This window comes from Coraliomargarita algicola, assembly GCF_033878955.1.
Taxonomy (GTDB): Bacteria; Verrucomicrobiota; Verrucomicrobiia; order Opitutales; family Coraliomargaritaceae; genus Thalassobacterium; species Thalassobacterium algicola.
Genome location: NZ_CP138858.1, coordinates 57,672 through 115,342 on the forward strand (window position 1 = coordinate 57,672; position 57,671 = coordinate 115,342).

Below are 57,671 nucleotides of genomic sequence, written 5' to 3' on the forward strand. Positions count from 1 at the left end.
GGGATTGTAGACGCCTGAATCAGCATCAACTTGATTATGCGGTGCCAGTGGATCAATATGTAAGAAATATTGATTTTATTCTGACTCAGGTTCGTCAGAATTCCAGTGCGCGGCTGATATGGGCAAGTATTACACCTGTTATTGAAGCACGCTATAATTCCCGTTTCGTGAATTCTTATGATCCATGCCGTCAGGCTAATGATTCATTGATTTACAATGAAGCAGTGGCACCGATTTTAGAGAAACACGATGTCTATGTGAATGATCTATTTGCATTCGTATCTGATGCAGGTGCAGATGAATTGATCTGTGAAGATGGTGTCCATTATACAGATGAGGCAAATTTACTGATAGGGAAACGTGTCGCCAATGTCATCAAGCAACAGTTTTAAATCTTCTATAGTTATCTGATAATCGCACAGGTTGCGTTGCGGGTTCAGTGCGTGATCGTTCGGTTTTTTGCCTCAATTTTGTAGACTGAGCATTTCTTGTGCGGAGCGTGTTCTCATGCCAGAGTCCCCGCAGTAGTCGCTGTTACATTGGAATGATCCATCTGTTTAAATGACTCGAGGCTTATCGTGATAAGTTAAACTGTGAGCTTGGCGTAAATAATCATACTTGATCTTCGCTTAGGAGCTTATCACGATAATTAAATGCCTAATCAACGTGCCATTGCAAAAGAACTCGGCCTCACTCAAGCAACAGTTTCTATGGCTTTGAGAAACGTGCGCTCGATACCTGAGGCGACTCGCGAGCGTGTGCGTCAGAAAGCGGAAGAGATGGGGTATAAACCCAGTCCGCAAGTCAGCACATTGATGGAGCGTATCCGCAGTGGCCGCGAGATTAAGGACCACAGTTGTATCGGAATTATCGTGGATGCGAGTTCTGAAAAGGATTGGTTGATCCAAGGTGGTGATACTTATCGTTTACAGTATGAAGGCTACAAGACACGTGCCGCGATGCGTGGCTATCGCACTGAGTGCTTTTTTCTTAAAGGCCCGGGGATGTCTGCTGCTGCGGTGGATCGGCAACTATATGCGCGCGGGATTGAAGGTGTGATTTTGGCTGCACCACGCAGCAATTCTTCAGATCCCACTATATTGCAGTGGGAGCGCTATGCCTTGTCGACGGTTTCTTATTCTTGGTCTTCCCCGCTGGTAGACCGCATTTCCTCGCATCATCGTCATGCGATGGATCAGGCCTTTTCACAGGCATTAGCTCGTGGGTATCGGCGTATTGGGTTTTGCTTGCCTGAGAATGCTTCACTTGGTGGCGTAGATGCCAATTGGATGGCCGGTTACTTAATTGCTCAGATGCAATTACCCCGTTCACGTTGTTTACCAGCTTTTATCGGTGCACCGATGACCACTGAGTTGAAATCATTCCAAAAATGGTATGAGCGATGGAAGCCGGATGTATTGGTCTCACTTATTGGTGAAGAACGTGTATGGATTGAGCAGATGGGACTCGATTTCCCAAAGGAGCTCGCCATTGTTTGTTTAAATTGCCCAACTGATTCGGATTATTCTGGTATTAACGAGAATAATCGCTTTGTGGGGGAAACCGTCGCCGATCATGTGATTAATCTGGTCACACGCAACGAACGTGGACTTCCAGAATTTCCTAAAGTTATCTTGACCGAAGGTTATTGGCAAGAGGGGACATCTCTGCCTTAGTGAAATCTGTAGGGCGTTGGCTTATCGTGATTAGTAAGACTCCACTTGGGGGTAGTTTAAGGGGCATATTTACTCGTAAATGTCATTACTTTCATTTTATCACAAACCGTTTTGTCTTCTATGCGTTCTTCATTTTGTCTCTTATGCGTCCTTTTTTTGAAAGTTGCTACGAGCTCGTTGTTGGCAGGGCCTTATCCTGCTGAGATTGCGGGGTGGGATGAGGATGCGAAGGCCGAACAAATTGCGGCGGGCTCAGCTGTGCTGGAATATATTGATGCTGCGCTTCGTCGGGGTGAACGTGTGATTCGGATCGAGAAAGGGGATTATCGATTCGATCAAGTCAGCGAGGGGAAATATCCCGCTCATATTGTTTGGGAGGGCTTGAAAGATGTGACCTTGGATTTTCAGGGCTCGCACTTCTGGTTTACAGAACCGAGAACTGGAATCAAGATGATCGATTGCGAGAATGTTAAAGTAGAAAATTTGTATATGGATTGGGATCCCTTGCCTTTTATGCAGGGGAGCATTACCGGGATGGATTTGGAAACAGGCTACTTCGATGTGAAGTTGGATGCTGGGTACGATGAGGTGGTTGCGACAAGAATACGTGAAGCAAACAGTCGATGGAAAATGCGTGGTTTTATTTTTGATAGCGAAACCAGAGATTACAAGCTTGGGCAGATTGGCTTCGCCCTCAACTTCTTCTGGGATCAAAGAAATGAAGATGGATCGTACCGTGTTAAATTTCACGGCTTTTATGGTGTTCCCTTGAGTGAAAGCGGGATGGAGCTGGGAGATTCGATCGCTATCTTAGGGCGTATGGGACGGGCCATACGTAGCGAAAATTTGGTAAACTGTATTTATGAAGATGTGACTCTCTACAGCAGCCCCTTTGTTGCCTTTGCGAGTTGGGGCGGTAGCGCGACTGTTTATCGCCGCTGTAAGATCCTTGGTCGTCCAGGTACAAATCGTTTAATGGCAGGCAATGCAGACGGAATCAACTGTGCCAATATGGAGCAGGGACCCTTGATTGAGGATTGTGAAATCTGGAATATCGGGGATGACTTCGTTAACGTGCATGCAAGCCTCGCTCGAGTGATTGCTCAGCCAGCGCCGGATCAGATTATGACCAATATTTTGGCAGATCGTAGGCAGATTGATCGACAAATTACTCTCGAATTTTACACGCGTGAGGAAATGCAGCCTTTGGGGACGCGCCTGGCCACATTGATTGAATATGTGCCGGAGTGGGAAATAGATAAGGCAAGCTGTACTGCAGATCTGGATCACGCTTGGCACTCTGGGACTGCAGCCTCTCTGGGGTATGGCAAGACAGTCGAGGCACATCGAGTGACACTGAATGAGCCTTTTGAAGTCGATGGTGATGTGGTGGTCGTTTGTCGAGAATTTTCCAGCGCAGGTGCAGTGATTCGAAATAATCACTTTAGGGGCTCTGCGGCTAGGGGCATCCGTCAACAGTCCCCTCACGCGCTCATTGAGAATAATGATATCTCTTATACTGCTGGTCCTGGGATTCACTTGATTAGCCAGCCTTCCTATTGGGGAGAGGGGCCATATGTGCGTGATGCGAAAGTGTTAAACAACCGTCTGAATCATAATGTTTGGTTCCGGGATACTGCCAGTGCTGCTTCGATTGTTGTGAGAGTGCTTGGCTATCGTGAGCAAATGCTGAGCAAAGAAATTGTGATCCGTGATAATCAAATCATCCACTCCGGAGGTTCTGGCATTGCTGCCGGAGGAGTGGAAGGACTTCAACTCCTTGATAACTTCATCGATGGGTATGGCATGGGGCAACCGCTGAATGTCAGAGGGGCCAAGCCAGGCCAGAATTTCGCTCTAGTTGTCGATTCGTCCAAGGATGTGTTGTTGGATGGTAACTCTGTGCAGGGGGCAGGCCCATTTGCAGAGGAGGAACGTTTTATCTATGAGGTTGAATTTCGATAGGCAGCTGCACAAACCATGAGCTGCGCATCGCTTTACCACGCCATGCGCTGGCTGTTTTGATTTTTAAGGCGAATTCACAAGTAGTGTCAGCGATCCCTTTACACCTATGCCTCTTTGATTATATCGAGACTTAATGCTTCCTCCTACGGGAGGATTGAGCACTCATTTTGAAGCTCCAACATTTTTTCAGCGTAGCGTTTACCGAGTGTTTTCATACTCTGAGTATCAAAGTGCCAGAGGTCGCTGGCTGTCAGGTCTTCCGTGGTAACGACGCGAGTGTGTTCGACCAGTGATGGGAGTCGTAGAATCATTTCATTGAAGGGATTCTCGTCTATGCGATTGATTTGTCCTGCGATAAAAGGAGTCTGTGTATCTCCCAAGTCCGTGCGCAGAGACTTTATTAGTTGTTGGAGCTTTACTAAGTAATCTGTATCATTACGGCTGGCTTCACCTTGATGCCAAAGAATGCCTTTCAGCTTGCCAGTTCGAAGTGCTATGCGAGTGCGTAGAACAGCTTGTTCATAAAATAGTGTGCCCTTGATCCACTGGTCAATTTTGGTGTTTCCCTTCGCGTTAACAACTAGCCCGATTTCAATGTTCGGTTGAGCCTGCCGCATTGTTTGGGCAAAGAGATACCCTGGCCCCATTTTTTGGTCTTGTAGCTCTCCACGTATGCTCGAGTAGCGATTCAATGGATTCTTTGCAGGTTCCCACAAGTTTTCGATATTCAGTAAATGGCATCCATCCATCGGCTGCATGTCTTCGATTGGGATTTCCGCTCTCCCAGCCATATTGGATTGGCCGATTAATAGGTAAATATCCATTTTACGAGCTGCTGTATTAGTTGCGCTAAAGTATATTCTCGAATCAGTTTTTATTCGAGACATCCAGTTGAAAAAGTGCGCCTTCTGCAAAATCTCCAGCGTCATCGATCACATTGTTTGCAGTCGATAGATCACTGACATTTTGTAGCACGATGGCGTGATTCGCGCCGATCAACGAATCTTCTGTGGCTTGGGCCATGCCATAAGCTTTTATCTCATTGTCAGAAAGTTCCAGGCCCTTCACTCCGCGTGCAATCAGAGCTGCGCCCGGGCTTTGGTAGATTCGATTACCTGTGATTGATATATTAGAAGCAATTTGACGCCCTGCATAGTCTCCGTCGACGATACGAATGGCGGCACTATCCTTGTTTTTTCCTTCAAGACCACCGTAGACGATGGTGTTGTTGCGAACAGTTACATCGTGAACATAAGGTCCTTCTCCCCAGTATCCGGCATGGCCTTGTAGGGAAAGCGCGGGACCCATGGTATAGGCAATGCGATTATTCTCAATCAGGGCGCCGGGGCTTTGCATGCGAATCCCACGTGCTAAAGAGCCTATCATTGAATTGTTTCGGATGATGGCATTCGCACCTGAATACTTTTCGCAAGCGATGATGATGTCGCCTTCGAGCTGAATTGGCTTATCTAGTTGGAGTTTAAGCAGCGTTTCTGTTTTTCCATAAGCGAGAGCAGTTGTATCGCCGGAGCGCATTCGGCGGCTGAGGTCAGCAAGACAACGCTCTTTCTCTATCGTCCATTTGACCAGAGTGGAAGTGACCATGCGTTTGCCTAAGGATTCAAGTGTATTGCGTTTGAGGAACTCGACCTCCACGGGTTCTGTAATGGTGCCACGATAGTTGATTCGAGTGCTGATGACTTCAGTGGGACTGTCTTGCCAGATAACGCGGGCTAAATGACCATGCACATTGATGAAATCGTCACCAATGTTTTCGATGCTGCAGTTTTCAACGATGGGGCCTTCGATTGAATTGGAGATGTTGAAACCATCCGCGTTGCCTGCGATTAGACGATCGGTGCCGGGGCGACGGACGATTTTGCAATCACGAAAAACCGGGCCGTGCTCCCCGGATGTAACATTGCTCGCAAAAGCTACAAAAGGGCTACTGTAGAGCGTGATGTTTTCCATTACAGAATGGCTGCCAGCTTCAATTCGGATGGCGCGTCGCATTCGTTTGAGAATGGCGATCGCGTCGCCGACTTCGATGTTCGATTCAGTGATCGGGATTTTATAGAACCCGCGGTATTTTAAGCGGTAAGTGCCGTCATCGTTTGGCTTGTTCCAGTCTAAGCTGAGTGTGAAGCCAGTTTGCCCTGCTTTTATGAAGCGGGTATTCGCATCGAAGAGCATCCCACGTAATCCCCCTAGCTTGCCATTGCTTGCGGACATCCCAGGGGCGACGCGCTCATAACCGGGATCGATGCGAACATCAAAAGAGCTCGATTCCGGATAGACTGCTGTAATGATGCCTTGAGTGAACGGTAGCGGATCCCAGTCAAGCACGGCGTTCTTAATCGTTAAGTGATCGGATCTGCTGGTGACGATTCCCGTGGCCTCGTTTTCGAACCATAGAGTCGAGCCTTGGAAATCGATTGTGAAATTTGTCATCCCTCTGAAGTGGATGAATGACGGACGATTGGATCCGTCGGTTTCAGCGAAGCGATAGTCTCCCTTGGGGATTTTGATTTCTGACTCACCACTCGTTGCTGCTTTTTTTATCGCTGCGATGACTGCTTTTCCTGCTTCCCGCTGACTCTCTTTAGTGGCTTCGCTCCAATTTGAGATTTCTGCGGGATAGGGGGCAGCATTGAGCGTGTGCCATGTGCTCATTAGCAGGAGTAGTCCGCAAACTAGAAGTGCTTTGGGGAATTGAGTCATAAGTGTTTGGGCTATCATAGAGCTAAGCACTTTGTCGGTAGGTTCCTGCTGAGCAAATCGTCTATTGGTTATCATGATAAACTAGGGCTTTTTATGCTAGAATCAGCTTGGCAATCAAAAGCAGTCTTGGACTGCGTGTTGGATTGGTTGCCTTTGTTAGGGATTGATTATTAATCACTAAATATATTATAATATGTTAATAATGGCTTGATTCACTTTGGTGTAATTGTAGATTTCGTGCATTGTTCGTTGGCTATTGAGGTCATTGAGCAATGTGATTCACTAAACAATCAAGAGAACCCCAACCTATCAGAATATTATGAATTCTTCGTTAAAGCTATTCCCTCATTTGTTAATTGTATCCGGTGTTTTGCTGGCCGCTTCTGCCAGAGCTCAAGTCACTGCGATTACCTCCGATTATGTGGATGGGGACACTCGAAATTTGACGTCCATCACTATTGGGGGCACCCAGTATTTTCAGAGTGACATCACACTCGGTCAGTTGGATGTAGATACGGCTAGTCAAACCGGCGCTTTGATCGGGCGGCTGGTGGGCGGGAGTTCAGCGCCGGGCGCTTCTGATGCAAATATCAATAATGCTGGATCAACGTTTAACTTTTCTTACACTCCCTTAAATCTCGGGGCGGGGTCCGTTTACCAGTTCGGCCGAGTCATCGAGGAGGATGATTCTATTTTTATCCTGGAATGGGAAGCTGCAGAAGAGACTACGCAGACCCTAGGCTTAGTTAATTCTTCTGGTGACCTCATTGAAGGTTATAGCTACTCGTTTGATATTGATACAGCATTTTCAGGCGAATTGTACAACCATCCTGGTGGCATGGCTTTTAATGGTGGTTCCAGTGGTATTGCAGCCAATGTTGATTCGTTGGCTGGTCTGAGTATTTCACTTTCTGACTTTACTGGAACCGAAGTAGGCGATCTCTCGACTGCCACCGGGATTCTGATTGTGAATTCAGCCAGCTTGGATGCACCTATGATTGGTCTCGCTTCGATTCCAGAGCCCGGCTCATTTGCGCTCATTTTGGGATTCGTCTCGGTCGGCTTTCTCAGCACGCGTCGTTTGAGTCGAGCTATGTAGCTTTTCTGAGTGGTGCATGATGATGGAGGCGGTCACGCCTCGGTCGTGTCGGCTGCACTAGGCGGTGGGGGAAATACATACTATCAGCGCCTATTTACGAGCTCGTTTGTAGCGATTAGAACCGCGGCAGGCGAGCTCTCCTTTTTTGTATGTGCTCGATCAGGACATAATTGAATAACATGAAGATAGACGAAGTAACTAAACCGCATTTGAACAAGGATTTTTCAAGTGAAGTAAGGCCTAATCAATTGGTTGAAAGGTTCGAATTTGAGGGGCAGTATATCGCCATCGAATTTGCGTCACATTCGGGCAATTTGATTGGGATCAAGCGTCTCAACGACGACGCATACATCTATCGCGATCGCGAGGGCTTCGGTTGTCGGGTGTGTTGGGGTGGGGATCCTGTGCGTCCATTGACGCGTGGTGGTTCGGGTGCTTGGGTGTTACTCGTGGAGAATCCGCCAGTGGATTCGATTATGCTCGGAGTTGACATGGTTTATGAAGGCTTTAAGCGGACGGATACTGGAAATGCCGATGAAATTACTATTTTTCAACGCGATGGGGATTTGCGCTTGGCTACCACCTACCGATTATTGAAACGACTACCGGTAATCTCATTTGATTTTGAAGTGAGCAATGTCGGCGATGGCGACGTCAATATTCACTTCTTAGATTTCCCTTGGGGACGGTGGTCGTTTACGAATGAGCGCTGTCATTGGCAAACTGACAAAGGCAACTTTCAAACACAATCTTTGGCTTGTGGCGGGAGTGCGGTTTTTTGGCGTGATAGCGATGGCGATTGGTGGGTTTGGGACATTCTGCCTGAACCGCAGAAGAGTATGAATTGTAAGTTGCTGATGGGAGGGCGTCTCCGTGCCAAGGGCGATTCTATGCGTGGTGGTGGATTTCACGTGGGGCTGTCTGAAAAGCAAGGACACGGCTCGGCAGACATCGCTCGAAAATGGTCGATGCTGCGCCAATTAAAGCCACTGCCTGGTGCCCATTGGGCAAGATCGGCCAATATCTACGAAACCTTTATTGGCTATCGAAATATTGTCGGTATTGAAATGGAGCCGAAGCCGGTTAGAGCCGAACCTTATCCCACAACTGAGGTTTTGATCGAAGATTTGCCGCGCATCAGTGAGCTCGGGTACGATGTGCTCTATATGATGCCGAGACAACCGTATCCTGGCTACACGACGCTCAGTCTGACGGATGCGGCGGCGCAGTATGGAGATGGCCCGGGAACGGAGCGAGCCTTTCAGCGCTTGGTGGATGCGGCGCATGCGATGGGCATGCGAGTGATCGTTGATGTCGTTTTACATGGAGGCATGGATCAGGCCAGTTTACGGAATCAAATGATGGTGAGTGAGCAGGAGGGGCCTGGAGTATTGGGGACTAATTATGATCTGGCGCATCGCGAGTATTTACTGAAGACGGTGCCCGAGGAGCATCCGTATTGGCAATCAAATCCGGAATGGTTTAGTTTGATCAATGAAAATGAATGTCAAATGGGCTACACGCGTTGCTTTGATATGCGGCATCCCGGTTTTCAGGATTATTTTGCAAAATCCTTGGCATCGATGTTGGAAAGCTACGACCTAGACGGTTTCCGCTTTGATGCACCGTGGTGGACGCCATTCGCCTATCGTTGGACTGAAGAAGCTGGCTATCGGGCTAGTTGGTCGGTGGGTGCCTCGGTCGAATTGATCAATAATCTTTATCTAGAGACGCGCAAGGTGAAGCCAGACGCACTGTTCTTTATGGAAAGTAGTGATCCGTTCACCTGTCAAACCGCTCAGATGCAATATCCTTACGATGTGCATCGGATCGTTTTTGTGAAGATGCATCGCAATGAAATGAATGCCCGCGAAATGCGCGAAGGGCTGGCCTACTTGCGACAGATCCGCTTACCTGGGATGCGCACGGCTTATTGGATGGTTGATTCCCACGACAGTGTTTGGGCGAACAAGAGCTATGAAAAGTGGTTGGTGCCGTATCTTGGATTGCCCAAAACTAAGGCATGTGCAGTGCTGATGGCAACTTTAGGCGATGCGATTATGAGCTATACGGGAAGCTCGGACGGCATGGAGGACTTATTTCGTCAGTTGTTGACACTACGGCAATCTGTGCCCGTTCTAGCCGAAGGGGAGTGTGATGAGATTGCCGTCACCTGTAGTCATGATGATGTTTTTCCCGTTTGGAGAACTTATGGCAGCGATTGGGCGCTTCCTGTCATTAGCTTCTCCACGAAGCCTGTGCGGGTCGAACTGGAGTTGCCGATCGAGGGGACTGATCATATTCAACTTAAAGATCTGTTATCGCCGGAGCGTGTGCATCCTATTGAAGGTCGGAAGATTGTTTTGAATCTCGAACCGTTTGATTATTGCTTGATTGTGCCGGAGTCGAGTGCGAGATGCTTCTAATCCAAAGCGATATTTGTTTTTTACCCCAATCCCATATACCCCTATGATACAAAGATTGATTTCATGTCTATGTTTAGTTGCGCTAGCAAATGGCACTTATGCACAAACCACACTACAGTGGCCATTTGATCAGGATTCACCAGTCTTACTGAGGCAGTCGCCTAAAAAGGTTTTCATTCATTATTTCAGCCCATTCCCTGTCTCTATCGATAATAAAGACGGATGGGGGGATTACTACGAAATTGGCTATCTGGATCCTCACGGTGAGAATGATAAACACATTAGCTATGGAGGCTATTTGCGTCAGCGACCATTACCAAGGAAGGCCAGATCCGAAAGTGACTGGTATACGCAGGATATGGTCGATGAAGTCGAGCTTGCCGCAGCTCTTGGCGTGGACGGGTTTACATACAATATGTTGAGCGTCAAAGATTCTAGTAATGTCCATTGGTTACGATTGCTGCGTATCATTGACGCTGCAGAATCAGTAGATAATGGGTTTAAAATTATGCTAATGCCGGATATGTCAGCTGGCTATAAAAGTGTAGGGGCAGATGTTCTAGCCGATTCTATTAAGGCCGCCGTTGATCATGATTACAATTCTGATTTCAAACATGAGGTACTGTATCGTTTGGCGGATGGTCGCTTAGTCATTTCTCCATATAGTGCTCATTTGAGACCCGTAAGCTTTTGGGAGGATTTCGCAGATGAAATGGATGCCCTTAATCTCGATTTCGTGCTGTGGCCACTCTTTCAAGGTTGGACCGGGTATATTGAGGACTTTGCACAATCGGATGCGAATGTAGTCGGTTTTTCTGATTGGGGTGTTTCTGCATACGCGTGGCAAGCTGGTCGAAAAATCTCTCTTAACAATAACTCTCATCATGGTTTGGAGTTTATGGCTCCAGTTCGCCCGCAGGATTTTCGGCCAAAAAACAAAATGGGGTATGAGGGGCTGAATTCAGCACTCTTTCGAGAGCAGTGGGATACTGCGCTCAATGAGCCTGACGCTTCCATGGTCCAGATCATCTCTTGGAATGACTATTCTGAGGCCACCGAAATCACTCCCTCCACTCATACGCGTTACGCCTTCTACGACCTAGCTGCATATTATGTCAGTTGGTTCAAGAACGAGCAACAGCCGGCGATCATTCGCGATGCGCTCTACTACTTTTACCGTGTGCAGCCGCATGATGCCGAGCCTAGTTCAGCGTATCAAGACGGCCCGTTCGTATTTAGTGCACAGGATACCCCCCAGAGTGAAATTGAACTTTTAGCCTTTTTAACCTCCCCGGGGACTATAGAAATAACCATAAATGGTCAAACCACAAGCAGTGCGGTGGGCAGTGGAATACAGTCGCTGACTGTGCCCTTGCAAGCAGGAGTGCCAAGTTTTCGCTTGATACGTAATGGCTCGACGGTGATGGAAATGAAGGGGAATTGGGAAATTACTGATAATATCGAGTTCAGTAATTTACTTGTCCACGCCGATGGAGGCACTCTTGAAGCTCCGCGTGTGATGCCGGCATTGGGGGAGCATACGATCAATTTTATCGGTCAGAGCTACACTGCATATAGTCACAACCAAGATAGCAGTGGCACATCCACATTAATCAATAACACAACGGGATGGCGCTTGACTGGAAATCGCTGGCGTAAACTAGGACTCCATTGGCCAGTTACAGAGAACACACTTTTAGAGTTTGATCTCAGTATTACAAATCAGGGTGAGTTAATTGGTATCGGCCTGGATAATGACAATGATTATATTACAACCGGAATTTCTCCTGAAACACCTCGGATTTTCAAAGTGGCAGGAGCTCATGGTGTCCCTTCGGAATGGAATGATTTTTCTACGACCTATTACGCTCATGCTGGTGGCTCTGATTACATGTGTATCCCCGTGGGCGAATACTTTACAGGTGATATGGTAAATCTCGCATTTATCGCTGACGATGATTCTGCGGCCAGTGCTGACGTTTGCCTTAGTAATTTGCGGATACTAGAGGGGAAACTAGTTGATTTTGATGACTATATTATTAGTAGTTACGGAGGGGTTCAAGACGGGCAGCAGGGGATGCCGAGTTCAGCTGTTAGTTCAGATGGGGGGCTTAAGCTGGAATTATCAGGGAACGCATGGAAATGTATTCCGTTAGACTACAAAGTGTCTAAATACACTGTTCTTGAGTTTGAACTATTTTGCCATGATGCAGGGGAAATTCTTGGTATCGGCTTGGATAATGATACAGACTTTCAAGATGAAAAACGTTTCTTCCAGTTAGCAGGTAGCGACGTATTGTTACCGTATGGTTGGCAGGAGTCGAATGGGCAATATGCCGGCACGACCACTTTTTATAGTATAGCAGTTGGCGATTTTTATACTGGCACCATGACAAAGTTGTTTCTTGTCGCAGATGATGATGATAATGGGTCTGCTGCTGTAATTTTTAAGAATATCAAACTTTACGAGGATTATGTGCGCTAGTTCGTAGCGAATTATATAGTTATTGTGACTTACCTTAGTTCTGATGCTTTCATTTTACGATTAAGCTTATTGGTAGTCTTGTGATTTATCGTGATTAGCGGATTCAATGTTGCTGCTATGAGCAGTAGAATCATTTTTTATGCGCAGGTTAATTTTTCTGCACTTCTAACTGCCTTCATACACATAACCAAGATTTACATCTTATGAAAATACAGTGCTATTTAGAAACAATAGTCCTACTTTTTGCATTCATGTCTAATATGCACAGTAATCCTGAGCCTTTTCATCATCGTTTAACACCGAAAGGTCGGATACTTGATCTGAACCATGAGGGCTATATTGTATGGACTTGCTCGCCGATACGCGATGATGCGGGTAAGGTACACGTGTTTTTTAATCGTGTTCCAGAGCCAGCATTCTGGTTTAAGAACTTTCGCACGCAAGGGCATATCATGCATGCGGTTGCAAATCAGCCTGAGGGGCCTTACACCGTAAAGAATTTAGTTATAAAAGGTCGAGGTCAGGGACACTGGGATGGCTATGGAATTGTCAATCCTCGTATATACCGGGTTGGGGAGCAGTATGCGCTTTTCTTTACCAGCTATGAAGTTGCATGGCCGCTTAATGATATGAAAGAGCATATAGGTTTATTGCTGTCAGATGATTTGAAAACATGGAGGCGGGCAAACGGTGGAAAGCCTATTTTATCTCCATCTGATGAGGATCCTGATGCCTTTGATCACCAAATTATCAACAACGCTTCGTTTGTGCAAGATCCTGAAACCGGAGAATTCCGTTTGTATTACCGTGGAATCCAGTCGATACCCAAAAATCGAGACTACATTGGTTACGCCACTGCCACGAGTCTCGAAGGTCCATGGGTCAAATCTCCGAATAATCCTGTCGTGGGGCCTGACATGGTGCCAAACTCTGTAAAGTCTTTTCGCGGTTTTGAAGACCCATGTGTTTGGATTGAGAACGGTCTATATCACATGCTGACCAAAGATATGGGGTATTTCAATCCCCCGACCAGTGCTTATTTCCAATCCTCAGATGGTATTCATTGGGGGGTGCCTGTGCGCGGTTACGACAAGCAGGATGATTCGCCACAGCTATTGTTCGATGCTCACGGAGCTCCAGATTATCTTTTTGTTAACCGTCATAAGTATGGGGCACTGAGCGGATATGTTTACAAGATCGACTGAATCGATTAGTCAATCTCGCAATCATACTGTGCGACTTGAGGGGGCGTTGGTGGTCGAAAGTACTTTTAAACGCATGCTGATTTTTTTAGCAGTTTGGATCGTCAGTTCATGTAGCAGAGCTTTGTCGGATGTTTTGCTGTCCATACTGATGTAGGCGCCCACGGTGGCGTTGACTTCGTTGTTCTCCGATACGATCGGGGCCGCAACCGTATATAAGTTAACGTCTTCGCTTTGAATATTAGGTGAGCTGTAGCCTTCGCGTTTAATTTTTTTGAGATAAGCTTCCAGTTTGCTTTGGCTTTTCCAGGCGCTGCGACCTAGTTCTTCGAAGGGTTTGTTTTTGTAGTAATTTTGCCTTCGTTCCTCACTCGCGTAGGCCAGTAATAGTAATGAAGTGGCTTTGACGTAAGGGGGGACTGGAAAATCCCGGCATTTGATGACGACACCCGGTCGATGACCGTCAGTGAACATTCTTTTGAAGGTGCCGTTGCCGTCTCGCTCGACCAGCATGAAACTGGAGTCCAGATTGTGTTTTTGTGCGTTGAGCAGTTCTTCGGAGGTGATGCTTAGTAGTTGTTGTTCATTGTTCAAAGTCGCTAGTTCATGAATTGCGCTCCCGAGTAGAAATCGTAGGGGAGCCTGTTTGCGGATGACCAGTTTTTCTGCTTCAAGTGTGCGGATAATATTATAGGCCGTGTTTGATTTTAGGCCAGTTCGGGCAGTGATTTGCGGGATTGAGAGTCCTTCTTCAACTCCGGCAATCAAATACAGAATTTGAACAGCGCGTTGAATCGATTGGATCGGTTGTCTTTGTTGCATGTTGATCATTAATCACTGAATATATTATAATATGTCAATGATGACTTGATTCACTTTGGTGAAATTATAAATTTTGTGTATTGTTTGTTAGCTCTTTAGGCCATTGGCAGTGTGATTCACGAAATAATACAGAGCACCCAAAGCTATCAAAATATTACGAATCCTTTGTTTAAGTTATTCCCTCATTTGCTAATTGTACAACCATCCTGGATGGCATGGCCTATGATGGTGGTGCCAGCAGTATTGCATCCAATGTTGATTCGTTGGCCGGACTGAATATTTCTCTGACTGACTTTAGTGGAACCGAGTAGGCGAACTCTCAACTGCTACTGGATCCTGATTGTGAATTCAGTCAGTTTGGATACGACTATGATTAGTCTTGCTTCGATTCAAGCCTCGGCTCATTTGCGCTCATTTTGGATTCATCTCGCTCGGCCTTCTCAGCACGCGACATTTGAGTCGAGCTATGTAGCTTTTCTGAATGGTAAATGATGATGGAGGCGGTCACGCCTCGGTCGCCTAGTCGTAATCAGATTAAATACAAAGATGGTGTTATATTATAGGTCTTTAGTTGATAATTTCAGTAGGGAGGCACGTATGTTTACGTTCCAGACGGCATAGCCTTCTTCGGTGAAATGAATGCCATCATCAAGATAAAGCTGTGGGTGTGGTATGCCTGCCTCATCCAATAGGCCAACATGGGCCCCTTCCACCATCGTAATATTCTCACGTGATGTTGCGTAAACTTTCATGGCCGCATTTAGACTTTGAGCCTTTGGCCAAAATTTGACTCGATTCGGGCTTGGTTTGACCGGGACAATTATAATTTTACTATCCGGAAACTCAGCCTGTAAGCGGCCCATGGTCTCCAGGAAATCTTCATACACCTGAAATACACTTTTTCCGACAACCACGTCGTTGTCACCTTCATAAATGAGTATGTAATCAGGTTTGACTGGCGGAATTAGATAACTCCACAAGGCATTGACGTCGGAAAATCTAGAACCACCGAATCCGAAGTTGATGACTCTGAACTCAGGTAAGGCTTCCTGTGCGGCCCATCTACGAAAGCTGCTGCTCCCAATACAAAGAACAATTGGGCGTTCTTCATCCTGCGCTATTTTAACCGCCTTTTGTAAGTTTTTTACGTAGTCGAGGTATCTCAAGGGGTCCGCATCTGGTTTTCTTTCGAGAGAAGCAAGTCCGCTATCTGTTAAGCAAATATCATTGGTTTGATTGCCTGCAAATAGCATGCTGCACATTAGGAGAAATGGGATAAGAAGGCTTGAATTGTATTTCATTATTTGAGGTAATTCTATTAGGGTTAAATGCCCGCGACGAAGACGGCTCTGAGGATTTTATCGTTTGCTATATTGTGATTCGTGTAGTCAGTTTTTGTCTCATTTTTGATAACTGTGGCGCTCAATATTCCCCGTAAGCGGGAGTCGGGGTGAAGGGACGTGTGCTTGACCCACCGTGGTAGACTGGGTTTTCCACCGCACCGCCGAGTTTGACCTCCCAGTTACTCTCAGTCTCAAGTACGATCTCTTGATCACGAATGATACGGAAGACGGGGCGTCCTTCCTGAACTGGAACGGATAGTGTGGCAAGGCCTGCTGCTGTGTTAGCTCTGAATTCCTGTCCGTTTTGCTCAATTTCGATCACTGCCGGTTCTGTCAACAAAGCGACCATCTCCACGTTATTGATGAAAGGGGTTTTGCCCGCGTTACCGAATGGCTTACGCTGTTTCTCGGCGACCACTCCTTCGGGAAATGGGAAAATTTGCGCACGGTGTGTGTAGTAGATTGCATCTTCCTTGATTGCCGGAGGCGTGCCCGTTTTAAACCAAGTCGTATAGTATGCAGTCAGATCGTAGTAGGCAAACTGAGAGCCTGAAGAGGGGGAAATTTCGGATGCCTCCGAGTAGTCGTTCCATGTAACGAGTTGGACATATTGAGAGTCGCCCTTGATGGCCGCGTCCCAAAGGTAGCGGAATGTGCGAGTGTTTTCGGCTTCCCAGGCGATGAGTGACTTAGAGCGTACATCTTGAGGGGCGACAGGAAACATCCACTTGTCTGTGTATGGGCTGGCAGCTTGTTTTGAATTTCTGAAATCATATTGCTCAGCATAGTCGATGTCGCGGAAGCCCCAGTCGGTTAGACCATAAATAATATTCTGATACAATACGCCGTTTTTATCTAGATGCTCGTATCCAACTTGAACAGGGAGGAATGCAATCGGATGACCAGCATCCTTCATTTTTTTGATGAGGACTTTCCAGTATTCCTTTGGTTGTTTAAATGCATTGTAGGGTGCGACCAGCAGGCGTCCGTCCTCTACATAATAGAGTGATTTATAGTGCGTGAGATCGAGTAGCACGTCTACAAGGATATCTGCTTTGGATTTTAGCTCGGCATTCATGTCTGGCATGAGTGCAATTTTGAAGTCAGGGGCAACTCGTTCACTCACTTCTAAGAGCATCTCTAAAATTCGGCGGTGTTCGTTATCGGGTGAGACGCCGAGCATATCGTATGTGAACCCATCTAAGCCGATTCTTTCCGCACGGAGTACTTCAATTGCTAGGTTAATACGCTTCCAGTCGGGACTATCCCATTGGTTGACTGGTAGTGGTCGTTGCCGCAAGGTGCCCCCTCCACCGACAATATAACCTCCACGCCCTTTTAAATACTTGTCACTGCCTTCTGGACTGAGGTGTAATTGACTGTAAGCGTCCTCGCCAGTAGCTTTGTTATCAAAGGACAGGGGAAAGGGGGAGAAAAAGTGTGCAAAGACTTTTTTGTCTGACTTTACGTGCTGATATGTAGAATGTTCAAATGGCCAAACAGAATCTGGAGATTCTTGTTCGACGAACTGGCGGGCCGTCTCTTCGATGCTCGGCCAGTCGATTGCTGGCGTTGCCTTATCCATCGCGAGAATATTCATAAAGGGGATACTCAATAGGAGTACAATTGATGTAAGGTACAGATTAATCATAATTTTAAATTTAAGTGGAAATTTCAATGTCTCCAGCATTGTGTCGTTTATCTCGATAAGTAGTTAGCATATGTGAGTTATAAGATCGTTTTTTTTGACTAATAAATTATCGTTATTTGATCGTGCGCCCGTCCTGAGTATTATGGCTATAAACTGTGGATACAGTTGGGGATTCAGTCTGTGCGTTTGGTTTTGGGGGCACTTATCGTGATAGATAGGTTAAGTGAAGTCGTTTATTGATTGGAAAGGTCTTTTTCAATTGACTACGTCTATAATTGCTCGACCACTCTGGCGTATATCGAGAATTGGGCACCGTATTAGGAGAAAGAGAGATGCAAATTAAAATAAAAGAACTAAAAGATATTTCTTACCTCGGAGAGGCTCGTGAGGAGAAAATGGACGCGTATTTGCCAGGAGGATGTACATCGGATTTACGCCCAGCAGTTTTGTTGATACATGGCGGCGGATGGAGACTTTCGGATAAGGCCTCAGCTCGTGAAGTAAGTATTGCCCGTGACTTAGCGCACCATGGCTATGCAGTTTTTTCGATAAATTATCTGTTGAATATTGGCGATTATAATGAGGATGGGGTTTTTAAACATACACGAATCGCTTGGCCAAATAATTTTTTTGACTGTAAATCAGCACTGAGATTTGTACGTAAATTTGCTCATAGGTATCAGGTTGATTCAAGCAGAATTGCGGTGATGGGGGCTTCTGCCGGGGCTCACCTTGCGATGCTGCTAGCCAGCACGTCGCACCACGATGCGTTTAACTCTCAAGGGCTGTATACTGAGCAATCGAGCGAAGTCTCATGTGTGCTGAATTTTTATGGTGACTATGATGTTCGTGGGCGACGGGTCTCTCCTTTTCAAGGCGCCAATGAGGCGCAAACCCAAGAGAATGAGCAGGCAGCTTCGCCAGTGACATGGATCGATGATAAGACGCCTCCGATGTTGATTGCTCACGGAGTTCTTGATGATACCGTCTTGATCGAGCGTTCCCGTTTGCTAGTAGAACACCTTCGCAAGCAATCTCTGACTTATGTCTATTTGGAGCTGTCTGAAGATGGACATGGCTTCAATTTACACCCGAAGTCAATGGACTTGGAGATGGTCGTGGTCCAATTTTTAAATAAGTTTTTAAATTAGCGGTATGAAGAACTTAGAAGGTGCATTCGAATAGCTTTCTAGTCCAGTATTTCGCCCACGATGAAGATTGCGCCTACATTCCAATGCAGTTTGGCATACTTCTCGGGGTTCTTGTCGTAGTCGCCACGATTTCTTTCGAAGAGGATATTTCTTTTGTTCAGTTGCTCGTCTAGCACACGAATCGTTACTTCGTGAATGGTATCTTCGAGCGCGCTGCCGACTTTTAGCCTGGCGAGGCGTTGATAGGTGCAATAGCCATCCATCCGCGTGCTGGTAGTGGTTTCACCATCAAGTGTGACTTCAACTTTAGCGCTGTCGTAGCCGAGTAAATCGTAGAGTGCGACTTCTGTGCCCTTGAATTTGAAGGAAAGCGTAGCGCCTGGCTCGAGGCGGTAGAGCTGTTTCAGCTCTTTTTGGAAACGGGTGTTCCCCGCGGCACGTAGGTCGGTGTAGGGCCCGGATAGGTATTGGGGAGTGAGAAGAATCTGTTGAGCGTTTTCTAGATTATCTTCACGGATAGGCGATTTCAGTAAGTGAGGTGCTCTGGCAGTGTTTTTTTGGATTTGCTTGAGCGAACGGATCAGTGCTTCCGTATAGAGGACATGGCCTGTTTCGGGGTAGGGGTGGACGCCGTCTTTGGAAAAGATGATCCGCCCTTCTGCGTCGGTAGCCATCGCTGCGGATTCGTCTATTTCGTCGCCGGAAACGCGGGTCATCGGTGCACTGGTTTTCATGACGAGTTTGTTTTCCATCTCCATGAGGGCGGCCTGATAGCCTAATTCAATGCTGGGTATCCCGTAATGATACGCGACTGATTCCATCACGCTAGCGGAGCGCATACGCTTGCCTTTTGCGAGCGCCTTGGAGTTGCTTGCGGTCATGGTGTAAACAAAGCAGATGTCTGTTTCCGGATTTGCCTTCCATGTTTTGCGAACGATGCCTTCCATTGACTTTGTGATATTCTCTTCACTGGCTCGTCCGTCATTGACCGCAAATTCTACGAAGAGTAAATCCGGCTTCGCGGCGAGCGCATCATTTTCGACCCGGTAGACTCCCAAGTCAGAACCAGTGCCGCCAATGGCTGCGTGGACGCCTGTGACACTGGCTTGTGGGTATTGTTCTTCAAACCATTTTTGACTGAGCACTCGCCATCCGGTTTGCGCAGTGATACTACCGCCGAGGTAAGCAACGGTGACTTCTTGATTTGATGCAAGTTTTTGAAAGAAATTGGGCAGTCCGTCGCGCGGGATGAACTCGACCGCGTCGTCGTGAGATTCGGCATCGGCCTGGAGTATTGTAGTGCTGCATAGGCTAGCTATGACTAATGAGAGGAGCGCTTTTAGACAGGAAAATGGCTTCATTATTCTTTCTTAAATGGGGGGGCAGTGATGATCGTTACATCGACATCATATTTATGAGTAGATACTGCATCGTTCTTTTTTCACAGTTCGCGATTCAAATCATAAGCTCAAATGAAAAACTGTTTATCGCGATAAGAAATTTAAGAAAGGTAGGCGCTTATTAGTTTTTGAACACGTTACATCCTGTAAGTTGCGCTGTCGTGATCTTATCGCAGATGGACTGCTTGGTTTCATTGTATGGGCCGCCCCACTGAAGGTATATGCGGGGATAGAGTAAGCCGCTATGATTCACTATTAGATAGAGAAATAGTGTTCTTCGCCGAATTCTTTAATCTCGCGTCAAATGCAGAGTAATTTTGCTATTCTAAAAGTAAAAGCTCACGCTGCTAAATTCTGATTAGCTTTACGATTGATTTGACGCTCTCTAAGAGAATTGTGAGATTCCGTTCCTTATGCGGTATTGGCGTGGCGTGCTCTTGTAGTGTGCTTTGAATAGTTTGTAGAAGTGTCCGAGATTTTCGAAGCCGCATTCGTGGGCGATTTCTAGAATCTCTTTTTGTGAGGTTTCGAGCTGCATCGAGGCCCACTTGAGGCGGGCGCGGTTGACGATTTCACGTGGCGTAGTTTCCAATAGACGCCTACAATCCCGACTGACGTGTTCATGGCTGCGGCCAGCGATGCGGATGAATTCTGGCACACCACCAACGAAGTTGGGCCAGGTCTCAATTCGTCGTAGCGCGTGCGTGAGCCATTCTGGCATCGCAGGGTAAGGGCTGGTTTCTCGGTCTCGATTGTCGAGGAGTGCCAGCACGCCGAGCAGGTAGGCCGCTGCATTGGTTGTGTTCCAGTGGCCCGCAGCAAGGTCGTTGCCCATCTGTCGCAAACGTTCCCTGTCGTCGCTGCTGAGTTGATACTCGCGCTTTTCAATGGATGGGTGATCAAAGAAGCAGACTTTATCGGCAAAGAATTGATCACGGATTCTTTCCCATAGTGAAGAGGGGAAGGCGAAGTTAATCAAGCCGACGTGCTCGTTTGTATCCCATGCAGAAAAGCCATGTGAGTCGTCGGCCCGGATGAGTGCGAAATAACCGACTTCCATCAGGCGTCGCTCGCCATTGAGCAGGTGGCAACCGCGTCCGCTTTCAATCCAGAAGAACTCATGGTAGTCCTGGCAGTGCACGGGGGGAGCGGGTAGATAGTTATATTTGTAGGCCTCGTAGGTGCAGGCATAGGCCTGAGGCCACTCTGCTGTAGAAATCTTATGCATCAAGTAGGCGTAATAAATTGTAGCTGCATCGCAAGACCTGAGGCCTGGCTTTATGATATACTGTGTTTACAAAATTATGCTTCCAAATCATCATCTCCCCCAACTGACTCTTAATCGAATTCAAGCGACGGTGAACCGTCTCAAAGCAGCCGTTTGGACGGATCGTCAAGCCGTCGAGGTCGAAGCCTCGCGTGCACAAGCCCAGCAGCTTTCGTTGGCTGAGGGGCAGCAGTTGAAGCGCCGCAAAGTGAAGCCTTGTTCGTTCTGGGGGAAGCTCTTTGATCAACGTTGGTGTCGAGTGACTTTGTCGCAGGCGGCTGACGGCAACACTTGGATGGAATGGAAGGATCAAGGCGAGGCGACGCTCTATGTGGATGGTCAGGCGTATTTCGGTTTCAATGTCGCTCATTCTCGTTGCCGTTTGCCCGAAGGGACGACAGAAGTTTGGCTACAGTCGAGCTGCATCCAGAGTGCGATCTGGCATCCGGAAGCCAATGGTATGGATGCGGCAGGTAGTTATTTCGAGGGGGCCTTTGTCGTCAAGCGTAACGACGTGGCATGGAATGCTTACCACGATCTAAAGTGTCTCTTTGATTTGGCGATGGATCAGCGTCAGCGAGAAAATCCACAACTGTCGGCGGCACTTAATTGTTTTGGACAGCAAGCCTCGGTGAATAAAGCGACGCCGGTTTACCGTCGGATATTACGTGGGTTGGAGGATGCGGCCAATGAGCTCGATCAAAAGGGAATCCCTGCGATGCGTCGCTGCTTGGCTAAGCTTTATCAGGAGCTGAAGATGGACAAGACTTTCGCTAAGTGCATTTTGACGGGGCATGCTCACCTCGACCTAGTTTGGATTTGGCCCGAGCGGATGGGTGAACTTAAGGCGGTTAACATTTTCGCCACGGCAGATCGCTTGATGGAGGAGTATCCTGAATACCGTTTTGCTTACAGTCAGCCGGCTAGTTACGAAGCTGTGGCGAAACGTGAGCCTGACTTGTATGATCGCGTCAAGGGGCGCATTGAATCAGGCAAATGGCAGGCCACGGGGGCCATGTATGTGGAGTCCGATACGATGATTGCTTGCGGCGAAGCTCTGGCCCGCAGTTTTACGCTTGGTCAAAAAGGCTTTGAGGCGATCAACGGAGCTTTGTCAAAGCTCACCTGGTTGCCGGATGTGTTTGGTTACTCGGCCTGCTTGCCTCAGATTATGAAACAGACGGGGGTAGAGTATTTCTTCACCACCAAGATGACCTGGAACGCCATTAACCGCTTCCCTTATAGTAGTTTTATTTGGCGTGGAAATGATGGCTCTGAGATTCTGGCACATGTGACTCAGGATTCCGGCTACGTGACTCATGTGGAGGTCAACGATGTTAAAGCACCGATGTTAGCCAATCAACAAGCGGACATACATGGGGAGTATTTGCTGCCCACGGGGTACGGTGACGGGGGAGGCGGTGTGACTGATGACATGTTGGAACGGGCGCGCCGATTGAGTGCATTGCCCGGTATGCCGGACCTGGAATGGGATCAACCGGAAGCTTTCTTTGATCGTTTGAATGGGGTGCGTGACGAATTGCCCGTGCATCAGGGCGAGTGTTACTTGGAGTATCACCGCGGTACATTCACTACACATGGCAATTTGAAGGCCAGCTTCCGTGGATTGGAGCGTGCCATGCAGGTGGCCGAGGCCGTGGCCGCGGCCACCGGTAAGATTTGGAACATGGAGGATTCGTGGAAGCGCCTCGTGTTTGCTCAATTCCATGATTACATCCCCGGTAGCTCAGTTTGGGATGTGTATATGGAAGATTTACCGGTATTGGATGGGCATGCTGCTAAACAGCTAGCGGAAGCGGAGAAGGCACTTACTGCTAAGGGAGACGATTGCCTTTTTAATCCACATGCCGTGGAAGTCTCAAAGTGGATCGATAGGCCGGACGCGTCGGCTTTTGTTACTTTGCCGCCCTTGAGTGGTTCACTGATCGAAGCGGTGATTCAGGATGCTCCGGCGTCAGTCGAAGTGAAGGGCCGGAAGGTTTCCAACGGTGTGGTTGAGTTCCGTGTCAATGCTTCTGGTTGGATCGATCAACTCAGTTGGGAAGGCGTTGAGGTGCCGCTGTCCGGTCCGCTGGGGCAACTGATGCTCTATCCAGATCATGCCGCGTATTTCGAAGCCTGGGACATTGACCGTCAGACTTTGAGCCTGGGAGAAGTCTGCAAGGCCAAGGCAAGTATCACTGCCGTTGACGGGGGCGCGCACCGCGCGGGAATCGCGGTGACGCGTAAGATCGGTGTGTCCAGCGAAGCGACTGTTACTTTTATGTTGGAAGCGGGGAGCCCCTTGGTGCAAGTCACAGTGGATCTCGATTGGCAGGAGCCTCAGTCCTTACTTAAGCTGCTTTTCCCGACGAAGTATGCCGCCACCAATGCGCGCTTTGGCATTCCTTATGGCAGTGTCTTGCGCAAGCAAGTGCCAGATGGCATGCCAGCCGAAGCTCAGTGGGAAGTGCCTTTCAGTCGGTACCTCGCTGTGTTTGATGAAGGCGAGCGCGAGGGGCTCTTTCTGACGACCGAATCGAAATACGGTGCGACTGTGCGTGAAGGTTCAGTAGGTTTGAGTTTGGTGCGCAGCCCCCGTGTTACCGGGTTCGAAATGCATGGGAATGCCTGGCCAGCTCATTTGACGCGCTTGAAGATAGAATCGCCCTATAGCGATATCGGTTCGCATCAGATTAAGTTAGCCATCGGTCGCTATGATGCCGAGTTGCCGCGTGAGCGTCAGCCTGCATCCATTGCAGACACATTCTTTACCGGTCCAGTAGCCTACACTGGCAAAGCTATCGCCCCCGTCATTGAATCGATCGAAGGTGGCGAGAGTTTGGTGCCGCATTGGGTTAAGCCTACCGAGGATGGTTATGTGCTGCGTTTACACGAAGTCGCCGGACGTCGTGGCACAATCCAAGTTCACTTGGTGGATGGCTACGAACTCGCTCAAACAGATATTAGTGAATCCAAGCAAATGTCTGTGAATTCGATGATTCGTTTTTCACCCTATGAAGTAGTTAGCCTTTTGGTGCGACGTTCGTGAGTGGGATTTAAATTTTATCGAAGTTACTTTGCATTCCTGTGGCATTTTAAGCTTCACCTGTAGGAGAAGATCATTAATGCATGTTAGCTTATGTTGACGTTTACCTCTCGTATCCCCGCAATTCTGTCAATTTCTTGCCTGTGCTTGACGGCACATGCAGATGTGAGCCTGCCGAGCATTTTCGGAGACCACATGGTGCTCCAGCGAGAGCAGAGCAACCCCGTCTGGGGGACTGCCGATGTGGGCGAGTCTGTAACAGTTACCATCGGGGATCAGTCGCATACGACTGTGGCCAATGATGCTGGGCAATGGCGAATTGAGCTTGAGCCCTTGGCGGTGGGCAGTCCTTACACCTTGAGTGTTGAGGGCAAAAATACGCTTCAATTTGAAGATGTACTGGTTGGTGAGGTTTGGTTCTGTTCCGGGCAGTCGAATATGGAATGGTCGGTGAAGAATTCCAACCATGCAGCAGTGGAATTGGCTACAGCCAACCATCCTCAAATTCGTTTGATCACGGTCGCTAAGAATGGCACACAAGTGCAACAGGATGATTTTAAGGGTGAATGGCAAGTGGCTACGGCAGCTACGGTTGCCGATTTCTCTGCGGTGGGGTATTTTTTCGGCAAGCGTTTGAATGATGCTTTAGATGTTCCGATTGGATTGATTGATAATGCATGGGGAGGCTCTGCAGCCGAAGCGTGGGTGCCACGTGAGGTATTGGCTGCGGAGGGCACATTTGATGACTATATCACATCGTGGGATGAGCGCACAGCGGATTACACGGATGAAGTGCATGCCGAAAAGATCGCAGAATTTCGCGCTTGGGAGGCCGCGGGCAAGCCTGAGCCGCATAAACGCTGGCCCAGTGACCCGCGCAAGAATCAACATCGACCTGGCAATATTTATAATGGCATGGTCTATCCGCTGACCGGATATGGCATACGCGGAGTGATTTGGTATCAAGGCGAGACGAACTCAGGCCGTGCTTCACAATACCATGAGCTCTTTTCCTTATTGATTCGCAACTGGCGAGAGAGCTGGGATCAGGGCGATTTTCCGTTTTATTGGGTGCAACTTGCTGATTTTCAGTCGGAAGACTCGGAACCTACGGATAGCAGTTGGGCGTATCTGCGCGAGGCGCAAACCATGACGCTTTCTTTGCCGAATACCGGGGAAGCTGTAATCATTGATGCGGGGGAAGGACGTGATATTCACCCACGTGACAAGCAGACGGTGGCCGACCGTCTAGTGCGGCATGCTCTGGCCAAAGATTACGGCTATGATATTGCCAGTGACAGCCCACGCTATGCTTCCATGTCAATTGAGGGCAATACCGTGACAGTGAAATTCGACCATATCGATCAGGGCTTGTATGCATTCGATGTCAAAGAAGTGAAAGGCTTTAGCATCGCGGGTGAAGATCAGGAATTTGTCTGGGCCGATGCCAAAATTGTAGGCAAAGATACAGTCGAAGTGTCCAGTGAACTGATCGAGAATCCAGTGGCTGTACGCTACGCTTGGGCCATCAATCCTGTCGCGAACTTACAAGATCGCAATGGTCTACCAGTGACGCCTTTCCGCACGGATCAGTAAATTAAACTTGTGCTACTTGCAGTCTTAATTGTGTAGGACTGAGATTGAAACGTTGTCGTATGACTTTGTTAAAATGCTGGAGGTCAGGGTAGCCGACTTCGGCAGCGATGACTTTGATCGGTAGGTCGGAGTAGCTGAGTAATTCTTTTGCGCGGTCTGTGCGCATTCGCCGTAGCCAAATGGCTGGGGTTTCCCCCGTTTCTTGTTTTATGATACGGGTCAATTGATTGTGAGAAATTTGGCAGCGCTTTGCCAGCTCATGTATCGTGAGAGATGTGCCCATTTCCTGTGTGACAATTTCGCAGGCTGTAGCGACAACTCGTTGGTTATTCGGCGAGTTGTCGGCATTCACTAAGATGTCTTGAATGCCCAATAATACTTCCCATAGCCTTAAGTTGGCCCGCATGGGAGCGCTTCTTATTAAAGGGATTGCGCCAACCAGTAAGCTTTTGAGTTGGGGAAGCCTGGCGTCGTTGTGTATGAATTGCGATGCTTGTGTTTCATGGGCAAAGTTTTCAGGCAGTTGGAAATGACAATATAAGTGCTCGGAAGGCCCTTGGTAGTGAAAGGTGATTGGAATATTCGGAGGCACGATCGAACAAGCACCGGGTTCGAGTGCGTAGCATTGGTCGACACAATCGATTCGCCCATAGTATTCATAAAAGTGAAGCGACCAGAATTGAGGGAGCACGTAGGTCTCTTTGGCGACTTGGTGGCCATGTATGCCACGAGTCAATTGTCGGATCTGTGGCGGGGCCTTTAATGTTTGCAACCAATTCATGAATGGTGAAAATATTCCACCAATTATTGCTATAAACAAGTGTTTCTTATTCGGAAATTTCTGGAACAGGCTATCACGCGCCCACTCGGGACGATCCGTGCCCTTTGTGTTCCAGTCCGTGGTCTGGTTCGGCGAGATCTTCGGCGGGTATTTCTGAAATGAGGTCGACCCAGCGCTTGCCGCCTGGGGGATCTTGTGAGAGTGGCATCACTGTGGAGCTCGCTTCGATACTGTAGACACGTAAGTCGCTAGCGCCCCAGGTGCTATGGCCTGTCCAGCGAATGGCTGTGACGCTTTGCGCCACGGGTAAGACATAGAGACGGCGCCTGTTCGCATCCACTTTGCAGAGTTCTATCCAGTCACCTTGTTTAGTTTGGATTTCTACGGTGAAGGAGCGAACCATTGCCGTAGGCACCTGCACAGGAACGTCATTCAGTCCGTAACGGCAAGGCATGCGCTTATCATCATTTAAGTTGCTGTCAAAGACCAGGCGCAGACATTCCACTTCCTGTGGTGATTTCCATTTGAGCTCGATGGATGCCCCGATGGGGCCCGTCCATACGTGCGATTGTTTGTCGGCTTCGCGCTCGTGGCCGTCGAGTAGGACGTCCGTCGATTCGCCTTTGGAGCCGCTGACCTGTGCGGCTTGCATGAGCTCGCAGAGTGGACGGGTCTTGCCGGGTAACCAGCAATCGTCTTCCATCAGGCGTGTCTGTAGCGTTTGTATTTTCTGACTGCTAATCTCAGCTGGTAAGCATTGCTGTTCGACGCAAAGTGCGGCGGCCGTGCCCACCGCTTGCCCCAATAGAGAGCAGGTGCCCATCACACGGGTGGAAGACAGGGCCGCGTGGGTGGCTGAAATGTTTCGCCCGGCACAGAACAGATTTGTAATGTTTTTTGAATACAGGCAGCGAAACGGAATGCCATAGGGGGAAGGGGCCGGGTGGAAGATGGTCGCGCTGCCAGGGTAATACAATCCTGCAGGGTGATGATCGTCCATGCTCCAACCGCCGTAGGCGACGATGTCGTCAAATTTACCTGCTGTCTCGATGTCCATTTGAGTTAGCACGTGGGGGCCCACATAGCGTCGATTTTCGCGTTTTCCAGGAAGTGAGCCGAGCCAGCGTAAGCGCCAGTTGCGCAGCTTCTCCGCCTGTGGGCCGCGATTTTTCATATAATCCCAAATACCCCAGGCTGCCTTAACGAGTTCGTCGTAAATACTTTCTGCGTCAGTAATTGTGTTTTTCAGACCTCCAATCTCCAGCCACCAGAAGTTGTGGCCAAAGCCGCTCGCCACGCGTGAGGGCAGGTTGGATTCTTCATCAAAGACATAGGCCCACTCGGGCGGTGTGAAGTCCTGTGGCTCGGCAGTTTCTTCCAACTGCAGTAGGATGGTATTGCCCATTGTCTTTAGGTCCGATTTCAAGGGGGCAATTGGCTCTCCGGTTTCTTCGCGGCTCTCACGTCCCCAGCTCACTTCAGCGCCAGATAGGGGAGCTAAGATGGAATCTCCGGAGCAATCGATGAAGATGTCGGCTTTAACGCTGTGCCAGGTTTGGGTGGTTAATTGCCATGCGTTTACGCTGGTGATACGATTGCCGTCCATCGTCACATCGTTACATGTGCAATTGAGTAAGGTCGTGAGGCCGGGCGTCATCTTTGCAAATTCAAGCAGGACCGAGTCCCAGGTGGAATAGTTGCCGTTGGGATTTCGTCAAGTTGAGCAATTGGATCTCTTCCAGGATACCGGTCTCTTTGCGGTGGTGTCCGTGGGCGCCGCAAATCCACATACGTACTTCGGACGAAGCATTGCCTCCTAATACGGGACGATCATGGATCAATACTACGTTGGCGCCACGCCTTGCTGCAGCCACTGCTGCAATCAATCCGGTCATGCCACCTCCGACGACGCATACGTCTACCTTTTCTTCTTTGGACTCGAGTCTGGAATTCATTTAAAAAGGATTTGGTATCGTCAGCAGAAAATCAAATCGACAGGCTATCCTATATTACACATTATATATCAAATAATGAACATTCTTCGCCCAAGCTGCTTCCCTGAATACAGACTGGAGCAATGGAACAGTCTACGGATTCAGCTGCTTTGGGCGTATCAGAAAAAGGGTGATCTGCCGCAAGTGATCGACAGTATGGATTATCATTTTCAGAGTGCGGCACTTGTTATCAAAGGTTGGGCTAAAGTCGGGGTTAGTACGGATGCGGAGCACCGCGCGGATCCTGGGCAGTGGCTTATTTTTAAGCAGGGGAGACGTCGTCAACAGTTCAGTGTTGATTGCGAGTTACTCTCGATTGCCTATCGCTTTCAACTGCCTACCGGCGAAGCGCTCTATGATGACGGGCTTCCGTGCATCTTTGACGCGACTGAGGCCCCACGGCTTGAGCGTGAGGCACGTAAAATACTTCCTTTAATGGCGCGGCACGTGGACGCGGGCTTTCTTCGTTTGCAGCAAGTACTTGATATGCGCGATTACATGCTTACACAAAATGCTTTACGCTCATTTCTGCTTGAGTTGACTGCGGTGCTCCAAGTGAAGGGAATTCATCCGCAGGTCATGGGGAAGGGCAACGCTCGAGTGGCGCAAGCGATGGAGATGATTAACTCTGCGGATATCTATGAGCTGGGGAAATCCGTGACTAATGCCAGTATTGCGAAACGAGTTTCTCTCAGTCTGCCCCATTTGGAACGACTGATGGTGGCCGAGACGGGGCATACGCTTTATCAACATATTGACTTACGCAAACTACAAACGGCGCAAGACGCATTACTCGCGAATCATGATAGTATGAAAGCGATCGCCTATTCACTGGGCTTTTCTTCGCCGGCGCATTTCAATAGTTGGTTCAAAAAGCGAACTCGAATGACACCTTTGCAGTTTAGAAGGCAAGGGGCATTCGGTTGAGAGGCGATGTTTATGCTGGCTAGAATCGAGTGTTAAAGGAGATGTGGACGAACTCTATAATATCACAGGCGGCCTTCGCATATTCTTGGGCGGTGAAAATATACCACTAATAGTGGCTGTGGAACAAGCGTTTTTGCTTTTGCAGCACTGTGATTATATGCAAATTTTTCTGTATGATTACTCCGCTTCGTTTTCGACAAATTCACCTTGATTTTCATACCTCTGGCGCCATTGCTGGCATTGGTTCACGCTTTGATAAGGCCGCGTATCAGGCAACGCTCAAGCGTGCTGCGGTGAATAGTGTCAGCACCTTTGCGACCTGTCACCACGGTTGGAGCTATTACAATACAAAGGTCGGCAAACGCCACCCCGGTTTGGATTTTGATTTGCTGCGAGCGCAGTTTGATGCTTGTAAGGAAATTGATATTAATGTGCCGATTTATCTGACTGCAGGGGTGCATAATATGGCTGCGGAGGAGCATCCGGAATGGCGCGAGATCGCACCGGACGGAAGTTATTCGGGGTGGACGAAGTCGCCGCTACAGGCAGGCTTTAAGATGCTTAGCTTCCATTCTCCCTATCTGGATTATCTGTGTGAGCAGGTGCGTGAGGTCATGGAATTATTCCCCCATGCGGATGGAATTTTCTTGGACATTATTAGTCAGAACGAAGATTGTTCGGTGTGGGCGCTGGAGCACATGCAGGCAAAGGGACTGGACCCTTTGAAGCCGGAAGATCGCCGTCAGAGTCGTTTGGATGGATTGATGAAGTATTATCAGCGTGTGACGGAAACCGTGCGTTCGATCGATCCTAAGATGCCGATCTTTCACAATAGCGGACACGTGACGCCGGGCTATCGCGACATTTTAAAGTTCTTCAGTCATTTGGAATTGGAGAGCTTGCCAACGGGGGGGTGGGGCTATGATCACTTCCCGATGTCGGCCAAGTATGTGCATCAACTGGATATGGATTACCTCGGTATGACGGGGAAGTTTCATACCACTTGGGGTGAATTTGGTGGTTATAAGCATCCAAACGCACTGCGCTATGAGTGTTGTGCGATGTTGGCCTATGGGGCAAAATGCAGTGTGGGGGATCAATTACATCCGGAAGGCACTTTGGATGAGAGCACTTATGGCATCATCGGAGAGGCTTATCGCGACGTAGCCGAGAAGGAGGCGTATGTGCAAGGCGCGCGCAACGTGGCGGATGTGGGGCTACTGTTGAGTGGATCGATCCGTGGTGCGGAGAGCTTTCTGAAGAATGGTCGGGAGCGCGCCTCGGACACGGGAGCGGGACGTATGCTGCTGGAATCGCATGTGTTGTTTGATGTGTTGGATGCAGCCATGGACTTTGCGCCCTACAAATTGTTGATTTTACCGGATGATGTGGAAGTCGATCCCGATTTGGAAACTAAGCTGAAGGCTTTTGTCGCAGCGGGGGGGAAGTTAATGCTGACCGGAGACAGTGGTATCGATTCCGGGCGTGGGATGTTGTTTGATGTCGGTGGCGAAGTGGGGGAATTGTCTGAGTATGGTCCCGACTATCTACTGCCTAAGTCCGATCTGCGTGCAGATTTCGTTAACAATCCGATGGTGATGTATGGCAAGAGTCGTCGTGTTCAAGTGAAGGATGGCGAGTCCTTGGGGGAGATCTTTGATCCGTACTTTAATCGTCAGTTTAATCACTTCTGCAGTCATCAGCACACGCCCAATCGGGCTGAAGCTTCCGGTTATAGTTGCGGTGTGCGTAAGGGCAATGTTGTCTACCTCGCGCATCCGATTTTTTCGATTTATCGTTCCTATGGTCAGGTGGCACTACGGCAGTATTTCGAGAAGGTATTGGCACAATTATTAGGGGAAGATCGCAGGGTTTCTGTCGCAGGTTTGCCCTCCACGGGGCGGGTGTCCTTGATGCATCAAGCGGAGCAGCAGCGGCATGTCTTACATTTATTGTTTGCCAACACCATCAATCGCGGCGGCGCGGCTGAACTACACGGCGGCAATGCTTCGGGTGTGCAGCAGTCCTACGAAGTGATCGAGGAGTTGTTGCCGCTCTATGACTTGGAGGTTGAGCTGAAGTTGGAAGCACCAGTGCAAGCAGTTAGCTTGCAGCCGGAGGGGACGGAGCTTGAGTTTACGGAGTCCGGTGGCTCCATCCGTTTTCGCGTCCCCAAGCTAGTTTGCCATCAGATGGTCGTGATCTCTTGAGTGCATCGGAGTTTACTTAGTTAGGTGCTGGCAATGGCTGTTGACTCGTGTGCTCGCATGAACGCAATTAGTTGCGCAATATTGCGCTTTGTTGTCTTAGTCTTTTGGTTCAAGGTGAGTGAGTAACCCCGATGGCTGGATGATGATATCTAGTCATTCTACTTATTTTTAATGTCTGTTGCCATGCCTTTACCTAAAAAGAAAATGAATCCGATGCTGTTGAAGGTGTTGGTTGTGAGTGGCTTGGCGCATTTGGTTTTGGGAGTGATTCTGGGCAGCTTCACGGTGTATAGGTACATAGTTCCTGACGAAGCTAAATTTGAAGAGCCCCCCTCCGTAGTCGAGGAAGCACCGCCGCCGGATGTGAGAATTGAGATTAAGCCTCAAGCTGCTCCACAACCTCAGGCGATGAATCGATTGAAAATGCGACAATTGGGCAATATTGCGATTGCACAAGTCGATGTGAATCTACCTTCGATGAGTGAAAGTTTTACGGTAAGTAGTGGTCTTGGAAATCTAGGAGGTGGCTCTCTATTGGGGGGAACTCGCGGCTCAATAGGACTGGGGATGTCGGATGTAAGTGTGTTTGGACTCAAGACACGTGCAGAGCGCATACTATTTTTTATCGATGCCCATCGGAATATGGTGACTGATAATAAAGGAGGCCTGCGGAGTTATCGGGTGATCAAAGATGAGATTACCGATATGGTGGGTAATTTATCGGCAGGCACCTTGTTTAACGTGATTTTGTTTGATGGCAATCGGACACGTTTTTTCAAGCCCCGGTTGATTCCAGCTGGTTCTGAAGTGACGCAAGAATTGATTCAATGGATCGCACCGGTTAATTCAGCTGTCGATCATGTCGGGCTGAAAGGGGGAAGCTTGCAGCGCTCAAAACATTTGATCACTCGGACCCGAAAAAGTTTGATACGAAAGAAGGCCGCAGTGCACGGGGAAGGGTGTATTCCCCTGACTATGTGCAATGGAATGTGCAGCGAAACGGAGGCACGACCTATTTGACTCAATTAGCATTAGAGCAGAACGTCGATGCCGTCTTTTTTATTACTGGTTCACATAGTGGCTATAGCAGGATTCGGCGTTATATGACTCCTGAAGAATCCGCAAAATTTAAGGAAGCAAAAGAGAAACGTTTGAATGACCCATCTTACCTTGCCGCGCGTGCGGCTTATGTTGCTGAAGTTCCCGAAATGCGGAAAAAGGTGGAAGAGGCTAATAAGAAATTAAATGCCGAGCGTAAGAAAAATGGGCTGCCGCCGAAGGTTTATAGCCTTACAAGTGTGAATGCTATGGCTAAAGAACTTGGTTTGAAATGGAAGAACCCTCCGGTATCTGAGCCTTATCCGCCTGCGTATTATATTGAAGAGCGTAATGTCGAAGATTACCTGAAGGATTTGGTTGAAGAGATCTATGATAAGAGAGGGGGAATGCGCCTTCCTTGAATGTCGTGCTTTTTCTGTCAGGAACAGAGAATGTCAGTAAGGAGCGCGAGGCGGAGCTTAAAGCCTATGTGCGCGATTTTAAGGGGGCCTATCGAATTATTCGTGGCGAGGATGAGATCAAGGGCGCACGTTCCGCTCGGGATATCAGTAACAAGTAGTTCTTTACGCTGCTTTTCCTCTTATATGATCAGGGAGTCTCAGTTGAAGCCTTAGTCAATTAGAACCGTGTACGACAGCGAGCCGCTGGCGCTGTCTTGATCTGAGGCAAGACGAATGCGTTGCACAGTGTCCTTCTTGCCTTGATGGTCTTTGTAGGTGCAGGCTTCAATGGCGCGAATCCGGGTGCCGGGACTGGGCTGAATACGGATGTGTGCATGCTCGGTGGTGATGATAGCATCGTTGCCTTCCTGGCGGGTATCGGCGGGTGCGATGACGATCGATTCAAAACTGCCGGCCTGGCTGAGCTCGAAGTGATCCGTAATGCTCAGGCGGCCTCTTTTTTTGTCCAAAAACCAATGGCGCTGCAGCTTTCGGCAGTTTGCTTCACTGGGGTATGCAGTTCCTCGGGAATCAGTGATCCTAAAGTGACGAGCATTCTGCAAAATTGTTGGCAGTTTCGGCCGCAAACAAATCAATCATCATCGGATCTTTGCCAGCAGGCTCTTCCCAGACATGAGCCGGTAATGTCCAGGAGCTCTCTTCCATTACGTCGGTTAGTTTCTTGAGGAAAGAGGGGAGTCAATTCCATGGCAGAGATTTACGGGCACGATACGCCTGCGCTTAATCCCATCCCATGAGCTGGCGTAAATAGCTCGTCAGTTCGGCGCCATTCACTGCGGCTTGTTTTTTAGAGGGGTGGTAATGGGCACCGTATCCGTATTTTCCATGTGCCGACATTTCAAAAAATGAGACTGGATTGTTTGGCTTGTTGGTTTCCGAGGCAACGCGCTCAAGGATGGTTTTGATTTGGGGGTCATTGGTCATCGGTCCGAGTAGCAGCACGATTTTGGCATTTGGATATTGGGACTGAATGCGTTGCACAAATTCAGTGTAATTACTTTCGAATTTGAGGACATTGGGCCCAGTGGTGCTGAAGTCGTTTGTGCAGAGATTAATACAACCACGTCTGGTGTGAAACGCTTATAATCCCACTTCGGGAGTTCGGATTTGAACAGGCTTCGCTCGTAGATGGCCGGCATATTATCCTCACTTCCGTCCGCGGGGCCGTTGTAGTTGCGCAGTATCCCGATTCCGGAGCGGGCGACGACCAAATAGTCGGCCTGCAGCTTTCGAATGGCGTGGAAGGCGTAGGTGTCGCAAAAGTTTTCCTCTTCAGCTTTGAAGGCTTGGTGCGGGTCGGCCGCTTCGATGCCATAGCCACAGGTGATCGAGTCGCCGATAAATTCGATACGACGGGTTTCCGGAGTCGGCCAGGGCAGGCTTTTGCCATCCTCGCTTAGCTCAAAGCTTTTGAAGCGAATGTTACCGATATTGCCTTCGGTCGCTTTGACTAGTTCAATGGTGTGTGGCCCGGGACTGAGATCTTTTGCCAACTCGTAGTAGCCGCCACTGCCCTCTAGCGTCAGTTTCTCACCTCGCTGGCCATCGATAAATACGATGAGTGAGTTTTTCTTATGCAGATCATCGATGTAGGCCCCGATGCTTTCGCCTTCGAAGGCCATGCGCACGCGGGCTCCAGAGTAGGCGAACACAACTTCGCCGGGGGTTGAGTCATCGATCCGCCCACTGTAATGGATGTTGGGGGCGTTCGCCGGGATCGTTGCTGCGTGGAGCGTTGAGAACATCTGCAGCGCAAGTAGGATTCCCAGGCTGTAGCTTTGTATTCGTTTGTAAGTCATTATTTAGAGTCTTCTACTTGACGGCGTGTTAAACTGTTTAATGCGGTAGCTTAAACATAGCCACGTCGTTTTTCCAGTTCTTTACGAATACTGGCTGCTCGTTCACGGCTCAGCGGATAATACCAGATGGAGAGTAAGGCCACGCCCCACATGATGGCTGGTAAAATTAAATATAGGTGAAACATTTTATCCACGACTGCCACGGCCTGATGGTCTAGGCTGGCGTCATAGCCGGAATATTCGAGCACCGCACCCCCGATCCCCATGGAGACGACCAGTGATGTCTTAATGAACCAAGAGTAGAAGGCATTGATCGATCCCTCGCGGCGGCGCTTGGTATCGACTTCATCCCAGTCCGCCACATCCGCTTTCATGGAGGGCAAAAAGAGCCAGACCGCTCCGATTGCAGTGGATTCAAAGAAGCCGGCAATAATTAACAGATAGGGCATGCTCGGCGTCATGAGGAAATAGTTGAGCAGGTGCCCGAAGATACAGGTGCCTAGCATGATTATTACCGCTTTGCGCTTATCCAGTTTCTCGCCCAGCCAGGTGAAAAACGGCAACAGCGCGATTCCGGTGACTGCGAGGACAGATCCTTTGAGCCCGGTGATCACACCGGCTTGAAGCATGTCACCATCACATACATAGTAAATAATGACGTAGGTACCCAGCCCGCCGATCGAGGCGTAGCCCATGACGAGAAAGAACGACACACTGATCAGCGACCACAGCGGCTTACAGGTGGCCGATTCTTTGATGCTCTTCCAAAAAGATTCGGGCTTTTGCTGGCTGGCTTCTTTGTCGTAGTAGCGCTCTTTGACAAAGAGCGCGGGCATGACGCCGAAGATCAGCAGCAAGAGTGCAAAGAACCAGCAAAGGATTTTCATGCCCAAAACGATCGGCTTGTCGTCCAAATGATCTCCGGCGAAGCCGGTGAGCATTGGCTGAATGCCCGCGACCATTGATTGAATCCATTGCGGCTTGCCTTCCAGACTACTCATGTCGCCCTTGGCAATGGTGCCAACAAAGACAATGGCCACAAAGGCCCAGCCGGCGAAGAAGGAGAGTATTTTACTCACAAAGGTCATGACGACGGTCAAGCGCGTGCGTTCGTCGTAGTTGGGCGTGAGTTCCAACTGCAGGCCGTAGTAAGGCATCGACCAGCAGGTGAAACTGGTGAAGTAAATGAGCCCGATCGCCGTCAGATAAACAAAGGATGCCTTATCCTGATTACTCAGTTCATCACTCAGGAAGGGCACATAGTCCGCGAGTTGCACCAGCCAGGAACTGCCGTTGATGACGCTCTCGGGAAAGTTCCAGATGAAGGGGAAGAGCGCAGCGGTGGTCAGGGATGCGAGAAAAATGAAGGGACGTCGCCGCCCCCAGCGGGTGCGGGCATTGTCCGAGAAGTTACCCACCAAAGGATCGGAGATCGCGTCCCAGGCTCGCATGATCATCAGGATGATGCCCAGCACAATGGGGCTGATCTCCAGCCCGATGTTGAAGAAGGGCATCCATAGGGTGCTCGTCACCAGGGAACTACCAATCCATTCGGTATTGGTGCCCATGGCGAAAGCGAGTTTCTGACCAAATGGGATGCGGTCTTTCTCGGGGATGTCGGCAAAGCCTGCTTGTTTGAATTTAAAGGCCATATTGAGAATGGATAAAGGGGAGGGGCGTCATTCAGTCTCACTCTGAGCCTGAATGCTTGGCGGTGAAAGTTCAGGTCTCCGCAATAGGTTTCCTTATCGCACTTTGGGGCAACCTATTGCACTAGCCCTGACTTGAGATCATTCTTATCTTAAGAGTTTATAAGGTGGTTCTCCTGACCCCGCCTGTGGCTTGAACTCGCTTTGTTTAGTTCCGTCACATTCAATCCATTCCCCTCATTAATATCCCTTATGAATCGATTGCTTTATCTGTTTCTAGCTCTTGCGAGTTTTGTTCATTTGTCTGCTCAAATAAGCGTGATCGCGGAAGACTTCTCTCCGCAATCCGAATCTGAATCCTGGCCGGATGGCTGGCCGCAGCCCGCAGGAGCGAGCTGGGAAAATGAGGCTGGCAATTACTTTATTCGCATGACCAGTCAGGAGCCTGGTAAAATGCTGATGCTCTATCGCGAGCTTCGATTGCCCGAGGGAGTTGAAGCTTTGGAATTTAGCTGGAAGCAACGGGTCACTGGTTTGGAGCGTGGGGAAAAGTCCTGGTTTGATGCCCGCATCATGATGGAATTCATGGATGCGGATCGCAATAAGTTAAAAGGGCAGCCGCGCCCCGCGTATAGTAATCGCGATACCGATGGCTGGGTGGAAAAGCAGATGTCATTCCTGGTGCCGGAGGGCGCGCATACGCTCAAGTTCATGCCTTGCCTGTTTAATGTGAAGGCGGGTGTCTTTGACTTGGACGATCTGCAGATGCGGCCGATCGATGCAAGGACACTGCGAGAGGCCGCCGCAGCCGCCCAGCTGGAGAACGCAGAGAAGACGCGTGCCAAAACGGAGCAACGCCAGCGCAAGGCCGCCAAGGTTTTAGCGGAAAATGCTAGCTTGATCGCTAACGGCGGCTTGGAAGCAGATGGGAACAACGACGGCCGACCCGATTATTGGGGCAAGCTCAAGGATCGGCTTTCCTACGAGACCGAAGCGGGGAATCGTTATTTACGTCTACATTCGGACAATCCGGAAAAGATGGTCATGTATTACTCTGTCATTGATCTATCGGCAGATGTGCAGGCGCTGGAGCTCTCCTTTGACTGGAGGCTTACGGATATTAAGCAGGGCACTGAGCCATGGCATGATGCCCGTGTCATGTTGAAATTCCTCGATGCGAATGGTAAAAAGCTCAGCGGCGGGGGCGATGTATATAGTAAGAAATCGACGGATGGATGGCAGCACCGCAGCCGCAATTTATTGGTTCCGGAAGATGCCGTCGCTCTTGAGTTCATGCCTGCTTTGTTTAATGTGAAGTCCGGCGTCATGGATATGGACAACCTGGTGCTGAAGCCGGTCGATGCGGCGCCTTTGTTGGCGGCCAAGGCTGAGAAAGATAAGATGCGCGCCTTCCTGCATGTGGATGCAGAAGCCGCGCAGCCCGAAAACTGGCCATCGGAGTTACATGTGGTAGGGAATCGCCTGCACAACGCAGAGGGCAGGGAAGTCTGGCTGCAGGGCTCGAATGTTCCCAGCATGGAATGGAACCCGAGAGGGGAGAATATTTTAAAGTCGATCCAGGTCGTTTTGGATGAATGGAATGGCAATGTGATTCGTCTGCCGGTGAAGGAAGAATACTGGTTTGGTAAAGATGGGGAGGCGTATAAGCAGTTGATTCACGATGCGGTCATCATGACGGCCAATCGTGGTGCTTACCTGGTCCTCGATCTGCATCGCTACCGTTCACCGAAGCAAGTCCATGCGGACTTCTGGAAGGAGGCCGCAAGCATCTATAAAAATCATCCGGCAGTTTTGTTCGACCTGATGAACGAGCCGCACGGAACCAGTTGGGAAGTCTGGCGCAATGGTGGCTTCGTGGCGGAAAAGCAAAAAGAGGGGGATGAAGATGCCTTCCTCAGTGAAGAGGATAAGAAGAAAAACGCCCGTGGCTTCGAGTCGATCGGCATGCAGGCCTTGGTCGACGCGGTGCGTGAGACCGGAGCACAGAATATCGTCATCGTCGGGGGCTTGGATTATGCCTATGATCTTTCCGGTATCCTCAATGGCTTTGCGGTGGATGATCATGGGGGGAATGGCGTCATGTATTCGACCCACGTCTATCCATGGAAAAGCAATTGGCAAAAGAGCTTTCTGAATGTCGCGGAAAAGTATCCCATTTTGGTCGGGGAGGTCGGTGCAGATGCTAAGAAAATGGACTTCATGCCGCATGAGCAGCAGGAAGATTGGGACAGCTGGGTGCCTTCGATGCTCGGCTTGATACAGAAGTATCAATTGAACTGGACCGCCTGGTGCTTTCACCCCGGAGCCAGCCCCCGCATGCTCAAGGATTGGACTTATGAGCCGACTCCTTTCTGGGGCAAACAAGCCAAGGAAGCCTTGGGTGGGAAGTCGTTCAAGTTGGATCGTTTACGTTAATGGCTATGTTCAAACGTTTCTTGCATTGCCCGGACACCACACTCAAGTTGATCGTATAAATGTTCATCCCTGAGCACAGTCATTTATGTGTAAAGAAGAGTCGAAGCCATCGAAGTGGTGGTTTTGCCCTCATTATATCATTAGGGATTCTTTCATTTGTCCTGTTATTGTTGTTAAGTCTGACAGCTTTTGTTCGAGTGGAGACGCGACTGGCGAGTGATTCATTAAGCCAGTTGGAGGCGAAGCAGAATGCCATGCTCGGGCTGAACATAGCACTCGGCGCATTGCAACAACACACGGGGCCAGATCAGCGAGTGACGGGGCGGGCTGATGTATCGCTGCCCGCATCAGTGAACTTGCAGAGTGGAGAGGATGGGGCGACGGTTCAGGCGAAGTTAGATACATATTGGCAGGCGCAGCGAAATCGTCAATGGACGGGGGTATGGCGCAATACGAACACGTCGGCCTATGATCCTGAAAACCCCGAGGGATACAATGCGCAGCCAAGCCTGTTGAGTTGGTTGGTTAGTGGCAATGAAGGCGCGATCGATTATAATCCGACGGATCAGGTGACTGGCTTAAATGCGACAAGTCGACCTTCGGATACGATACTTGGGAGTGGTGGGCAGCGCTATGCCTTACTGGTGACGCCCGATGGAAATGCGACTGGGGGGGGCGAGGCGATCGATCGTGCGGTGACTGCACCGATCATGGAGATAGATTTAGGCGATTCGGGACGTGGTAGTTATGCTTGGTGGGTCGGTGATGAGGGAGTGAAGGCGCGAGCGAATTTGGTGGACCCATATACGGGGTCTGCCTTGCCTTCCGATCAATTGCGACGTGCCGCCTCGGCGCAACGTGTGGCAGTTGAAGCGATGACGACCGATGGTTCAGATGGGTTGGCTCCATTCTATACGCCCAATGATCCAGCCCTGGCGGATATATTTTTTCTACGTGATTTTGCATTTCTCAATAATGATTCCGCTTATATGGATGAGCTCGATTCACGTTTCCATGATCTCACTCTAAGCTCATGGGGAGTATTGGCCGATGTGAAACACGGAGGCTTGAAGCGAGACCTCTCATACATTCTCGGGCAACCGGATATCGCGTCGCTACAATCTGCAGCAGCTGCGGCTTATGAGGTGAATGCTGCGGATGGCTACTTCGTAATTGAGCCAACGGCGAGTTCGAACCGCTTTTTAAACCCTTTGACTACTCCATATGCGGAGGTGCCAAGCGATACCGGCTATGGTGATAGCCGGCAGCAATATAGCGTCGCTCCTGGAATTATGGCGTATACGCCGACTTGGGAGATGCTTGGCTCCTATCACAATGCGGGTAATTTGAGCACGGATACGCCGGTTGGTGCCTACACGAATACGGGGGCGGTTATTCCTCGACTCCAATCGCCCACACAAAGTGGTATTGGGCCTATGGTGAGTCAGGCGAAAGTGTTTTATAATTTGAATGTGGGGAGCACTGTTCAATTACAAATCATTCCACAAGTGGTCTTGGTCAATCCATACTCAGTGCCACTTGCGCCTGCCCAATATACGGTGCTGTTCACTGATTCTCAAACGGCCTATGTTCGGTTTGGCACACCTGCGAATGTTGATGATCCGCAGGTCGCGGAGTTTTCCAATACGAATCAAGTGAGCTTGGCCGGAGCAGGTCTTGGGAGCGCTCAAATGATTTTACAGAGTGAGGGCATGGCGCCCGGCGAAGCACAGATATTCAGTCTACAAGTCAGTGGTGACTTGATCCCCTCAGGTGCCAATGCTCAGGCGGCATTTCAAGCGACCATGGTGAACGATTATGACCCATCGGCGTATTTGGTATATGATACCGGAGTGACGATTCCGAGCGGGACGACACATGCGGCTTTGTTTTTTAGCAAAGCACATATTTTAACCGAGTTGTTTTTAGACTATGACCCTGCGGAAAAGGCAATAGTGGGGGATCGCCGTTTAGTCCATTCGGTTTCGCCGCATTACCCCTCGACGGGCGATGATTCCAGTAATGTCTTTTTGGTATATCCTGTTGATTCGGGCTTGCGAGCGGGAGGGGGCAGTTATTTTCGTCTGGAGGACCTGTCTCAGGGCACTTTTCAACGCGCTTATTTTCTGCAGCAAAATTACCGGATGTCCATGATCACTGGCTTTCATGGTTTTACATCTGGCACACACTTAAAAGAGTGGGCACGGGGCTATGTAAAAACAGGATTCCCCGGGAATGAGAAGTATATCGGCGCGAATCTGCTGCGGCCTAGCGGTAGTTTGACCAATGTGCGATGGGGCCCAGTGAATTCAGGTGTGAGTAGTTATGATACCGCGCCGCCGCCTGGCATCGGCAGTGACCTGGGGTTTACCAATTTGCTTTATGAATATCCCGAACCGGGGATCGGCTTGAGCTCGTTGGGACAATTGCAGCACTTCAATACGATGGCTTATGTCGATCGGATCAATTGGCAGGGCTATTCCAGTATGAAAGCCTTGTACGGGGCGAACGTGCAGAATGCGACGACGGTTCAAGCCTGGCAGGGCAATTACACGCTATCGAATTCGTATCCAAATCCCGGTGTGGCGCGTGATCAAGTCTTCGGCGCGGGGTATTCTGGATATCATTATGATGGTTCCTATTTATGGAATGATGCGCTGTGGGACCGGTTCTACTTTTCGACCTATCCGGCACTTGGAGATTTCGATTTTGATAACGATCAGTTGGTCAATCATCGCTATCAGCCCTTTCGTAGTCAGACCGAGGTTCCGCATGACGATGAAACAAAATTTCGAGGTGACGGTAATCCGAGCCGTTCAGAGAACAGTCGTATGGCTGCAGCGAATTTGATGTCTAAGGGGGCCTTTAATATTAATTCCACCTCGGTGGAAGCATGGAAGGCCTGGTTCGCCAGTTTGAGTGGTGTGCCGTTAGGAGATGAGGCGGATAGTGCGGATTTGACGGCGCCCTTTGCGCGTAGTTTGCAACGTATTGGAGAATCGAATGCGGCTGCGACGGCGAATAACGAGAATGCCTGGGCCGGCTTTCGCAATTTGACGGCTGCTGAGATTCAAGACCTGTCTGAGGAAATGGTCAGACAAGTTGTTTTACGCGGGCCGTTTCTTTCCATGGCGGATTTTGTGAATCGTCGCTTAGTGTCCAGCGGAAATGATACATACGGGCTGGGCTTAAAGGGAGCCTTGCAATCCGCGCTGGATGTTGCGGTGAACGATGGGCGTGTGGACACAATCTTTGATAAACCCACATTAGACGATGCCAATATTATGGAGGACAGCGCATATAAGCTGGATTCCTTCATTAGTGGTTTCCCAGGCCATGTATTACAGGGGGACGTACTTTCTCGCATCGGACAGTATCTCTCCGCGCGGAGTGATACCTTTCGCATTCGAACGTATGGTGATGTCTTGGATCCAGTTTCGTCGTCGGTGAAGTCCAGAGCTTGGTGTGAAGCGCTGGTGCAGCGTTTGCCAGACTATGTGCGGCCGCCGAGCGAAGGAGGCGATGCCGCAGTGGATTCGGCGTTGCATGCGGACAACCTAAGTTTCGGTCGGAAATATCAAATTATCTCTATTCGCTGGTTAACTGAAGATGAATTATAGTATGAATGTCTTGTTTCCGCCTCGTGCGCTTTGCTGCTTTTTGTTGATGAGTTTTTCTGTGAGTGCTGCAGCGGCACAGACAGCAGCGGTGGCAGTCCGCGTTTTGATTTTAGACGAATCGGATGCGGCATATGTGATTAAGGACAATGGCGAGTATCGATCTGTTAGTTCATACCCTTATGCGATCAGTCCGCCCTTTGATGTTGAACCGGACAGGCCATGCGACGTGTATAAAGAAATCCATTTTCTCGATGATTCGGGGCAGGCGCACACTCGGTATGAGGCGATTGCTCAGGTGAAGGTGAGCGACACTGTCGAAAGCGTTTTAGTGGTCGTTGCCGCGACTGCGAGTGGTGAGTATATATTAACTTATTACCCGGACGGCGAGGAGGATTTTCCCGCGGGAACTGTGCGTGTCATTAATTTGGGGCACTTGCCGATCGCTGCCAGTGTCGGCAGTGGTATCTTTTCGATTACACCGAAAGCGGTGCAATTCATGCAACCGAAACTGGACCATAAGCGGCGGTTTTTCACACGAGTCGCCGAGAAGGAGTCAGAGCAGTGGAACATTCTGTATGATGACGTTTCCGTGTTGCGGCCAAACGAGCGCATGACTGGGATTGTAGTGTATTCGCCGAGTGGGATGCGGCATACCTACACGGAGTCTGAAATCATTGAATACGGCCCACCGCCTCCTGGGCATTACTGGTTGAGTTATACGGATACTTCGCTTCAAGACTAGACGGTGTTGAAGGTTGAAACAATCCGTGGCTGACTGTTTGCAGAGTCTGCCGCTCTTTGTTACAGCGGTTCGATCGTATTTAGCAGGTCTTCTAACTTACCTTCCGCGAGGGCCACGACGGTGTCGGCTGCGCCGTAATACATTTTGACTATGCCGTCGTCTTCCAGAATGAAGCCACCGGGGAAGATGACGGAACCGCGAAAGCCTTCCAGTTCGTAAGGGGCTTCGGCACGTAGCAGCGGCTCTTTGCTCATGCCAATGACTTTGGCTGGATTTTCGAGGTCGAGCAGCATCAGGCCGGCAATGTATTCTTTGTTCCATGTGCCTTCACTCCATGTGAAGAGTTCTTTGTCTTCATGTTTCATCACGGCGTGAAAGGTGGTGAGCCAGCCTTTTTCAGTTCGGATTGGCGGCGCACCGGGGCCGATCTTGGCGTTGCCGAATGGAATTTCTTCCGCAGCCAGCAGGAGTTTGTGTTCGCCCCAATGGATGCCGTCGGGAGACTCACTGATCCAGATGTCAAAGGACTCGCGACCGCCGCGCAGGTAGAGGGGGAAAGGACGGTCGAGTCGGATGAGTTTACCGTTCACGCGCTCGGGAAAGAGCACCATGTTCCGATCTTCGGGTAAAGTGATGTGGAGGAGATCCCAGTTGCGCAGGTCGGTGCTTTTTGCGATGCCTCCACGAATGCCATGATGTGTATCGACTGCGAAACAGAAGTAGGCCTCAGCATCGATCATCGTGATGCGTGGGTCGTAGACACGGACGACTTCTTTATCCCCAAAGCGTACATCATATTGGCTTTTTAGCCATTCGCGGATTTTCTGTTGATCAAAAATCGGCTCCGGGTCGACATCCCAATTGTGGCCGTCCTGGCTGCGCGCTAGGCCCACACGAGTCAGATAGGCATCCGGATGGGCGCGGGGGCCGGAGTCGGTGCGAAAGAGCATGATGTAGCCATTTTCCCATTTGCAGACGCCCGCGTTGAATACGGACATGCAATCCCATGGGATGTCGTCTTCGTGGAGTACTGGATTGGCGGGGTGGCGTTGGAGGGGAGATGTTTGTGTGGTCATGTTGTGTGTAAAATTGATGTTGGCTGGAGTTTTGTTCTGATGTTCTGATCTTAACGAAGGCCTTTGTTTTTGAATTGCTCACCGGCGAGGGCACGTTTTGCGAATGCCCCCCAGAAAGGGGTGGGTTCATACTGCCAATTGGAAAGCATCACTGGAGTGGCCCATGTGTGGAAGGACCAGCCTGTCCAGTTGAGGCGATGCTTTTGAATAATGCCTAGCATGTCGGGCACCCAAGTGTAGGGATCTTCTTGGTCGTCTGAAGGAATGAAATGCATCTTCTTGATATCTGCGCCGACCTCACCGACGAAGATCGGGTAGTGCTCCGCGGCGTCCAGAAAGGCTTTTTGCCAACCGGTTTTCCAATTGTATACATGAGTCGAATACATAATGCCGTGCCCCTCTGGATCGTCCAGTGCATAACCTTCCAAAATGCCCGAGAGGTCGTAGGCCCACTGCAATCCACCGGCGATGATGACGTTCTTTGCCCCAGTCTGTCGAATGGCGTCAACGAGCTTTTGCATGCCGGGCGATTCGAAGCCTCGGTTGGCTTGCAGGGTGGTTTCGTTGAGAAAGCCGGCTTCGTTGATGGCTGCTGACTCATCGGCCACGAAGCCGCCATTGCGCCAGACTTCCCAGGAGATGCCGTGCGGTTCGTTGATGATGTCGAAGAGCACCGCCGGATGATTCTTGTAGAGCGTGGCCAGCTCTTGCCAGAAGGGGAGGTGTTCTGCTTTGACCGCACGAAAGCGGTGGTTGTCGAGCACGATATAGGCACCGCGATTGGCGACTGCGTTGACCGCCGCATCGATGGTGGCGCGGTAGGCGAGTCCGCCGTCGCTTTGTCCTTTGCCGAGGCCATACCAGAACTCATCTTTAATGGCCAGACGCACCACATTGGCCTTCCACTCTTCGATCGCCACGATGGCTGAGTGAACTACACCATGACCGGCCGGCACGATTTCCAGTCCGGGGATAGCGACGCCTTGAAGCCAGACCTCTTCGCCGTTCGCATTGGTCAAGCGATTGCCGGAGACTTTGATGGGAGCGGGCCAGTTACCAGCTTTTGCGCTCTCGGTGGGTGGATCGTTGGGGTAGTTGCGATCAATGTTGTCGGCGAAGATAGATTGGACAGTGCTCCATGTGAGTGCGATTAAACATAGTAAAGTAAGTCGTGGTGACTGCTGCATTGAATAATGGGGCTTTAATAGTTGGGTGGGATCATTGAGGGATTTGAACGGTGATTCGAGTAATGTATCGTTCCTATTGCTGATACAATGCTCGCTCTGTGCAACTTATTGCGGAGAGCTTTGATTGTGGTTTAGATGATCTTATGTAGCGTTGTTTTATAGATCTTCGACGGTCTGTCTTTAACCTCATTATTCTTATTACAATGCGATACTCCACCTGTTTACTCTGTCTTCAATCTGTTTTGCTACTTGCGTGGACTGGCAGTTCTGCTGTTGCGCAAATGACCGCAGCGGCGGATTCACTTATTACGAATTCCGGCTTTGAGTTGGATGCGGACCTTGACCAATGGCCGGATCGTTGGCCGAAGGGCGAACACCTGCAGTGGGGGGAGGAAGCAGGGAATCGTTTTCTTCGGATTGAAGCAACGGCTCCGGGGAAATTGTTAATGGCTTATCGCGAAATTGGGGTGCCCGCCGATGCACGCGCTTTGAAATTTACGTGGAAGCAGCGCATTACCAATCTGCAACCAGGTGAGAAAATGTGGTTTAACGCACGCATCTTGATTGAGTTTATGGATGCAGGTCGTGCAAAGCTTTCGCCGAGTCCGAAGCCATTTGCCTATGGTAAAAATCACCCCGAGTGGGAGGCGAAAGAAGCGAGTTTCTTGGTTCCTGAGGGGGCGCGAATTATTAAGTTCATGCCCTGCCTATTTAATGTAAATGCGGGCACTTACGATTTAGATGACCTGGTGATTACTCCGATCGACCCTGCATCTTTACTATAATTTACGCTTCATTTTAATCAGATCGTTTTTCAATTTTCTTCCTATCAATTAACTCAATCGTATGCGATTTTCTCTTCATCTTCTATGCCTTCAATCGATCTTCCTGCTTTGGGCAGGTAGCGTGTCGTCGGCCCAGGCTGCGTCATTGCAGGATTCTATATTATCCAACCCAGGTGTCGAACTCGATGCCGACATGGATCAATGGCCAGACGCTTGGCCCAAAGGCACGGGCATTCTGTGGGGCGAAGAAGGTGGGAACCGCTATCTGCGCATGCAATCTACCACGCCTGGAAAACTGGTCATGGCGTATCGTGAGATTGCGGTGCCGGAGGGGGTGCGCGCTTTGAAATTCAGCTGGAAGCAGCGCATCACGAATCTGCAACGCGGCGAGAAGGCGTGGTTCAATGCGCGTATCTTGTTTGAGTTTATGGATGGGGGGCGCAAGAAGCTTACGCCGAGTCCGAAGCCATTTGCCTATGGCAAAGATCAACCCGAGTGGGTGACAAAAGAAGCGAGTTTCTTAGTTCCAGAGGGGACGCGTATTATTAAGTTCATGCCTTGCTTGTTTAACGTAAAGGCGGGCACCTATGATTTGGATGATCTGGTACTGACACCGATTGATCCCACGGCATTACTCGAAGCGGCTGCATTAAAAGAATCGGAGCAGGCCTTACAGCAACAGTCTGATATTGAAAAACGACAGGCTAAAGCGAAGGCCTTGTTGGATGCGACAGGTTCGCTGATTTCTAATGGTAACTTTGAGTCGACTCAAAAGAATCCAGCATGGCCCGATCATTGGGGGCAGCTCAAGGAAAACGGTAGCTACGAGAACGAAGCGGGCGATCACTTTGTGCGCATGAAGTCGACCGAGCCCGGGAAGTTGATTATGTTGTATCGTGAGATTGATTTGCCCAGCGATGTGAAGGCGCTGAAGTTGTCTTGGCGCTGGCGTGTGACGGATTTGAAGGTGGGGGAAAAGCCTTGGTTTGATGCGCGCGTCATCGCAGAGATTCTCGATGCCGATGGTAAGAAGTTGAAGCCGCAGCCAAGCCCATCCTATTCGCGTGGCACCGATGGGTGGGTGCATGTGAGCCGGGATTTTCTCGTGCCAGAAGGCGCTGTGAGTATTAAGTTAATGCCTGCATTGTTTAGTGTGGCGAGTGGCACCATGGATATTGATGATATCAAGTTGGAGCCGACCGACACACAAGCCTTAGAAGCTGCGGCTGCTAAACGAGCGGAAGAAGCACGCATGCGCTACGTGGCGCCTGAGGAGCCGCAAAAAGAAAATTGGCCCTTGGAATTACATACTGAAGGGAATCGTCTGGTGGATTCCAATGGCGAAGAAGTATGGTTGCAGGGCTTGAATGCCGGTAATCTGGAGACGCTGCCACACGATACACAGGTGATTAAGTCGGCCGTAGTTGGTATCGAAGAGTGGAATGCCAATGTCATTCGTCTACCAGTTAAAGAAGAGTTTTGGTATGGCACAAGCGTTTACCAGAAAGATGGTGGACAAGGCTATCGCGATACGATCGATCAGGTCGTGACGCTCGTCGCCAATCGCGGGGCCTACCTTGTGTTGGATCTGCACCGTTATCGCGCACCAAAGCCGATCCACGCGCAGTTCTGGGTCGATGCGGCGACACACTTTAAGAATCACCCCGCTGTCTTGTTTGATCTGATGAACGAGCCGCATGGAATCTCCTGGGAGGTCTGGCGCAATGGTGGCTGGGTCGGCACCAAGAAAGGTGTAGATGAATCCGGATTTTTAACCGATGCCGAGAAGAAAGCCAATCAAGGCTATGAGTCTGTAGGTATGCAGGGCTTGTTGGATGCGGTGCGTTCGACAGGGGCGAGAAACATCGTCGTTGTCGGTGGCATCGGATGGTCGGGAGACTTATCTGGTGTGGTCCAAGGCTATGCGCTTGATGAGCATGAAGGGGGCAACGGTATCATGTATTCATGGCATCAATACAACTGGCATACTGGATGGGCGAAGACTGTGCTTCCAGTGGCTGAGCAGTATCCGATCCTTGTCGGTGAAGTGGGGGCCGATACCAATAAAATGGACTTTATTCCGCATGAAATTCAGGAGTCGCCCTACACGTGGGTGCCGGACATGTTGGGCTTTATTCAAAAGTATCGATTGAACTGGACCGCCTGGTGCTTTCATCCCCGCGCGACGCCGGTGTTGATCAAAGACTGGACTTACGAGCCCACCGAGTTCTGGGGCGTGTTTGCCAAGGAGGCCTTGCATGGTAAGCAGTTTGAAATGAAGCGGATGCGCTAAAGGTAGGGATATGTGCGAGGGGTGTTGTGAAATCGGCAAGCAGGTTTGCCGGGCCGCGTGGTCGGTTAGAGGATGACACGGTATTTTATTCAGTCTGTATATTTTCCAGAATCTGCCCATCAACGAGGAGTTGTTCGCGTAGTTGCTCGTAGGAGATATTCTGAACTGTGTCTTTTGTCCGGAGGGCGATTACTGCGGCGGTGGCCGCGCTTTGTCCTAGGACCATGAAAGTCCATTCCAGACGAACGGCTCCGTAGCCGACATAGGAGGATGACAGGGCTGAGGGTACGAGTAGATTGGTACATTCATTTGCTTTGGGACGAATGGCCCGGTAGCTGATTCCAAAGGGGCGCCACTGGATGTCGCTACCGAAAACAAAGCCTTCGTTCCATACTTGCCCGTCTTTGACGATGCGGCGGGCATGATGCATGTCGGGAGGCCAAAAGGCGAGTGCGACCGGGTCCTCGGCGACTTTGGGATTCCCTTGTGTGAGATCTGCTTCGGTGATGATCCAGTCGCTGAGCATGCGTCGTCCGTTGCGCACGTAGAGTTGATGCGGCCAGTGCCCATTGTCTTGAAACTCATCCGCAGGTAGGCCCCAGTTAGCCCATTTTTGGCGAATGCATATTGGCACGGAAGGATCGTTTTGCAGGAACCAGATGAGCCCGATCGTAAAGTCGCGATGCCTCTGGTAGATACTCTCTCGTTCTGCATAGTTGCCATCGGGCCAGCCGTGGCTGTATCCGTAGAGATTGGCCGAGAGATCGTGCCAACTACCGATATCGGATTTCTGATTCGGGATGCGCGCATCGGGTGCAAAAAAGTTGTCACCCGCGCCCGCAGCAAAGTAGCGTCGATAGATCTCATATTGCTCCGCCTGATAATTGTCTGGCTGGGGGATTGGAATACGTATCTGTGAATTGCAAGTCAGACAGATGCGAAAGCAGAAAGCCATGCTGGCCCGGTCACCACTGCCGTTTTCCGCCAGCGGTTCCGCCTGGACGCTGGCGATGAGTCCCGAATCCGGATTTCCGGCTTCGATGTAAGGATCCACTTTAACTGTGAACTGGCGATAATTGGAATGGTGAACTACGCCGTTAAGCGTTTCGTCATATGCCGCATTCCCTTCGCGGCCATAGGTGTAGCGAACGCCGGCAAAGGCCATTAAATCACCTTCGACAGTGCCATCGATAAATTGACGGGCTAGAATGCTAGCTCCGTTTTCGAAGTGGATCGCGGTTATGCGATGTTGATGCATCGTAACACCACCATTTTCCCGCAGTCGTCGGTCAAAGAGGATGTCGACACCGGCCTCTTCGAGCAGGCTCAGGAAGATTGACTCTGCAACATGAGGTTCGAAGCGATAGCCTAAACCTCCGCCGTAGAAGTCTGCTATACGTTGATAAAACTCCCGGGCGATCCCGCCGACAGCAACTGAGTTTTTGAAGTTATGATTGTCCAGATCATTAGAACCTAGTCCATTGACGAGGATGCCTCCGACATGGTTACCCGGGACAGTTAATACTGTGCGAACGCCCATTCTCCCTCCCTGAGTCGCGGCCGCGATGGCGGATGGGGAGTCTCCGTAGACACAAAGATCGTATGTGGGTGTCGGGGGCATATTATTGGGAAAGCTCAAATATGGATTCTTATATCCAGGATATGGTTTGGCCTAGGGATAGGTCGAGTAGGCCGCTTAGCCATGTGAGCGATTGCACTGGACATTTATTGTTCGACGAGGCGCACAGCATCCACGATGACATAGCCGTTGGTGCCGTCGTTGCGGAAAGTGATGGTGCCTGCGGTTCCGGCGCTAAAACTGTAGCTGCCGAGGCTGATCCACTGGTTGTGATCCTGTTTTTGATCGATCGTGACGGTCGTGTTTCCGCCATTGTAGTTGATGTCCACAGGGACATTGCTCGCGCGGTTTGTATAGGCAGTCCAGCGTGCGAATACTTCGTAGGTTGCCGCCTTGGCGAGGTTGGGTGTGAACTGAACCGATTTACTTCCTTTGCCGCTGTTATTATCATGTAGGTAGTTGCTTCCGAAGTAGCCGGAAGTGCTGGTGCTGCTACTCCAACTTCCGTTTAGTGTGACGTAGGTGGATTCCGTATTGTCAATGATGTATTCAGTCGCAGTGTCGCGGATGAAGCGGACTGCATCTGCGATTACGTATCCGTTAGTGTTATTCGTGCGAATTAGGACGCTGTTGTCTGTGCCGCTGCCTAACGGGTAGGTGCCGAGTGAGTTCCAGATGTCGCCATTTTTTTGTTGGTTAATCGTTACAGTCGTTGTTCCTATTTGAGAGGAAATGATGTCGACCGGGACATTGCTTGCGCGATTAGGATGCGCGGTCCATCGTAGGAAGACTTCGTAATCGTCGGCAATGGATATGTCCGGTGTGAAGCGCATGCTCTTATTGCCTTTATCTGTGTTCTCATCGTGACGCGCATAGCCATTGTAGCCAGAACCAGAAGAGATACGCCAGTTTCCGACAGCATGTAATCCGTATGCATTACTGTTATCGATGATAATGTCGTCTGTGATTTTAACGAAGCGAACTGCATCTGCGACCACATAGCCATCGGTATTGGTGTTACCCATCAAGAGGCTCGCGCTGGTTCCTGCGCCGAAAGGGAAGACACCGAGCGAAATCCAATCCCCGCCATTGATTTTTTGATCGATTTGATCGAACGCGGTACCGTGACCATGGATAATATCGACGGGGACATTGCTGGCACGGTTGGCGCTGGCTGTCCAGCGAGCGAAGACTTCGTAGTCGCCATAGCTGGCCAGGTTTGGAGTAAAGCGAACACTCTTTTGTCCTTTATATGAATTATTGTCATGCAAGTAGTTACTGGCGTTGTAACCACTGGTTCCTGTGCTACTGAGCCATGTACCGACTGTATGGAGTCCGCTGCCATCGGCATTATCCACGATAACATCTTCGCCAGCGCTTGTATCGGCAATGCCATCGCCGGTATAGAATAGGAGGGCAGAGACGTTGCAATAAGCGCCATCGGGACCGACATAGCGAATGTAACGAAAAGTGTTGGTATTGTTGATTATTGCAGATGTGTAAATGAGGCCAGAGTCGTCTGGACTGTTCGTAATCGTGTAGAGTGTGGTGACGTCTGAACTGAAGTCGGCGGTGTTAGACGCTTCAAAAACACCGCCGACCATACGACTGCCGTAAGCTTTACGCGGCATGTATTCGATACGGGTGATGCGTTGGGGTGTAATCAGATCGAGTCCGGTCCAGGCTCCATCGGCTGTGGCCGCATCGAAGTAAGGACTGAATCCTCCGTTGAAAGGGGTGACTGCGCCATATTTCCAATCAGTTAGAACACCGGAGAGTGGTTCGGTTCGTGTGCCCGTTGTGCCGATGACGGTGCCACCTATGACGCGTTCGGCTGATGGATTCGAATTCGCGTGCATGTGGGCGATCGCCGCCGCTCCCCAGAAACTGGTCGGAGTGAAGTCCCAGCTGTTGATCATATTTGGGCTAGCGGTCGGGTGGAGTGACCAAGCTGTCCAGTGAAAGTTGTGCGAGTTCACCCAATCCATCGCTTGTGGTACCCAGCTGAATTCGTCATCGATGGAATAGCCGAGAAAGGAGGTACCACCCGGGTGGCCGATTTCACCTAGCAAAATTGGGTGTTCTTGTCCGATATTACCTACGCGCGATTGCCAATAGCTTTTTAAGGGGTAGAGGTGTGCGTCATAGACGACACCGTTTCCATTTGTTGTATCTGTGAGCACGTAGCCATCGAAGACACCGCTTAGATCATAGGCGTAGTCACTGCCGCCGACTAGAACGATGTTGTTGGCGCCCGTAGAACGAACGGTATCGAGTAAGTCTTGCATGCCCGGCTGATTGGTCGTGCCGTTGAGCCAGGCATCCCAACCACCGAGGTTGTTCGGTTCATTGAACAATCCGAACAAAACCGCAGGATTATTTTTGTAGCGATCGGCAGCATCTAGCCAAAAGGTGAGGTTCGTGTTGGTGGGCTTATGAAATTCATGTAAGTCGAAGATCACATACATGTTGTAGTCCGAAATTTGTTGAATGACATCGTCGACGATCTCGCGGTAGGTGACTTGATTGGGGCCTAGCCAATGACTTTGGCTGATGGGAAGTCGTATAATATTTGCTCGCCATTCCCAGTAGGCTGCATCGACGGATTCGCTTAGATATTCTCCGTTCCCCCAGCCGAGGCTCGGGATATTGACGCCGACCAGTCGGATGGGTTCACCGGTGGATTTGACTACGATTTGGTTTCCTTGTGTTTGGAGTTCCGGCGGTGCGGCTTCTACTGTGAGGCAGAGTAGGAGGGGGAGGGGGAGGCAAGTCAGAGTGCCGAGACGTTTTAGCCAATGATGTATGCGCAGCGTAACAGATCGCGATGTGTGTCGAATCATAATGTTTAGGAGTAGGAGTGGGCAAGATGGTCCCCAAATGGGAACTCGACCAGGGGTAGTCGATCTTAGGAGAACCCAATCTACGATTCTTCACAAGGTCCGCGAATTGCAATTTGTTGCACGTGGGCAGGAACGACTGCTCACTTGTTGAGCCGTCACTGCATGGCTTGTTGGCGAAAGGCCTTGGGGCTGTGTTTTGACTTTGAGTAGAACCAGTTAGTGAAGTTGGAGGGATTGTTGAATCCGAGTTCGTAACCAATTTGTTTGATGGGGGCGGGGGAGTTAATCAGCATTTGTTTGGCTTTGCGGTATTTTCGTTCGCTGTAGTATACGGTGGGGGTGATCCCCATATCTTTGACGAAGATACGGTTGAGCTGCGCGACGCTAATACCGACTTTATCTGCGAGTATCTTTTCTCGAAATCTGGTGTTCAAGTCTATGGTATCGATGTAAGTTTTGGCCACATGAACACGTTCATCGGTGATTTTTACTCGATGGAATTGTGCGCCTATTTTTTGCATAGTTCGCAAGTATACCTCGATCCAATCCATGAAGCCCCGGTGTGTTTTAGTGTATTTGTAGATGTCGATCGACTGAAATTTCATCTCACTTCTATGATGTGTGAGGTGTGGGCCTGCTGTTTTGAGTAAAGATCGAGCGAGCCGTTCTAACCTTGGGAATTCCTTCGAGGTGCAAGTAAGTGGATTGGATTCTTTAAAAAGTTCATGGTCGGCGCTCCAACTCGCTTCGAAGCGTAGGGAGAGTATTTCTAGGTCGTTGCTGAAAATGCGCTCATCTTTTTTGGCCGGTGGGAAGACCCAGTCCCCTGCCTGTGCTTCGACTGAGTAAGTTTCACCGACCACTTTGATGCTGCCTTTGTTTATTAGCCATGCAGATAGTCCGGGGAAGCTGTGGTAGCTGCGGCAACTTCTTTGGGCGGGCTTGCCTTCGTATATCCATTCCAGTGCAAAGTGCAGATTATTCCAGTCAATATAGCGTAGTTGATCTTGGTTCTCTGTGAGCATGCTGAAATCTAGTAATTTTTTGAGCAATTATGGCAACTAAATTGAATTGTCTCGATTTGAGGAATTAAGAGGCTAGGCGAGTACCTTCGTTTTTATTCTAACTAATTACTCATTCTTATGTATTCATTCCGATTTTTACCTCTATCTATCTTTACTAAAGCAGCTGTTTTATTTGCTTTAGCCGCAACTGGATCTCAAGGACAGACCTTGTTATCGCATTACACGATGGACAATAGTCTAGAGGATTCGGGTACGCTGGAGATCGATGGTGAATTAATCAATAGTGCGAGTTTTCAGGCCGGAGGAGCTGGGACTTTTGACTACGCATTGTCGACTGCCGATGGTACGCAGGATTTTTTTAGGGCTGATACTTCCAATAATGCAGCGTTTGCTTTGAATGCGATTACCATTAGTATGTGGGTGAATGTCAGTGCTTTTGGCGATAGTGATCGTTTGATTTCGAATATTGGTGGTAGTGCCAGTGGTTTTGAAATGAATTTAAAAACAGGCGCGCTAACGGATGGTGACTACCGCATTTCTTTTGGTTTTAATAGTACTTCCGGCGCGGTGCAATCTTCCGATAATATTGGCTATCAACTTGATGAATGGGTTTTCCTTGCTGTTACCTATGATAGTAGCATCGGCACTGGGGATAATGTCTTTTTCTATCTTGGCAGTGAGACGAACTCGGTCGTGATGAACGATTCGGATGAGAAGTCTGGAGCGATTGTTGCGAGCTCATCAGATCTTGAAATCGGTGGCACTCCGGCAACGAGCTCTGATCGTACGCCGACTGCATTGTTTAATGATGTTCGTATTTATAACGGAGTTTTGGATACTGCAGCATTGGAGTCGATTCGCGCTTCTGCGATTCCAGAGCCTGCTCATACTGGCGTGTTTGTTGGGGCTTTATTCATGGGATTGGTTTTGATCCGGCGCCGGTGCTAATTTGAGTTTTTATCTACTCTTCAAATTTCATAGACATCGGGTGGGCTGCGTTGTGTGGCCCACCTTTTTTTGTTTATTGTCGATCATCGGCGCTGCTGCTGATCATGCGCCATGACCCTGAAATACATAGTTGAAGCTTAGCATCACTCCGGTTCAATCATGGCAATCTTACAATCCAGAGTTGCGCTGCTTCCATTGCCCTGACCGCTGACTGGAGTCATCCGAGTGCCAGCACGCCAAGGTGGTGATCGGCTCGGAAATGGATGTCTGTTTGATTGGTGGGTGTATGATGAATTTTTATACACTCATGGAGTGCTCACGAAGAGAAGCTCTTGAGGACAATAGACGATTGCCTTATTGAGAGCAGTTGAGCTCAGGCATACTATTGAGCCCAGGTATACTAGAGTGTGAGTTCCAGTTTGAGGAAACGTTGCGTGTCTTCTGATGCGAGTTTGATGCGGAGTTTTTTGAGCACTGCGCTGCCGTCTCCGTCGGGGTCGGGATCTATAGTTTCTTCGACGATTTCAATGTCGTCGGTGACCAGAGTGGACCAATTATCTTTTAGATTCGTGGTGGAGAGGTAGTTGAAAATGACATCCTCGGCATTGACGTTTTGTCGAAAGATAAAGTTTAGCCATGGGCCGTTTTCGGTGGTGTTGTCGTAGGTGGCGTAGGGCCTAGCAGATGCGGGGATGGTTTCCAATGGGGGGAGGTCGAGGGCATAAGCCATGGCATTGGGAATGCCGTCATGATTAGGGTCCGCTTCAGGGGAGTCATCTTCGCCGGCCCAATCGATCGCCTCGGCCCAGCTGCTATAGCGCGGGGCGTTCTCGTCGACGGTGAGTGAGAGTAAGGCCTCGCGTAGGATATTCGCGATAATGGCATTGGATGTGCCGTTTAGGTGGGTTCCATCCTTTGTCATGTAATCATTGGTACCGTTGGTGAACCAATAGTGGTCGTCTGTGGGGTCCGCCAGTGGCGTGAGTGTGTCGAGTAGCAGGTCGATGTCGCCGTTATTGAATGAGGTTTGCAGAGCCGCATTGAGCGCGTCGCGCTTCCCGCTGTCTCCTTGACTGGCGTCGCCCCATCCTGTGTTGGGGGTTTGGTCTGCCAGGCTTACCCAGTTATAGGATGCCGAAACAGTGCGCGGCATGAGTTTGGTGCGAATGATTTTCTGAATGCCTGCATTGCGGCAGAGTGTCCAAATGTCTTCGAGTCGGCCTAGAATCTCGCTGACGTCCCCCGTCCCGTTGCTTCCCAGATCATTGGTGCCATATTCTTCCACTGCGACATTGGCATACTTCAGAAAGTGAGCCTGACGAGGATTGCTTGTTTTGAGCAGCGCGGTGGTGGTGGCTCCATGGCGGGTGAGGTTAAAGGTGGCGATGGTGTTTTTGCCGTCCTCATCGACTGCCGCTCGGCAGAAGAAGCCGAAGCCGGAAATGGTGCTGTAAGAACTCGTGGCATCGCCTGAGCCGTCGAGAATACTATCGCCGATCCCGATCACGGAGGGATAGCCTGGCTCGGTGAAGCGTCCGAGGAACATGGTGGGTAAGCCACGGGTACGTGCGTATTGACCGGTGATGGATGGGACTGGACCTGTCGTGTCGTAGGTGCCGGGCCCGTTGGCTGGATCGTAGAGAATGAACTTGGAGCCGCTGTAGCCTGTTGGATTGCCTTGGCAAACTTTGCCGCTAGCGGGGACACTGCCTTTGATACTGAGCCAAAAGACTTCGTCTCGTTGCGGAGTGCCGCTGGTCCATACACTGGAATCGATTGGGTCGGCCAGCCAGTAAGGTTCTGTATCGTTGGCAGGCATTACCAGACTGCGGGAACCGCTAAAGGTAATGGGGACGACTTGCCCATCGGAAGCGCGCTCCAACCAGGCGTATTCGATGGTGACTTCGCTGCTGTTGGCGGCTTCAACAGAATAGCTGAGTAACCAGTTCATGAAACCAATTTGCATTTCAGAAACCGGGCCCCCCAGTTGGTGAGGTGTGCGGTGCCAGTAGGCAGTTTTCTCGGTATCTGTGTTTTGGGTGTAGACGCCGATACGTGCTCCAGTCGCCACGTAGCGGATGGGCTCAAGGGCATGGCTTGAGATCGAGCCGATGAGGCCGGCAATGATGGTCAGGACTACGATATTCTTTCTGAAATACGAAGGGCATTGGGTAAGCAACATAGCATTAATTAATTATCTTTGGAGTCATTATTCGCAAGGTTGCCGCTACGCAATTAATTGCGTAGTTGTTGTGCGCTGTGAAACCGCGGTTGTTCACTGCTAAGTTAGGGGTAAGTCTCTTTTGCATGTGCAACTAATTGCGTGGAGGGGCTGTTGATCTACACCAAGCATTTGCCACATGTTAGTCGGAGTGGGCATGTTGCCCATATTTATTTCTACAAA

Annotated in this window: 41 protein-coding genes (1 of these 41 only partly in view); 21 read left to right on the forward strand and 20 right to left on the reverse strand. The window is 49.7% G+C overall.

The window, feature by feature from the left end; translation table 11 throughout:
• The 3 genes from SH580_RS00215 to SH580_RS00225 form a co-directional block, all read left to right on the forward strand.
• Positions 1-392, forward strand: the 3' portion of a protein-coding gene (locus tag SH580_RS00215; protein ID WP_319832986.1) for an SGNH/GDSL hydrolase family protein. It extends 190 nt beyond the left edge of the window; the window shows 392 of its 582 coding nt (coding positions 191-582); its start codon lies beyond the left edge, outside the window; it ends in the stop codon at positions 390-392.
• Between the two features lie 261 nt (positions 393-653).
• Complete coding sequence (locus SH580_RS00220; RefSeq protein WP_319832987.1) at positions 654-1,676, forward strand: LacI family DNA-binding transcriptional regulator; 1,023 nt, start codon at positions 654-656, stop codon at positions 1,674-1,676.
• A 156-nt stretch (positions 1,677-1,832) separates the two neighbouring features.
• Positions 1,833-3,641: a right-handed parallel beta-helix repeat-containing protein gene (locus tag SH580_RS00225; RefSeq protein WP_319832988.1), complete on the forward strand. Its 1,809-nt coding sequence runs from the start codon at positions 1,833-1,835 to the stop codon at positions 3,639-3,641.
• A gap of 143 nt (positions 3,642-3,784) precedes the next feature.
• Here the strand turns inward: SH580_RS00225 and SH580_RS00230 are convergent, their stop codons facing one another.
• On the reverse strand, positions 3,785-4,465 hold the full coding sequence (locus SH580_RS00230; protein ID WP_319832989.1) for a sialate O-acetylesterase: 681 nt from the start codon (positions 4,463-4,465) through the stop codon (positions 3,785-3,787).
• Between the two features lie 43 nt (positions 4,466-4,508).
• A complete protein-coding gene (locus SH580_RS00235) occupies positions 4,509-6,314 on the reverse strand; it encodes a right-handed parallel beta-helix repeat-containing protein (protein WP_319832990.1) in 1,806 nt (601 codons plus the stop codon).
• 367 nt (positions 6,315-6,681) lie between these two features.
• On the opposite strand from SH580_RS00235, the gene SH580_RS00240 reads away from it, so the two are divergent.
• From SH580_RS00240 to SH580_RS00255, 4 genes are all read left to right on the forward strand, one after another.
• On the forward strand, positions 6,682-7,461 hold the full coding sequence (locus SH580_RS00240; protein ID WP_319832991.1) for a hypothetical protein: 780 nt from the start codon (positions 6,682-6,684) through the stop codon (positions 7,459-7,461).
• A 179-nt stretch (positions 7,462-7,640) separates the two neighbouring features.
• The gene (locus tag SH580_RS00245) at positions 7,641-9,887 is read left to right on the forward strand and encodes an alpha-amylase family glycosyl hydrolase (protein WP_319832992.1); all 2,247 of its coding nucleotides are present in this window, start codon (positions 7,641-7,643) and stop codon (positions 9,885-9,887) included.
• 43 nt (positions 9,888-9,930) lie between these two features.
• Positions 9,931-12,372, forward strand: coding sequence for a glycoside hydrolase family 71 protein (locus SH580_RS00250; RefSeq protein ID WP_319832993.1), 2,442 nt, complete (start codon positions 9,931-9,933; stop codon positions 12,370-12,372).
• 203 nt (positions 12,373-12,575) lie between these two features.
• Positions 12,576-13,577 (forward strand): glycoside hydrolase family protein, encoded by a 1,002-nt coding sequence (locus tag SH580_RS00255; RefSeq protein ID WP_319832994.1) that lies wholly within the window; start codon positions 12,576-12,578, stop codon positions 13,575-13,577.
• A gap of 21 nt (positions 13,578-13,598) precedes the next feature.
• On the opposite strand, the gene SH580_RS00260 is transcribed toward SH580_RS00255, so the two are convergent.
• The 3 genes from SH580_RS00260 to SH580_RS00270 form a co-directional block, all read right to left on the reverse strand.
• A complete protein-coding gene (locus tag SH580_RS00260) occupies positions 13,599-14,396 on the reverse strand; it encodes an IclR family transcriptional regulator (protein WP_319832995.1) in 798 nt (265 codons plus the stop codon).
• A gap of 557 nt (positions 14,397-14,953) precedes the next feature.
• On the reverse strand, positions 14,954-15,697 hold the full coding sequence (locus SH580_RS00265) for a GDSL-type esterase/lipase family protein (protein WP_319832996.1): 744 nt from the start codon (positions 15,695-15,697) through the stop codon (positions 14,954-14,956).
• Between the two features lie 121 nt (positions 15,698-15,818).
• The gene (locus SH580_RS00270) at positions 15,819-17,390 is read right to left on the reverse strand and encodes an endo-1,3-alpha-glucanase family glycosylhydrolase (protein ID WP_319832997.1); all 1,572 of its coding nucleotides are present in this window, start codon (positions 17,388-17,390) and stop codon (positions 15,819-15,821) included.
• Positions 17,391-17,722: 332 nt separating this feature from the next.
• Here SH580_RS00270 and SH580_RS00275 point away from each other — a divergent pair, with 332 nt between their 5' ends.
• On the forward strand, positions 17,723-18,541 hold the full coding sequence (locus SH580_RS00275; RefSeq protein ID WP_319832998.1) for a prolyl oligopeptidase family serine peptidase: 819 nt from the start codon (positions 17,723-17,725) through the stop codon (positions 18,539-18,541).
• A 38-nt stretch (positions 18,542-18,579) separates the two neighbouring features.
• Here SH580_RS00275 and SH580_RS00280 read toward each other — a convergent pair whose 3' ends face one another.
• Positions 18,580-19,902 (reverse strand): SGNH/GDSL hydrolase family protein, encoded by a 1,323-nt coding sequence (locus tag SH580_RS00280; RefSeq protein ID WP_319832999.1) that lies wholly within the window; start codon positions 19,900-19,902, stop codon positions 18,580-18,582.
• 424 nt (positions 19,903-20,326) lie between these two features.
• Entirely contained in the window at positions 20,327-21,169 is an 843-nt protein-coding gene (locus SH580_RS00285; RefSeq protein WP_319833000.1) for a helix-turn-helix transcriptional regulator, read from the reverse strand.
• A 76-nt stretch (positions 21,170-21,245) separates the two neighbouring features.
• Here SH580_RS00285 and SH580_RS00290 point away from each other — a divergent pair, with 76 nt between their 5' ends.
• Together SH580_RS00290 and SH580_RS00295 are read left to right on the forward strand one after the other, a co-directional pair.
• Entirely contained in the window at positions 21,246-24,260 is a 3,015-nt protein-coding gene (locus SH580_RS00290; RefSeq protein ID WP_319833001.1) for an alpha-mannosidase, read from the forward strand.
• A 90-nt stretch (positions 24,261-24,350) separates the two neighbouring features.
• Positions 24,351-25,853, forward strand: a complete 1,503-nt coding sequence (locus SH580_RS00295) for a sialate O-acetylesterase (protein ID WP_319833002.1) — start codon at positions 24,351-24,353, stop codon at positions 25,851-25,853.
• A gap of 1 nt (position 25,854) precedes the next feature.
• Here the strand turns inward: SH580_RS00295 and SH580_RS00300 are convergent, their stop codons facing one another.
• From SH580_RS00300 to SH580_RS00310, 3 genes are all read right to left on the reverse strand, one after another.
• Positions 25,855-26,634 carry a helix-turn-helix transcriptional regulator gene (locus SH580_RS00300; protein ID WP_319833003.1) on the reverse strand — a complete coding sequence of 260 codons (780 nt, stop codon included), beginning with the start codon at positions 26,632-26,634 and terminating at the stop codon, positions 25,855-25,857.
• A 73-nt stretch (positions 26,635-26,707) separates the two neighbouring features.
• Positions 26,708-28,291, reverse strand: a complete 1,584-nt coding sequence (locus tag SH580_RS00305; RefSeq protein ID WP_319833004.1) for an FAD-dependent oxidoreductase — start codon at positions 28,289-28,291, stop codon at positions 26,708-26,710.
• 10 nt (positions 28,292-28,301) lie between these two features.
• Complete coding sequence (locus SH580_RS00310; RefSeq protein ID WP_319833005.1) at positions 28,302-28,589, reverse strand: FAD-dependent oxidoreductase; 288 nt, start codon at positions 28,587-28,589, stop codon at positions 28,302-28,304.
• A gap of 75 nt (positions 28,590-28,664) precedes the next feature.
• On the opposite strand from SH580_RS00310, the gene SH580_RS00315 reads away from it, so the two are divergent.
• The 5 genes from SH580_RS00315 to SH580_RS00335 all read left to right on the forward strand — a co-directional run bounded on the left by SH580_RS00315 (position 28,665) and on the right by SH580_RS00335 (position 33,383).
• A complete protein-coding gene (locus tag SH580_RS00315; RefSeq protein WP_319833006.1) occupies positions 28,665-29,555 on the forward strand; it encodes a helix-turn-helix transcriptional regulator in 891 nt (296 codons plus the stop codon).
• Between the two features lie 173 nt (positions 29,556-29,728).
• The gene (locus tag SH580_RS00320) at positions 29,729-31,765 is read left to right on the forward strand and encodes a beta-galactosidase trimerization domain-containing protein (RefSeq protein WP_319833007.1); all 2,037 of its coding nucleotides are present in this window, start codon (positions 29,729-29,731) and stop codon (positions 31,763-31,765) included.
• A gap of 183 nt (positions 31,766-31,948) precedes the next feature.
• Positions 31,949-32,785, forward strand: coding sequence for a hypothetical protein (locus SH580_RS00325; protein WP_319833008.1), 837 nt, complete (start codon positions 31,949-31,951; stop codon positions 32,783-32,785).
• Positions 32,782-33,225 carry a hypothetical protein gene (locus SH580_RS00330; protein WP_319833009.1) on the forward strand — a complete coding sequence of 148 codons (444 nt, stop codon included), beginning with the start codon at positions 32,782-32,784 and terminating at the stop codon, positions 33,223-33,225. The genes SH580_RS00325 and SH580_RS00330 overlap by 4 nt, the downstream gene beginning before the upstream one ends.
• Before the next feature lie 5 nt (positions 33,226-33,230).
• A complete protein-coding gene (locus SH580_RS00335) occupies positions 33,231-33,383 on the forward strand; it encodes a hypothetical protein (RefSeq protein WP_319833010.1) in 153 nt (50 codons plus the stop codon).
• Positions 33,384-33,434: 51 nt separating this feature from the next.
• Here SH580_RS00335 and SH580_RS00340 read toward each other — a convergent pair whose 3' ends face one another.
• From SH580_RS00340 to SH580_RS00355, 4 genes are all read right to left on the reverse strand, one after another.
• Positions 33,435-33,734: a hypothetical protein gene (locus SH580_RS00340; RefSeq protein ID WP_319833011.1), complete on the reverse strand. Its 300-nt coding sequence runs from the start codon at positions 33,732-33,734 to the stop codon at positions 33,435-33,437.
• Positions 33,735-34,005: 271 nt separating this feature from the next.
• On the reverse strand, positions 34,006-34,209 hold the full coding sequence (locus SH580_RS00345) for a hypothetical protein (RefSeq protein ID WP_319833012.1): 204 nt from the start codon (positions 34,207-34,209) through the stop codon (positions 34,006-34,008).
• Entirely contained in the window at positions 34,206-35,084 is an 879-nt protein-coding gene (locus SH580_RS00350) for an SGNH/GDSL hydrolase family protein (RefSeq protein WP_319833013.1), read from the reverse strand. The genes SH580_RS00345 and SH580_RS00350 overlap by 4 nt, the downstream gene beginning before the upstream one ends.
• Positions 35,085-35,134: 50 nt before the next feature.
• Positions 35,135-36,736: an MFS transporter gene (locus tag SH580_RS00355; protein ID WP_319833014.1), complete on the reverse strand. Its 1,602-nt coding sequence runs from the start codon at positions 36,734-36,736 to the stop codon at positions 35,135-35,137.
• A gap of 249 nt (positions 36,737-36,985) precedes the next feature.
• Here SH580_RS00355 and SH580_RS00360 point away from each other — a divergent pair, with 249 nt between their 5' ends.
• The 3 genes from SH580_RS00360 (at position 36,986) to SH580_RS00370 (ending at position 43,531) form a co-directional block, all read left to right on the forward strand.
• Complete coding sequence (locus SH580_RS00360; RefSeq protein ID WP_319833015.1) at positions 36,986-39,169, forward strand: glycoside hydrolase family 5 protein; 2,184 nt, start codon at positions 36,986-36,988, stop codon at positions 39,167-39,169.
• Between the two features lie 170 nt (positions 39,170-39,339).
• Positions 39,340-42,789 (forward strand): hypothetical protein, encoded by a 3,450-nt coding sequence (locus SH580_RS00365; RefSeq protein WP_319833016.1) that lies wholly within the window; start codon positions 39,340-39,342, stop codon positions 42,787-42,789.
• 1 nt (position 42,790) lies between these two features.
• Entirely contained in the window at positions 42,791-43,531 is a 741-nt protein-coding gene (locus tag SH580_RS00370; protein ID WP_319833017.1) for a hypothetical protein, read from the forward strand.
• A 59-nt stretch (positions 43,532-43,590) separates the two neighbouring features.
• Here SH580_RS00370 and SH580_RS00375 read toward each other — a convergent pair whose 3' ends face one another.
• Entirely contained in the window at positions 43,591-44,607 is a 1,017-nt protein-coding gene (locus SH580_RS00375; RefSeq protein ID WP_319833018.1) for a glycoside hydrolase family 130 protein, read from the reverse strand.
• A gap of 50 nt (positions 44,608-44,657) precedes the next feature.
• Entirely contained in the window at positions 44,658-45,794 is a 1,137-nt protein-coding gene (locus SH580_RS00380; protein WP_319833019.1) for a glycoside hydrolase family 5 protein, read from the reverse strand.
• A gap of 203 nt (positions 45,795-45,997) precedes the next feature.
• Here SH580_RS00380 and SH580_RS00385 point away from each other — a divergent pair, with 203 nt between their 5' ends.
• Positions 45,998-46,579: a hypothetical protein gene (locus SH580_RS00385; RefSeq protein WP_319833020.1), complete on the forward strand. Its 582-nt coding sequence runs from the start codon at positions 45,998-46,000 to the stop codon at positions 46,577-46,579.
• 61 nt (positions 46,580-46,640) lie between these two features.
• Positions 46,641-48,872 carry a glycoside hydrolase family 5 protein gene (locus SH580_RS00390; protein ID WP_319833021.1) on the forward strand — a complete coding sequence of 744 codons (2,232 nt, stop codon included), beginning with the start codon at positions 46,641-46,643 and terminating at the stop codon, positions 48,870-48,872.
• 85 nt (positions 48,873-48,957) lie between these two features.
• On the opposite strand, the gene SH580_RS00395 is transcribed toward SH580_RS00390, so the two are convergent.
• The 3 genes from SH580_RS00395 to SH580_RS00405 all read right to left on the reverse strand — a co-directional run bounded on the left by SH580_RS00395 (position 48,958) and on the right by SH580_RS00405 (position 54,319).
• Positions 48,958-50,493, reverse strand: coding sequence for an FAD-dependent oxidoreductase (locus SH580_RS00395; protein ID WP_319833022.1), 1,536 nt, complete (start codon positions 50,491-50,493; stop codon positions 48,958-48,960).
• A gap of 104 nt (positions 50,494-50,597) precedes the next feature.
• Positions 50,598-53,294, reverse strand: coding sequence for a golvesin C-terminal-like domain-containing protein (locus SH580_RS00400; protein WP_319833023.1), 2,697 nt, complete (start codon positions 53,292-53,294; stop codon positions 50,598-50,600).
• Between the two features lie 155 nt (positions 53,295-53,449).
• Positions 53,450-54,319 carry a helix-turn-helix domain-containing protein gene (locus SH580_RS00405; RefSeq protein ID WP_319833024.1) on the reverse strand — a complete coding sequence of 290 codons (870 nt, stop codon included), beginning with the start codon at positions 54,317-54,319 and terminating at the stop codon, positions 53,450-53,452.
• A gap of 117 nt (positions 54,320-54,436) precedes the next feature.
• Between SH580_RS00405 and SH580_RS00410 the strand changes: the two genes are divergently transcribed.
• Complete coding sequence (locus SH580_RS00410) at positions 54,437-55,267, forward strand: LamG domain-containing protein (RefSeq protein WP_319833025.1); 831 nt, start codon at positions 54,437-54,439, stop codon at positions 55,265-55,267.
• A gap of 400 nt (positions 55,268-55,667) precedes the next feature.
• Here the strand turns inward: SH580_RS00410 and SH580_RS00415 are convergent, their stop codons facing one another.
• Positions 55,668-57,449: an SGNH/GDSL hydrolase family protein gene (locus SH580_RS00415; RefSeq protein ID WP_319833026.1), complete on the reverse strand. Its 1,782-nt coding sequence runs from the start codon at positions 57,447-57,449 to the stop codon at positions 55,668-55,670.
• Between the last annotated feature and the right edge of the window lie 222 nt (positions 57,450-57,671).

Coding starts and splice junctions, on each gene's coding strand:
- SH580_RS00315 (WP_319833006.1), top strand. CDS start 28,665: ATGAACATTCTTCGCCCAAGCTGCTTCCCTGAATACAGACTGGAGCAA.
- SH580_RS00390 (WP_319833021.1), top strand. CDS start 46,641: ATGCGATTTTCTCTTCATCTTCTATGCCTTCAATCGATCTTCCTGCTT.
- SH580_RS00415 (WP_319833026.1), bottom strand. CDS start 57,449: ATGTTGCTTACCCAATGCCCTTCGTATTTCAGAAAGAATATCGTAGTC.
- SH580_RS00320 (WP_319833007.1), top strand. CDS start 29,729: ATGATTACTCCGCTTCGTTTTCGACAAATTCACCTTGATTTTCATACC.
- SH580_RS00235 (WP_319832990.1), bottom strand. CDS start 6,314: ATGAGCACATGGCACACGCTCAATGCTGCCCCCTATCCCGCAGAAATC.
- SH580_RS00405 (WP_319833024.1), bottom strand. CDS start 54,319: ATGCTCACAGAGAACCAAGATCAACTACGCTATATTGACTGGAATAAT.
- SH580_RS00275 (WP_319832998.1), top strand. CDS start 17,723: ATGCAAATTAAAATAAAAGAACTAAAAGATATTTCTTACCTCGGAGAG.
- SH580_RS00280 (WP_319832999.1), bottom strand. CDS start 19,902: ATGAAGCCATTTTCCTGTCTAAAAGCGCTCCTCTCATTAGTCATAGCT.
- SH580_RS00265 (WP_319832996.1), bottom strand. CDS start 15,697: ATGAAATACAATTCAAGCCTTCTTATCCCATTTCTCCTAATGTGCAGC.
- SH580_RS00400 (WP_319833023.1), bottom strand. CDS start 53,294: ATGATTCGACACACATCGCGATCTGTTACGCTGCGCATACATCATTGG.
- SH580_RS00355 (WP_319833014.1), bottom strand. CDS start 36,736: ATGGCCTTTAAATTCAAACAAGCAGGCTTTGCCGACATCCCCGAGAAA.
- SH580_RS00245 (WP_319832992.1), top strand. CDS start 7,641: ATGAAGATAGACGAAGTAACTAAACCGCATTTGAACAAGGATTTTTCA.
- SH580_RS00325 (WP_319833008.1), top strand. CDS start 31,949: ATGCCTTTACCTAAAAAGAAAATGAATCCGATGCTGTTGAAGGTGTTG.
- SH580_RS00370 (WP_319833017.1), top strand. CDS start 42,791: ATGAATGTCTTGTTTCCGCCTCGTGCGCTTTGCTGCTTTTTGTTGATG.
- SH580_RS00305 (WP_319833004.1), bottom strand. CDS start 28,291: ATGACGCCCGGCCTCACGACCTTACTCAATTGCACATGTAACGATGTG.
- SH580_RS00220 (WP_319832987.1), top strand. CDS start 654: ATGCCTAATCAACGTGCCATTGCAAAAGAACTCGGCCTCACTCAAGCA.
- SH580_RS00285 (WP_319833000.1), bottom strand. CDS start 21,169: ATGCATAAGATTTCTACAGCAGAGTGGCCTCAGGCCTATGCCTGCACC.
- SH580_RS00375 (WP_319833018.1), bottom strand. CDS start 44,607: ATGACCACACAAACATCTCCCCTCCAACGCCACCCCGCCAATCCAGTA.
- SH580_RS00230 (WP_319832989.1), bottom strand. CDS start 4,465: ATGGATATTTACCTATTAATCGGCCAATCCAATATGGCTGGGAGAGCG.
- SH580_RS00270 (WP_319832997.1), bottom strand. CDS start 17,390: ATGATTAATCTGTACCTTACATCAATTGTACTCCTATTGAGTATCCCC.
- SH580_RS00290 (WP_319833001.1), top strand. CDS start 21,246: ATGCTTCCAAATCATCATCTCCCCCAACTGACTCTTAATCGAATTCAA.
- SH580_RS00380 (WP_319833019.1), bottom strand. CDS start 45,794: ATGCAGCAGTCACCACGACTTACTTTACTATGTTTAATCGCACTCACA.
- SH580_RS00295 (WP_319833002.1), top strand. CDS start 24,351: ATGTTGACGTTTACCTCTCGTATCCCCGCAATTCTGTCAATTTCTTGC.
- SH580_RS00345 (WP_319833012.1), bottom strand. CDS start 34,209: ATGACCAATGACCCCCAAATCAAAACCATCCTTGAGCGCGTTGCCTCG.
- SH580_RS00255 (WP_319832994.1), top strand. CDS start 12,576: ATGAAAATACAGTGCTATTTAGAAACAATAGTCCTACTTTTTGCATTC.
- SH580_RS00260 (WP_319832995.1), bottom strand. CDS start 14,396: ATGCAACAAAGACAACCGATCCAATCGATTCAACGCGCTGTTCAAATT.
- SH580_RS00410 (WP_319833025.1), top strand. CDS start 54,437: ATGTATTCATTCCGATTTTTACCTCTATCTATCTTTACTAAAGCAGCT.
- SH580_RS00250 (WP_319832993.1), top strand. CDS start 9,931: ATGATACAAAGATTGATTTCATGTCTATGTTTAGTTGCGCTAGCAAAT.
- SH580_RS00240 (WP_319832991.1), top strand. CDS start 6,682: ATGAATTCTTCGTTAAAGCTATTCCCTCATTTGTTAATTGTATCCGGT.
- SH580_RS00360 (WP_319833015.1), top strand. CDS start 36,986: ATGAATCGATTGCTTTATCTGTTTCTAGCTCTTGCGAGTTTTGTTCAT.
- SH580_RS00300 (WP_319833003.1), bottom strand. CDS start 26,634: ATGAATTGGTTGCAAACATTAAAGGCCCCGCCACAGATCCGACAATTG.
- SH580_RS00385 (WP_319833020.1), top strand. CDS start 45,998: ATGCGATACTCCACCTGTTTACTCTGTCTTCAATCTGTTTTGCTACTT.
- SH580_RS00350 (WP_319833013.1), bottom strand. CDS start 35,084: ATGACTTACAAACGAATACAAAGCTACAGCCTGGGAATCCTACTTGCG.
- SH580_RS00310 (WP_319833005.1), bottom strand. CDS start 28,589: ATGAATTCCAGACTCGAGTCCAAAGAAGAAAAGGTAGACGTATGCGTC.
- SH580_RS00395 (WP_319833022.1), bottom strand. CDS start 50,493: ATGCCCCCGACACCCACATACGATCTTTGTGTCTACGGAGACTCCCCA.